Source organism: Massilia sp. (genome assembly GCF_032106685.1).
Classification (GTDB): domain Bacteria; phylum Pseudomonadota; class Gammaproteobacteria; order Burkholderiales; family Burkholderiaceae_D; genus Telluria.
This window is the reverse complement of the sequence record NZ_DAMCPG010000023.1, coordinates 1-57,671: the sequence shown is the minus strand read 5'-3', so window position 1 is coordinate 57,671 and position 57,671 is coordinate 1. Positions and strand designations below refer to the sequence as shown.

The 57,671-nt window shown below is 65.9% G+C and carries 47 protein-coding genes (1 of these 47 running past the window's edge); 14 read left to right on the top strand and 33 right to left on the bottom strand.

Annotation, left to right across the window (positions count from 1 at the left end):
- From RT688_RS14075 to RT688_RS14035, 9 genes are all read right to left on the bottom strand, one after another.
- Positions 1-2,157: the 5' portion of a 3-hydroxyacyl-CoA dehydrogenase/enoyl-CoA hydratase family protein gene (locus RT688_RS14075; RefSeq protein ID WP_313705478.1), read on the bottom strand. The gene continues 240 nt to the left of window position 1, outside the view; 2,157 of the gene's 2,397 nt are visible here — the first part of the coding sequence; the start codon lies at positions 2,155-2,157; its stop codon lies beyond the left edge, outside the window.
- Between the two features lie 20 nt (positions 2,158-2,177).
- Positions 2,178-3,968, bottom strand: a complete 1,791-nt coding sequence (locus RT688_RS14070; RefSeq protein ID WP_313705477.1) for an acyl-CoA dehydrogenase C-terminal domain-containing protein — start codon at positions 3,966-3,968, stop codon at positions 2,178-2,180.
- A gap of 44 nt (positions 3,969-4,012) precedes the next feature.
- Positions 4,013-4,624 (bottom strand): TetR/AcrR family transcriptional regulator, encoded by a 612-nt coding sequence (locus RT688_RS14065; protein ID WP_312551547.1) that lies wholly within the window; start codon positions 4,622-4,624, stop codon positions 4,013-4,015.
- A 280-nt stretch (positions 4,625-4,904) separates the two neighbouring features.
- Positions 4,905-5,285, bottom strand: a complete 381-nt coding sequence (locus RT688_RS14060) for an RNA-binding S4 domain-containing protein (RefSeq protein WP_313705476.1) — start codon at positions 5,283-5,285, stop codon at positions 4,905-4,907.
- A gap of 62 nt (positions 5,286-5,347) precedes the next feature.
- Positions 5,348-6,508 carry a cardiolipin synthase ClsB gene (gene clsB / locus RT688_RS14055; protein ID WP_313705475.1) on the bottom strand — a complete coding sequence of 387 codons (1,161 nt, stop codon included), beginning with the start codon at positions 6,506-6,508 and terminating at the stop codon, positions 5,348-5,350.
- A 3-nt stretch (positions 6,509-6,511) separates the two neighbouring features.
- Complete coding sequence (locus RT688_RS14050) at positions 6,512-7,321, bottom strand: endonuclease/exonuclease/phosphatase family protein (RefSeq protein ID WP_313705474.1); 810 nt, start codon at positions 7,319-7,321, stop codon at positions 6,512-6,514.
- 144 nt (positions 7,322-7,465) lie between these two features.
- Complete coding sequence (locus RT688_RS14045) at positions 7,466-7,669, bottom strand: hypothetical protein (protein ID WP_313705473.1); 204 nt, start codon at positions 7,667-7,669, stop codon at positions 7,466-7,468.
- A 609-nt stretch (positions 7,670-8,278) separates the two neighbouring features.
- The gene (epsC, locus tag RT688_RS14040; protein WP_313705472.1) at positions 8,279-9,196 is read right to left on the bottom strand and encodes a serine O-acetyltransferase EpsC; all 918 of its coding nucleotides are present in this window, start codon (positions 9,194-9,196) and stop codon (positions 8,279-8,281) included.
- Between the two features lie 74 nt (positions 9,197-9,270).
- Entirely contained in the window at positions 9,271-10,527 is a 1,257-nt protein-coding gene (locus RT688_RS14035) for a hypothetical protein (RefSeq protein ID WP_313705471.1), read from the bottom strand.
- Between the two features lie 331 nt (positions 10,528-10,858).
- On the opposite strand from RT688_RS14035, the gene RT688_RS14030 reads away from it, so the two are divergent.
- Positions 10,859-11,248, top strand: a complete 390-nt coding sequence (locus RT688_RS14030) for a hypothetical protein (RefSeq protein ID WP_313705470.1) — start codon at positions 10,859-10,861, stop codon at positions 11,246-11,248.
- A 32-nt stretch (positions 11,249-11,280) separates the two neighbouring features.
- On the opposite strand, the gene nudB is transcribed toward RT688_RS14030, so the two are convergent.
- The 9 genes from nudB to ubiE all read right to left on the bottom strand — a co-directional run bounded on the left by nudB (position 11,281) and on the right by ubiE (position 20,064).
- Positions 11,281-11,739 carry a dihydroneopterin triphosphate diphosphatase gene (gene nudB, locus RT688_RS14025; protein WP_313705469.1) on the bottom strand — a complete coding sequence of 153 codons (459 nt, stop codon included), beginning with the start codon at positions 11,737-11,739 and terminating at the stop codon, positions 11,281-11,283.
- 94 nt (positions 11,740-11,833) lie between these two features.
- A complete protein-coding gene (gene aspS, locus RT688_RS14020; RefSeq protein ID WP_313705468.1) occupies positions 11,834-13,636 on the bottom strand; it encodes an aspartate--tRNA ligase in 1,803 nt (600 codons plus the stop codon).
- Between the two features lie 202 nt (positions 13,637-13,838).
- Positions 13,839-14,426 carry a DUF502 domain-containing protein gene (locus RT688_RS14015; protein WP_313705467.1) on the bottom strand — a complete coding sequence of 196 codons (588 nt, stop codon included), beginning with the start codon at positions 14,424-14,426 and terminating at the stop codon, positions 13,839-13,841.
- A 54-nt stretch (positions 14,427-14,480) separates the two neighbouring features.
- Entirely contained in the window at positions 14,481-14,801 is a 321-nt protein-coding gene (locus RT688_RS14010; RefSeq protein WP_313705466.1) for an FmdB family zinc ribbon protein, read from the bottom strand.
- Positions 14,802-15,312: 511 nt separating this feature from the next.
- A complete protein-coding gene (locus RT688_RS14005; RefSeq protein WP_313705465.1) occupies positions 15,313-15,909 on the bottom strand; it encodes a methyltransferase domain-containing protein in 597 nt (198 codons plus the stop codon).
- A 1-nt stretch (position 15,910) separates the two neighbouring features.
- Complete coding sequence (gene ubiB / locus RT688_RS14000) at positions 15,911-17,479, bottom strand: ubiquinone biosynthesis regulatory protein kinase UbiB (protein ID WP_313705464.1); 1,569 nt, start codon at positions 17,477-17,479, stop codon at positions 15,911-15,913.
- Positions 17,479-18,222, bottom strand: a complete 744-nt coding sequence (locus tag RT688_RS13995) for an SCP2 domain-containing protein (RefSeq protein WP_409521917.1) — start codon at positions 18,220-18,222, stop codon at positions 17,479-17,481. The genes ubiB and RT688_RS13995 overlap by 1 nt, the downstream gene beginning before the upstream one ends.
- A 113-nt stretch (positions 18,223-18,335) precedes the next feature.
- On the bottom strand, positions 18,336-19,319 hold the full coding sequence (locus tag RT688_RS13990; RefSeq protein WP_313705463.1) for a Tim44-like domain-containing protein: 984 nt from the start codon (positions 19,317-19,319) through the stop codon (positions 18,336-18,338).
- A gap of 10 nt (positions 19,320-19,329) precedes the next feature.
- Positions 19,330-20,064, bottom strand: coding sequence for a bifunctional demethylmenaquinone methyltransferase/2-methoxy-6-polyprenyl-1,4-benzoquinol methylase UbiE (gene ubiE / locus RT688_RS13985; protein WP_313705462.1), 735 nt, complete (start codon positions 20,062-20,064; stop codon positions 19,330-19,332).
- Positions 20,065-20,384: 320 nt separating this feature from the next.
- Between ubiE and RT688_RS13980 the strand changes: the two genes are divergently transcribed.
- The 6 genes from RT688_RS13980 (at position 20,385) to RT688_RS13955 (ending at position 28,364) form a co-directional block, all read left to right on the top strand.
- The gene (locus RT688_RS13980; protein WP_313705461.1) at positions 20,385-22,601 is read left to right on the top strand and encodes a response regulator; all 2,217 of its coding nucleotides are present in this window, start codon (positions 20,385-20,387) and stop codon (positions 22,599-22,601) included.
- Between the two features lie 172 nt (positions 22,602-22,773).
- Positions 22,774-24,771 (top strand): M13 family metallopeptidase, encoded by a 1,998-nt coding sequence (locus RT688_RS13975; protein ID WP_313705460.1) that lies wholly within the window; start codon positions 22,774-22,776, stop codon positions 24,769-24,771.
- A gap of 42 nt (positions 24,772-24,813) precedes the next feature.
- The gene (locus RT688_RS13970; protein WP_313705491.1) at positions 24,814-25,941 is read left to right on the top strand and encodes a histidine kinase; all 1,128 of its coding nucleotides are present in this window, start codon (positions 24,814-24,816) and stop codon (positions 25,939-25,941) included.
- Positions 25,938-26,666, top strand: a complete 729-nt coding sequence (locus tag RT688_RS13965; RefSeq protein WP_313705459.1) for a LytTR family DNA-binding domain-containing protein — start codon at positions 25,938-25,940, stop codon at positions 26,664-26,666. Before RT688_RS13970 ends, RT688_RS13965 begins: the two co-directional genes overlap by 4 nt.
- A 203-nt stretch (positions 26,667-26,869) precedes the next feature.
- On the top strand, positions 26,870-27,073 hold the full coding sequence (locus RT688_RS13960; RefSeq protein WP_182990774.1) for a cold-shock protein: 204 nt from the start codon (positions 26,870-26,872) through the stop codon (positions 27,071-27,073).
- A gap of 331 nt (positions 27,074-27,404) precedes the next feature.
- The gene (locus tag RT688_RS13955; RefSeq protein WP_313705458.1) at positions 27,405-28,364 is read left to right on the top strand and encodes a fasciclin domain-containing protein; all 960 of its coding nucleotides are present in this window, start codon (positions 27,405-27,407) and stop codon (positions 28,362-28,364) included.
- A gap of 11 nt (positions 28,365-28,375) precedes the next feature.
- On the opposite strand, the gene RT688_RS13950 is transcribed toward RT688_RS13955, so the two are convergent.
- The 4 genes from RT688_RS13950 to RT688_RS13935 form a co-directional block, all read right to left on the bottom strand.
- Positions 28,376-28,813: a DUF971 domain-containing protein gene (locus RT688_RS13950; RefSeq protein WP_313705457.1), complete on the bottom strand. Its 438-nt coding sequence runs from the start codon at positions 28,811-28,813 to the stop codon at positions 28,376-28,378.
- Between the two features lie 8 nt (positions 28,814-28,821).
- A complete protein-coding gene (locus RT688_RS13945; protein WP_313705456.1) occupies positions 28,822-29,280 on the bottom strand; it encodes an HIT family protein in 459 nt (152 codons plus the stop codon).
- The gene (locus RT688_RS13940; RefSeq protein ID WP_313705455.1) at positions 29,277-33,296 is read right to left on the bottom strand and encodes an FAD/FMN-binding oxidoreductase; all 4,020 of its coding nucleotides are present in this window, start codon (positions 33,294-33,296) and stop codon (positions 29,277-29,279) included. The genes RT688_RS13945 and RT688_RS13940 overlap by 4 nt, the downstream gene beginning before the upstream one ends.
- Before the next feature lie 224 nt (positions 33,297-33,520).
- On the bottom strand, positions 33,521-34,024 hold the full coding sequence (locus RT688_RS13935; RefSeq protein ID WP_312551102.1) for a YqaA family protein: 504 nt from the start codon (positions 34,022-34,024) through the stop codon (positions 33,521-33,523).
- Positions 34,025-34,205: 181 nt separating this feature from the next.
- On the opposite strand from RT688_RS13935, the gene ilvA reads away from it, so the two are divergent.
- The 5 genes from ilvA (at position 34,206) to rapZ (ending at position 39,702) form a co-directional block, all read left to right on the top strand.
- Positions 34,206-35,738: a threonine ammonia-lyase, biosynthetic gene (gene ilvA, locus RT688_RS13930; protein WP_313705454.1), complete on the top strand. Its 1,533-nt coding sequence runs from the start codon at positions 34,206-34,208 to the stop codon at positions 35,736-35,738.
- Between the two features lie 373 nt (positions 35,739-36,111).
- Positions 36,112-36,942, top strand: a complete 831-nt coding sequence (queF, locus tag RT688_RS13925; RefSeq protein WP_313705453.1) for an NADPH-dependent 7-cyano-7-deazaguanine reductase QueF — start codon at positions 36,112-36,114, stop codon at positions 36,940-36,942.
- A gap of 325 nt (positions 36,943-37,267) precedes the next feature.
- Positions 37,268-37,750: a PTS sugar transporter subunit IIA gene (locus RT688_RS13920; protein ID WP_312551095.1), complete on the top strand. Its 483-nt coding sequence runs from the start codon at positions 37,268-37,270 to the stop codon at positions 37,748-37,750.
- A 34-nt stretch (positions 37,751-37,784) separates the two neighbouring features.
- Complete coding sequence (gene hprK, locus RT688_RS13915) at positions 37,785-38,720, top strand: HPr(Ser) kinase/phosphatase (protein ID WP_229437698.1); 936 nt, start codon at positions 37,785-37,787, stop codon at positions 38,718-38,720.
- Positions 38,721-38,838: 118 nt separating this feature from the next.
- The gene (gene rapZ / locus RT688_RS13910) at positions 38,839-39,702 is read left to right on the top strand and encodes an RNase adapter RapZ (RefSeq protein WP_313705452.1); all 864 of its coding nucleotides are present in this window, start codon (positions 38,839-38,841) and stop codon (positions 39,700-39,702) included.
- A 188-nt stretch (positions 39,703-39,890) separates the two neighbouring features.
- On the opposite strand, the gene RT688_RS13905 is transcribed toward rapZ, so the two are convergent.
- The 8 genes from RT688_RS13905 to RT688_RS13870 form a co-directional block, all read right to left on the bottom strand.
- Positions 39,891-40,976 (bottom strand): enoyl-CoA hydratase/isomerase family protein, encoded by a 1,086-nt coding sequence (locus RT688_RS13905; RefSeq protein WP_313705451.1) that lies wholly within the window; start codon positions 40,974-40,976, stop codon positions 39,891-39,893.
- Positions 40,977-41,102: 126 nt separating this feature from the next.
- Positions 41,103-41,456 carry a ribosome hibernation-promoting factor, HPF/YfiA family gene (gene hpf, locus RT688_RS13900; protein WP_312550893.1) on the bottom strand — a complete coding sequence of 118 codons (354 nt, stop codon included), beginning with the start codon at positions 41,454-41,456 and terminating at the stop codon, positions 41,103-41,105.
- 65 nt (positions 41,457-41,521) lie between these two features.
- The gene (locus tag RT688_RS13895; RefSeq protein ID WP_313705450.1) at positions 41,522-43,003 is read right to left on the bottom strand and encodes an RNA polymerase factor sigma-54; all 1,482 of its coding nucleotides are present in this window, start codon (positions 43,001-43,003) and stop codon (positions 41,522-41,524) included.
- Between the two features lie 34 nt (positions 43,004-43,037).
- Complete coding sequence (gene lptB, locus RT688_RS13890) at positions 43,038-43,796, bottom strand: LPS export ABC transporter ATP-binding protein (protein ID WP_313705449.1); 759 nt, start codon at positions 43,794-43,796, stop codon at positions 43,038-43,040.
- 2 nt (positions 43,797-43,798) lie between these two features.
- Complete coding sequence (gene lptA / locus RT688_RS13885) at positions 43,799-44,362, bottom strand: lipopolysaccharide transport periplasmic protein LptA (RefSeq protein WP_313705448.1); 564 nt, start codon at positions 44,360-44,362, stop codon at positions 43,799-43,801.
- Between the two features lie 30 nt (positions 44,363-44,392).
- Positions 44,393-44,989 carry an LPS export ABC transporter periplasmic protein LptC gene (gene lptC / locus RT688_RS13880; RefSeq protein ID WP_313705447.1) on the bottom strand — a complete coding sequence of 199 codons (597 nt, stop codon included), beginning with the start codon at positions 44,987-44,989 and terminating at the stop codon, positions 44,393-44,395.
- Between the two features lie 6 nt (positions 44,990-44,995).
- Entirely contained in the window at positions 44,996-45,538 is a 543-nt protein-coding gene (locus RT688_RS13875; protein ID WP_313705446.1) for an HAD family hydrolase, read from the bottom strand.
- Complete coding sequence (locus RT688_RS13870; protein WP_313705445.1) at positions 45,538-46,560, bottom strand: KpsF/GutQ family sugar-phosphate isomerase; 1,023 nt, start codon at positions 46,558-46,560, stop codon at positions 45,538-45,540. Before RT688_RS13870 ends, RT688_RS13875 begins: the two co-directional genes overlap by 1 nt.
- A gap of 96 nt (positions 46,561-46,656) precedes the next feature.
- Here RT688_RS13870 and RT688_RS13865 point away from each other — a divergent pair, with 96 nt between their 5' ends.
- The gene (locus tag RT688_RS13865; protein WP_313705444.1) at positions 46,657-48,636 is read left to right on the top strand and encodes a monovalent cation:proton antiporter-2 (CPA2) family protein; all 1,980 of its coding nucleotides are present in this window, start codon (positions 46,657-46,659) and stop codon (positions 48,634-48,636) included.
- A gap of 2 nt (positions 48,637-48,638) precedes the next feature.
- Here the strand turns inward: RT688_RS13865 and RT688_RS13860 are convergent, their stop codons facing one another.
- The 3 genes from RT688_RS13860 to RT688_RS13850 form a co-directional block, all read right to left on the bottom strand.
- Positions 48,639-48,992, bottom strand: coding sequence for a DUF6404 family protein (locus RT688_RS13860; RefSeq protein ID WP_313705443.1), 354 nt, complete (start codon positions 48,990-48,992; stop codon positions 48,639-48,641).
- 258 nt (positions 48,993-49,250) lie between these two features.
- On the bottom strand, positions 49,251-50,369 hold the full coding sequence (locus RT688_RS13855; protein ID WP_313705442.1) for a DUF484 family protein: 1,119 nt from the start codon (positions 50,367-50,369) through the stop codon (positions 49,251-49,253).
- Positions 50,370-50,467: 98 nt separating this feature from the next.
- Positions 50,468-51,313 carry an MOSC N-terminal beta barrel domain-containing protein gene (locus tag RT688_RS13850; RefSeq protein ID WP_313705441.1) on the bottom strand — a complete coding sequence of 282 codons (846 nt, stop codon included), beginning with the start codon at positions 51,311-51,313 and terminating at the stop codon, positions 50,468-50,470.
- A gap of 255 nt (positions 51,314-51,568) precedes the next feature.
- Between RT688_RS13850 and RT688_RS13845 the strand changes: the two genes are divergently transcribed.
- A partial coding sequence (locus RT688_RS13845; RefSeq protein WP_313705440.1) for an MBG domain-containing protein occupies positions 51,569-57,671 on the top strand: 6,103 nt, incomplete at its 3' end.

The window sequence follows — 57,671 nt, the reverse complement described above, 5'->3', positions numbered from 1 at the left end:
CGCCCAGCCGTAGCGGCCGGTGACGGCTACCTGCCGCTGCAGCGGCGCGCGGTAGCCGGCGTCGAACATCGAGCGCGCGGTGACCTTCGCCACGTGCAGCAGTTCGTAGGGGTTGAAGACGATGATGTCGTCTTCCTTCAGGTAACCCATGGCCTTTGCTTCCAGGGCCGACTTCGACACCTGCGCGGTGGCCGCGTTGGTGAAACCGGTCTTCAGGAATTGCAGGATGTCGTTGCCCTTCGCCTCAGTGAAAGCGCGCACCGCGGCTTCCTTCAGGCCGCCGCCGGCAGGCACCAGGCCCACGCCGACTTCGACCAGGCCGATGTAGGACTCGATCGAGGCCACGCGCTTCGACGCGTGCAGGGCCATCTCGCAGCCGCCGCCCAGGGCCAAGCCGGCCACCGCCGCCACGACCGGGACGTTTGAATACTTCATCTGCATGAAGGTGTCCTGCAGTTCCTTGACGATCGGCTCCATCGCTTTCGCGCCGCCGGTCATGAAGGCCGGCAGGGCCGATTGCAGGTCGGCGCCGGCCGAGAAGGCGCCGCCTTCGGTGGCGTCGGTGTTCCAGATCACCAGGCCCTTGAAGTTGGCTTCCGCTTCCTTCAGGCCGCGCTGGATGCCCTTGATGACGCCGTCGCCGATGACGTGCATCTTGGTCTTGAGCGAGATGATCAGGACCTCGTCGCCGGTGTGCCACAGGCGCACCGAGTCGTCCTCGAACACGGTGGTGCCGGCGGTCTTGGCGTCTTGTGCGCCGGCGCCCAGCACCGGTGCACGGAAGGCCTGGCGCTCATACACAGGCAGGGTCGAACGCGGCACGTAGCTGTTCGACGAAGCCGAGTACGAACCCTCGGCGGTGTGCACGCCCTTCTCGGCGACCTGGCCTTCGAAGACCCAGCTTGGGAGCGGTGCGTTGGTCAACGCCTTGCCGGCGTCGATGTCTTCCTTGACCCACTGCGCGATTTGCGTCCAGCCGGCGGCTTGCCAGGTCTCGAACGGACCGACGCTCCAGCCGAAGCCCCAGCGCATCGCGAAGTCGACGTCGCGCGCGTTGTCGGCGATGGTGTCGAGGTGGAAGGCGATGTAATGGAAGGCGTCGCGGAAGATCGCCCACAGGAACTGCGCCTGCGGGTTGGTCGATTCGCGCATGGCCTTGAACTTCTTGACCGGGTCCTTTTCCTTCAGGATGCGCGCGACGATGTCGGCCGCCTTGGCGCCGCTCGGCACGTACTCGCCGGTGGCGAAGTCCAGGCGCTGGATGTCCTTGCCGACCTTCTTGTAGAAGCCGCCGCCCGTTTTCTGGCCCAGGGCGCCCTTCTCGATCAGTTTGGCCAGGACGTCAGGCGTCTTGTACAGGCTGAAGAACGGGTCGTCCTGCAGGGTGTCCTGCATGGTCTTGATGACGTGGCCCATGGTGTCCAGGCCCACGACGTCGGCGGTACGGAAGGTGCCGGATTTCGCGCGGCCCAGCTTGGCGCCGGTCAGGTCGTCGACCACGTCCACCGACAGGCCGAACTTCTCGGCTTCGTGGATGGTGGCCAGCATGCCGAAGATGCCGACGCGGTTGGCGATGAAGTTCGGGGTGTCTTTCGCGCGCACCACGCCCTTACCGAGCACCGAGGTCAGGAAGGTCTCGAGCTGGTCGAGGATTTCCGGCTTCGTCGAGGTGGTCGGGATCAGTTCGACCAGGTGCATGTAGCGCGGCGGGTTGAAGAAGTGCACGCCGCAGAAGCGCGCCTTCAGTTCGTCGTCGAAGCCTTCGGCCAGCTTGTTGATCGACAGGCCCGAGGTGTTCGACGCGAAGATGGCGTTCGGGGCGATGTGCGGGGCGACCTTCTTGTACAGGTCGTGTTTCCAGTCCATGCGCTCGGCGATCGCCTCGATGATCAGGTCGCACCCAAGCAGCAGCTCGAGGTTGTCCTCGTAGTTGGCGACCTGGATCAGGGCGGCGTCTTCCTTGTTGCCCAGCGGCGCAGGCGACAGCTTTTTGAGGCCTTCGATAGCTTTCAGGACGATGCCGTTCTTGTTCCCTTCCTTGGCAGGCAGGTCGAACAGGACGACAGGCACCTTGGCGTTGACGCAGTGCGCAGCGATCTGCGCGCCCATCACGCCCGCGCCCAGGACTGCAACTTTCTTGACGGTGAAATTGGTCATGGTTTTATCCCTAGAAGCGGTTAGAACAGGTCGGCGTCGATCGCCAGCAGGTTGCTTGCGCCCGAACGTGCCTGGCGGATCAGCATGGCGGTTTCCGGGTACAGGCGGGCGAAGTAGAAGCGCGCGGTGTGCAGCTTCGACTCGTAGAACTTGTCGCCCGAGTCTTTCTTTTCCAGCGCGATCTTCGCCATCTGCGCGAAGAAGTAGCTGAACACGAGGTGGCCGACCACGCGCAGGTAAGGCACGGCGGCGGCGCCGACTTCGTCCTGGTTGGTGAAGGCCTTCATGCCGATTTCCATGGTCAGCTTGGTGACCTTTTCACCGAGCTCGCCCAGCGGGGTCACGAATTCGGACAGTTGCTCGTCCAGGCCGTTCTCTTCGACGAAGTTCTTGATCTTCTCGCCGAAGGCGCGCAGCTTGGCGCCGTTGTCCATCAGGATCTTACGGCCCAGCAGGTCCAGCGACTGCACGGTATTGGTGCCTTCGTAGATCATGTTGATGCGGGCATCGCGCACGTACTGCTCCATGCCCCACTCGCTGATGTAGCCGTGGCCGCCGTAGACCTGCATCGCTTCCGAGGTTGCGATCCAGCCGTTGTCGGTGATGAAGGCCTTGACGATCGGGGTCAGCAGCGCGACTTCGCCGGCCGCTTCCTTGCGCACTTCCTCGTCCGGGTGGTTCAGTTCGCGGTCGATCTGCAGCGCGACGTAGGAGGTCAGCGCGCGGGCGCCTTCGGCGTAGGCTTTCGCCGTCAGCAGCATGCGGCGCACGTCCGGGTGCACGATGATCGGGTCGGCCGGCTTGTCCGGCGCCTTCGGGCCCGACAGCGAACGCATCTGGATGCGGTCCTTGGCGTAGACCAGGGCGTTCTGGTAAGCCACTTCGGTCAGGCCGAGCGACTGCATGCCGACGCCCAGGCGGGCGGCGTTCATGAACACGAACATCGCGTTCAGGCCTTTATGGGGCTGGCCGATCAGGGTGCCGACGGCGCCGTCCAGGTTCATCTGGCAGGTGGCGTTGCCGTGGATGCCCATCTTTTCTTCGATGGCGCCGCAGAAGATCGGGTTGCGCTCGCCGATCGAACCGTCGGCGTTCGGCAGGAATTTCGGCACCAGGAACAGCGAGATGCCCTTCGAGCCTTCCGGTGCGTCCGGCAGGCGCGCCAGCACCAGGTGAACGATGTTTTCGGCCACGTCGTGCTCGCCGGCCGAGATGAAGATCTTCGAGCCGGTGATTTTATAGGTGCCGTCGCCCTGCGGCTCGGCCTTCGAGCGCAGCAGGCCCAGGTCGGTGCCGCAGTGCGCTTCGGTCAGGCACATGGTGCCGGTCCACTCGCCCGAGACCAGCTTCGGCAGGTAGAACTTCTTCTGCTCTTCGGTGCCGTGTTCCTTCAGGCACTCGTAGGCGCCGTGCGACAGGCCCGGGTACATGGTCCAGGCCTGGTTGGCCGAGTTCAGCATTTCGTAGAACGAGTTGTTCAGCGAGACCGGCAGGCCCTGGCCACCGTATTCCGGATCGCAGGCCAGCGCAGCCCAGCCGCCTTCGACGTACTGTTTATAGGCTTCCTTGAAGCCCTTCGGGGTGGTGACGGTCTTGGTCGCCGCATCGAAGTGGCAGCCTTCGCGGTCGCCGGAGTGGTTCAGCGGGAACAGTACTTCCTGCGTGAATTTCGCGCCTTCTTCCAGCACCTGGTTGATGATGTCGGCGTCGATCTCCTGGTACGCCGGCAAGTTCTTGAACTCTTCGGTGACGTTGAGGAATTCGTGCAGAACGAACTGCATATCCCGAATTGGCGCGACGTACTGACCCATGGTTTTCTCCTGACGAAGGTAATGTGTTGTGACTGAAGGCGGACTTAGCCCGCCTGAGTGCCTTGAGTGGGATTACGGTAATTCTCGATCAGCCGCGCGAAACCGCGGTGGGCGCGTTCGACGGCGCCGGGACTGCGCAGGAAACGCGCGTCGTGATGCAGGGCCAGGATCAGCCCGTACATTTCGTACACCAGCTGTTGCGGGTCGGTGTCGGGCTGCAAGGCCCCGGCATCGACACTCTGCTGCACCGCGCGCAGCAGTGCGCCCTGCCAGGCGCGCACCATTGCCACCAGCGCGTCGCGGATCGGGCCCGGACGGTCATCGTACTCCACGGCGCCGCTGATATAGATGCAGCCCGATGCGATTTCGACCGACACGCGCTTGAGCCAGCGCGCGAACATCGACTCCAGGCGCGGCAAGCCGCGCGGCTCTTTCACGCTGGGGTAAAACACTTCCTGCTCGAAACGGTGATGGTAGAGCTTGAGCACTTCCATCTGCAGGTCCTCGCGCGAACCGAAGTGCGCGAAGACGCCCGATTTACTCATGTTCATGCGATCGGCGAGCAGGCCGATCGTCAGGCCTTCCAGGCCGTTACGGCTGGCCAGCTCGAGTGCGACATCGAGAATCGCTGCCCGCGTCTGCTCGCCCTTGCGCATGAATTTGGCTGAAGTGTTGATGACTGTCCCCTGCGTGAATCGAAAAATCCGAACGCTCGTACTATTATCTATCGGCCGTGGAATGTCAAACGGGAACTTAGAGGTCGGGTTCTAGGTTTGCCGCGGGGCTATGCGGAGGATGGCTGAACGCGTGGACGGCAGAGCCGTCCACCCTACATCCCTCCGATCCAAGGTGGCGCTCCGTAAGCCAGCGTCGGGTGGACGGGTTCCCCGTCCACGCGTTCAAACCACGCATGCCACCTGCGGCACCACCTGAAAACTACCCGCCCGCCCGCGAAATCGCCCGCCGGTCGCGCTTGGTCGGCCGCCCCTTGATCGTGCTGCCCGGCTCGGGGAACAACCTGCGTGCCTCGGAATCGTTCTCGCGCCGCACGATGCTCTCTTCCGTCTCGCGGTACAGTTCGCGCGCCACCGGCGCCGGACCGCGCTTGTCGGAGATGCCCAGCACCACGACTTCCCAGCGGTCGGAGCCATTGTCGATGAAAATCCTGTCGTTCAGCTTGACGTTGCGCGCCGGCTTTACCGGCTCGCCGCCGATACGCACCCGGCCGCGGTCGACCGCCTCGGCGGCAAGCGAGCGCGTCTTGAAGAAGCGCGCGGCCCACAGCCATTTGTCGATGCGTACGTTGTTGTCTTCCATTCTGGTCCTCGTTACAAGTTCGAAAACCCAATATGAAGGCGGCCGGCGTTTTTTCGACCCCGTCAAGCGTAGCCGATCGCAAAAATCCGCATACCCAGTTTATAGAGAAAATAGGCGGTGCCATAGCACGCACGGCGCACCCAGCCGATGCCGGCGAACTCCTCGGCATGGATCGGCACGCCGTCCGCCACCCCGCGCAGGATGTGCTCGCGCACCGCGCGGGCAAAGCCGGCGTCGCGCACCACCACGTTGGCCTCCTGGTTGAGGAAGAGCGACAGGCCGTCGCAATTGCTCGAACCCACGGTGGCCCAGTCGTCGTCGACCACCGCGATCTTCGCGTGCAGCTGGGTCTTGCGGTACTCGACCACCTGGATGCCGGCCGCCAGCAGTTTCGGATAGAAGGAGCGCGCGACCGCGTCCTGCAGCTTGAATTCGCCGACGCCGATCAGGAGCGTGACCTCGACGCCGCGCTTCGCGGCCTGTGCCAGTGCCTCGCGGAATTTTCTGCCCGGCGCAAAATAAGGATTGGCCAGCAGCACGCATTTGCGCGCCTGGCCGATCGCCTGCAGGTAGGCACGCTGGATGGTGCGCCGGTTGCGCAGGTTGTCGCGCACCACGAAGGCGGCGCGCATCGGCCGCGCGCCCTCGCTCGGCGGCTGGCGCCGCATCTCGCGGAACAGGCCGATGCGGCGCACCAGGTTCAGGTGGCCGGCACGGGTCCATTGCGCCTGCGCCTCCAGGTGGATCTGCTCCACCAGCGGCCCCTTCACCTGCACCGCGAAGTCCCAGCGCGGCGCCGGCAGCGGCCGGTAGGGGTCGTAGTCGCACAGCATGTCGTCGTTGATGTTGATGCCGCCGACAAAGGCGATGCCGCGGTCGATCACGGCGATCTTGCGGTGGGTGCGGGTAATGCCGCGCTTGAACCAGGGATTGAATACGCGGTAATGCACGCCGGCGTCGGCAAACGCCTCGGCGCGCCGGCAGCAGACCCGGTGCCCGGTGCCGAACCAGTCGACCAGCACGCGCACCTTGACCCCGCGCCTGGCGGCGCGGACCAGCGCCGCCTCGACGCCGCGCGCCACCTCGTCCTCGGCGAAGATATAGGTCTCGAACAGGACGTCGTGCTGGGCGGCATCGATGGCCGTTATCATCGCCGGAAACAGCTGGAGTCCGGATTCGAGGAGGGTGACGTCGTTGTTCGCTACATAGCTGACCGTGCGCATACGCTAGGCCAGCTGCAGTTCCGCGACGATCGGCGCGTGATCGGACAACTTGGCCCAGATCGAGCCGGCCATCACCTGCGCATTGTCGACCTTGAAGCCGCGCACGTAGATGCGGTCGAGGCGGAACCAGGGCAGCGCCGCCGGGAAGGTGCGCGCCGGCGCCAGGCGCGGCTGGCGGCCGGCCCAGCTGCGCACCATGTCGCCCAGCGGCGAGCGCGGACCGAGCGCGTCGAACACCTCGGCCACGCCCAGGGCGTTGCGCAGGCGGTCGCTGAGGGTGTTGCGCCAGTCGTTGAAGTCGCCGGCAATAATGACCGGCTCGCCGTCGGAGGATTGCTCGACCGCCTCGATCAGCTGGGCGGTCTGGCGCCCGCGTCCGCCTTCGAACAACCCCAGGTGCACGACGTAGCAATGGATGCGGCCGGCCGGCGTTTCGAGCACGCAATGCAGGATGCCGCGCTGTTCGTAGGCGTGATCGGAGACATCGTGGTTATGGCTGTTCTCGATCCGGAAACTGCTGAGCAAGGCATTGCCGTGGTGGCCGTGGTCGTAGACCGCGTTCATGCCGTAGGCATGGTGATGGGAATCGCCGGCGAAGTACTCGTATTGCGCCGTTTCCGGCCAGATGCGGTGTTCGCGCTTGTGGTTGCCATAGCGCGCCTGGAATCGGTCATGTCTTCCCTGCACTTCCTGCAGGAAAATGATATCGGCGTTGAATTCGGCAATCGCTTTTTTCAGCGCCAGCACCCGTGGGGTACTGCGCAGCGACGAGACGCCCTTGTGAATGTTGTAGGTTGCGACACGAATCTTCATGGAAGCAATTCTACCCCCATCAGTCCGTGACATTTTGGAACGATATGCAATCGTGCGGCATCGCCTTCGTGGCCTCGGCGCGCACCGTCGGCGCATTGCCCGATAAGGTACGGGGTAGACCGAAGGCTCCCCGTCCTTTGTGGATCAATCCAGCACGGGGGCTGCTTCCCAGTCGGAGCGCAGCGCGGCGTTGCGGGGTGCCGCCAGGTTCTCGGCCTCCGAGAGTGGTACGGCGACCAGGCGGGGCCCGCTCAGGCGTAATCCGCATTCGAGATCGATGTAGAAGCATTCATCGTCCACGCTCAGGGCTTTCACCTTTTCCTCGTGCTTCGGTTGGAATTGTTCCATGCTTTTCCTCCAGAATCCGTTGGTTGGACTTTGTTGCAGTTTTAAAATTTCGCTCGACGCGAACTGCTGACAATATTCGACCCATTTCCGATTGTCAAACGCAGATTCTATTGTGCGCTAGTTCACATAACGAATTTCCTTTTGGAAATTTTCCACATAAAATTAATTTCGTTAGGTAAATACCAAAGTTTCCGCCATAACATTTTTCCACTTGTTATGCATATTTCATGTACTTCGACACAATTTGACGGGGAGTTTGCCGAGAACCGACGAAGTTTCGCCATGTCATCAGTGACTCTTCGTAAAAATGACAGGTAAGTTAGTGCCTTAAGGAAAGAAAGTGCTTGAAATCCGGCAATGAGCCTGATTGCCGGTTGTTGTATTTACGCTTAATAAAATAAACTGTTTGACTTTTTGGTAAGGGTGACTTAAGGGAACCTTAAACCCTGATGAAGACGGTTCGGAGAGGAAAAAACGAAGTAGCAGCGGCATGAGGCGGACGCGAGCCGGCTGCCTCGCTCACGGCGCGGCATCGAAAAAAATTACAGCCGGCCGGCACCGCCATCGAGCAATGGCGATGGCGCATCCGGCCGGACCTGGGAGAACGCCTCAGCAGCCGCGCATCTGCGCCTGGGTCACGTTGCTCCCCGGCGCCACGCTTTGCGTGAGCCAGACGTTGCCGCCGATGGTCGACCCCGCCCCCACCGTGATGCGCCCGAGGATGGTGGCGCCGGCATAGATGACGACGTCGTCCTCGACGATCGGGTGGCGCGGCGCGCCTTTCACCAGGGCGCCGTGCTCGTCGGTCGGGAAGCGGCGCGCGCCGAGGGTCACGGCCTGGTACAGGCGCACGCGCTGGCCGAGGATCGCCGTCTCCCCGATCACGACCCCAGTGCCGTGGTCGATGAAGAAGCTGGCGCCGATTTGCGCGGCCGGGTGGATGTCGATGCCGGTCAGCGTGTGCGCGATATCGGCCGCCAGGCGCGCCAGGAACGGCGTGCCGAGGCGGTGCAGGCGGTGCGCGAGGCGGTGGTAGAGCACGGCGATGGTGCCGGGATAGCACAGCATGATCTCGGCCACCGAGCTGGCGGCCGGGTCGCCGGCCAGGGCCGCCTGCACGTCGGAGACCAGCAGCGCGCGGATCTCGGGTAGGCTGGCGGCGAAGGCATGCGTGATGGCGCGCGCCCGTTCGGCCAGCTCGGCTTCGCCGACGTTCTCGAGTTCCGGATTGAAGCGCAGGGCGCGCCTTACCTGCTCGACCAGGCGGTCGAGCGCGACGTTCAAGGTGTCGCCGACGAAATAATCGATGCTCTCGTCGTTCAGGTCTGGGCGGCCGTAATGGGTGGGAAACAGCGCCGCCGAGATCCCCTCGATCACCTGCCGCAGCACCGTGCGCGAGGGTAATTCGCGCACGCGGCCCTGGTGGCGGATGTTGTGGGTCTTCTCGCGCGAGGTACGCAGCGCGTCGATGATGGGGCCGAGGTGCCAGGGGCTGGAGCCGGCCTGCTCCGTGTCGTAGTTGTCCATTTGGCCAGACTACTCCAGAGCAGGCGGAACGCGAACGATTTTAATCACAGATTCTTATATGCGAACAGCGTCTATCAATCCTCGGTCTCGAAGCGGTATTTCTCCTTGGTCAGCATGAAGGCCGGCGCCGGCTTGCCGGCTTCCAACAGCAGGATGTCGGTCGGCACCGCATCAGGCGGCGCCGCGGCCGGGATCGCCTTGACCACGCGGCGGCCGCTGGCCGGCAGCAGTTGCTTCGGCACCGGCACCGCGCTGCGCCCGGCGAGCGTGGCCAGCCAGACGGGCCGGCCATCCTGCATCGGGTAGCGTGGGTGGATCACCTGCATGTCGAGGCGACCGGCCATGCCCAGCAGCATTAGATAGCTACCGTCCCTGTTCCTGAGAACGATCGCTTCCTTCGACGGGTACTTGGCCAGCAGCGGCGCGTATAGCGGATTCTCGTCCGCCGCGTCGGGATGGGCGATGAACGCGGTCTGGTCGATGTGCAGCGTCGGCAGGCCGCTCATGCGGCGCAGGTGCTCTCCCATCAGGACGAACCTCGGCTCGGGTTCCGGCGCCTTTTGGTGGTGGCCATAGCCGACGAAAACGAGCACCTTCGCGTCCTTGTCCTTCGCGAAGATCCGCTCGATGAGGTTACGCGCCTGCATTTCTTCGCGCATACGCATCTGTTCTGGCGGCGGCAAATCGTGTCCACCCTCATACTCGTAGGCGACCAGCTTCCAGCCATCGGCCAGCGCCGCGTTGACGAAGCCGGCAAATACCGGCTCGGCCGTGTAATAACCATTCTCCCGGCCGATGTAACGCTTCTCGTTGGCTGCCTGCGCGCCCAGCGCATTGAAGGTCTCGCACGCCAGGTAGTCGTAGCCGATCTTCTTCAGCTCGGCGGCCAGGCGCTGGGCGAAGGCCCGGTTCAGCGGCACATGATGGGCTTCGTTGATCAGCACGATGCGCTTCGACCGCGCTTCGCGCACGATGGCCGCGATCGCCTCCTCCGCTACGGCGTTCTCCAGCAAGGCCATCTGGCGTACGGTGCCGGGCGGATGGCGTGGCTCGCGCCGGTGCAGGGCATCGAAGGCGACCTGTGCGCCTTCGGTATCGCCTACCATGGAGCGTGCCGTCCCCAGCTGCTGGAGCGGGCTGCGATGCGCCAGCACCAGCTTGTCGGTTGCTGGATCGCCAGGCTGGCCGAATGCGGCGGGCGGCAAGGAAGCCGTTGCCGCTTCGGCCAGCTTCAGGCGCTCCAGGTAAGCGTCGGGAATCGGTGTCTGGGCGACGGCGCCCTGGGCAAGGACAAGGAGAAACGCGGCGAGACTGGTAGCGAAAGGACCCATGGAAACCTTCTGCTGAGATGAGCGAAATGTTGCCAACCAGTATAGCGCTCGTTCCCGGCGATGTTCACTAGCCGAAATGACAGGGCAGTTGCGGGATTGCGCAAGGACAGCACCACGCCGGATGCGCCCTCCCGTACCCAGGCAAATGAAAAAGACGCGAGCGCGCTTGCCAGGGAGGTACTTACAGATTGAAACTCTTCTTACAGCCAAAGTGACAAGTTTCGACTGCTTTTGCTGCCAAACTAGCACCACGTGCAGAGCGGAGTGACGCCGCGCTGGCGCACCCCATCAAGAGATCCTGGAGAAAAAAATGCGACCCGTTTACCACCATATGATGCGCAGCGCCGCCATCCTGGCGCTTTGCGCTGCCTCCACCGCCGCGTTCGCGCAGAGCGCCGAGTATCGCCGCGGTTACGACGACGGCTACGCCGCCGGCCTGCGCGACGCCCGCGATGGCGGCGGCCGCGGTCCGGGCAGGGGCGGCCTGTACATCGAGGAAGCCACGTACGGCGTACGCGGCGCGATGTGCGATGCGCGGCGCGCGGTGCGCCAGGAAGCCGAACGCAACGGCGGTCTCGTCGTCGCCGGCAATCACCTGTGCGGCGACCCGCGGCGCAATACCGAGAAACGCCTGACCATCGTCTACCGTTGCGGCAACGAGCGGCCGACGCAGATTGTCGGACGCGAAAACGAAACGATGCGCCTGAGCTGCTGGCGCTAAGCGCCTATCCCGTCACCTGGCCGGACTGCGCCTCAAGCATTCCGGCGGGCCAGGTGACGCGGCAGTTGTAACACCGCCTCGGCATTCGACGACGAAAAGCAGCGGTCGGCTGCCTCCAGCAGCGGCAGCCACGCATACTGCACATGCTCGCGCGGGCTGAGCACGACCGGGATATCGCGCGGCACGCAGACGGAAAAGACGTGTTCCGTGTTGTGGGTAACGCCCGGCGCATAGCGGTGGCGCCAGGTCGGGTAGATTTCGTAAATATTCGACAATCCCCAGTCCAGCAAGCGGATTGTTTCTCCATCTGCAACAATCCCCGTTTCCTCGAACAGCTCGCGTGTGGCCGTCTGCAGCAACGGCTCGTCCGGCGCGTCGAGCGAACCCGTCACCGATTGCCAGAAGCCGGGCCGGTCGGCGCGCTCGATCAGCAGCACTTCCAGATCGGGCGTATGGATGACGACAAGGACGGACTCGGGAATCTTGTGCACGCTGGCTACTCCGTGGAACAAACAATAAAAAGGCCGGAACCCGTCAGCGACAGGTTCCGGCCCCTATTCTACCCAGCCGTCAGGCCGAGCGTGCTTAGCCCACTTTTGGCTCGTTACGCAGGCGGATGTGCAGTTCCTTCAATTGCTTCTCGTCGACTTCCGACGGCGCGTTGGTCAGCAGGTCCTGCGCGCGCTGGGTCTTCGGGAAGGCGATCACGTCGCGGATCGACTCGGAGCCGGTCATCAGCGTGATCAGGCGGTCCAGGCCGAAGGCCAGGCCACCGTGCGGCGGCGCGCCGTACTGCAGGGCGTCGAGCAGGAAGCCGAACTTCAGCTGCGCTTCCTCGGCGTCGATCTTCAGGGCGCGGAATACCTTGCTTTGCACTTCTTCGCGGTGGATACGGATCGAACCGCCGCCCAGTTCCCAGCCGTTCAGGACCATGTCGTAGGCCTTGGCGACGCAGGCGCCCGGGTTGGTCTCGAGCATGTCTTCGTGGCCGTCCTTCGGCGCGGTGAACGGGTGGTGGGTGGCGTTCCAGCGGTCGCCGTCCTCGTCGTATTCGAACATCGGGAAGTCGATCACCCACAGCGGCGCCCAGACGTCGTCGAACAGGCCGGCCTTCTTGCCGAATTCCGAGTGGCCGATCTTCACGCGCAGCGCGCCGATGGCGTCGTTGACGACCTTCGCCTTGTCGGCGCCGAAGAAGATCAGGTCGCCGTCCTGGGCGCCGGTCAGTTCCAGCACTTGCGCCAGGACGTCGTCCGAGATGTTCTTCACGATCGGCGACTGCAGGCCGTCACGGCCCTTGGCCTTCTCGTTGACCTTGATATAGGCCAGGCCCTTGGCGCCGTAGATGGCGACGAACTGGGTGTACGCGTCGATTTCCGAACGCGGCATCGAACCGCCCTGCGGCACGCGCAGGCCGACCACGCGGCCGTTCGGCATGTTGGCGGCGCTGTTGAAAACCTTGAACTCGACCGACTTCATCAGTTCGGTCAGTTCGGTGAACTCGAGCTTGACGCGCATGTCAGGCTTGTCCGAGCCGTACTTGCCCATCGCGGTGGCGAAGTCCATCACCGGGAACGGGTTCGGCAGGTCGATGCCGGCGGCGTTCTTGAAGACGACGCGCATCATGTCTTCGAACAGGTCACGGATTTCCTGTTCGGTCAGGAACGAGGTTTCGCAGTCGATCTGGGTGAATTCCGGCTGGCGGTCGGCGCGCAGGTCTTCGTCGCGGAAGCACTTGGTGATCTGGTAGTAGCGGTCGAAGTTCGACACCATCAGCAGCTGCTTGAACAGCTGCGGCGACTGCGGCAGCGCGAAGAAGTTGCCCGGGTTGACGCGCGACGGCACCAGGTAGTCGCGCGCGCCTTCCGGGGTCGACTTGGTCAGCATCGGGGTCTCGATGTCGATGAAGCCCAGGTTGTCGAGGTACTTGCGCACTTCCATCGACACTTTGTAACGCAGGCGCAGGTTGTGCTGCATCTGCTGGCGACGCAGGTCGAGCACGCGGTGCGTCAGGCGGGTGGTTTCCGACAGGTTGTCGTCGTCCAGCTGGAAAGGCACCGGCACCGAGGCGTTCAGCACTTCCAGTTGCGTGGTGTTGATCTCGATCTTGCCCGACTTCAGGTTGGCGTTGACCGTGCCTTCCAGGCGGTTGACGACCGTGCCGGTGATGCGCAGGCAGTACTCGTTGCGCACGTGCTCGGCGGCCTTGAAGACTTCCGCGTTGTCCGGATGGCAGACGACCTGCACCAGGCCTTCACGGTCGCGCAGGTCGATGAAGATGACGCCGCCGTGGTCGCGGCGACGGTGCACCCAGCCGCACAGGCTGACGGTTTGGCCCAGCAGCTCTTCGGTCACGAGGCCGCAGTAGTTGGTACGCATGGAGGACATATTTTCTCTATTCCAGGTTGGTGTATCAGGTGCACCGCCATCGGCGGCCAAATTCATATTGCTGTTTATTGTATATGCTCAAAGGGCCTCGAAAAACCGTAGCGAGCGGCAGGCCTGGTGGCCGAGAAGCGCAGCTGTACGAGTAGTACAGCGAGCATCGCAGGCCGCCAGGACAACGCGCAGTAGGTTTTCCGAGGTCCCACTACTCAGGCGCCACGACGCCCATCGAGACGATGTACTTCAGGGCTGCGTCAACCGTCATGTCCAGCTCGACGACCTTGCTGCGTTCCATCATCAGGAAGAAGCCGGAGGTCGGGTTCGGAGTCGTCGGCACGTAGACGCTGACGTACTCGCCGACCAGGTGGTTCTTCACGTCGCCGCCCGGCACGCCGGTCAGGAACGCGATCGTGTACGAATCCGCATGCGGATAGGGAATCAGGACGGCCTGGCGGAACGCGTTGCCCGAGGACGAGAACAGCGTGTCCGACACCTGCTTGACGCTGCCGTACAGCGAGCTGACCACCGGGATGCGCTTGAGCAGGCGCTCGCCCAGGCGCACGATGTAGTTGCCGACCAGGTTGTTGGTCAGCAGGCCGGTCAGGAAAACGATGGCGATCGTCAGGATCGCGCCGATGCCCGGGATGTCGGTGCCGAACAGGGTGCGCGGCTGCCAGCGCTCCGGGACGAACAGCAGCGACTGGTCGAGCGTGCCGATGACCATGCTCAGCACCCAGGCCGTGATGGCCAGCGGGACCAGGATCAGGAGGCCGGTAAGGAAGTATTTGCGCATCGAGTTCTCGTTATTCTTATTGCTGCGGCCCACGGGCCGCAGGAAAATGGCACGTCAGGATGCGCTGCCGCCGCCGGTGGTACTGGCGGTCGAGGCCGGTGCGGTCGACGCCGGTGCGCTGGTCGTGCTGTCGCTCGCGGCCGCGGCCGGGGCGGCGTTCGTGGCCGGCGCGGCGCCGGTGGCCGGGGCGCTGCCGCCGCGGAAGTCGGTCACGTACCAGCCGGTGCCCTTGAGCTGGAAGCCGGCGGCGGTCACCTGCTTCTTGAACGCGGGTTTGCCGCACGACAGGCAAGTCGTCAGCACCGGATCAGAAATTTTTTGCAGCACATCTTTGGAAAAACCGCATTCGTCGCAGCGGTAAGCGTAGATCGGCATTTGATACTCCGCAAAAATCTTCAAAACCCTGAATTATAAAGCTTTTGTCGCGGAAGTTGCCGATTCCCCCGAAAGCCCTGCTCCCAAGGCGGCGACTGGGGCCCGGGGGCTGTCCGGCAGCGCGACAGTGTTGTTTTTCGTCAGCATTCTGTCAGTTTTTCTTTGCTGAACATCAACTGAGATGTTTAAATAGATTTCTCAACAGCATACTTCGCCGCCGGACCGCGCGTCCGCCGGCCGACAGGTTTAAGAAACAGAAGTTTGCGCGATGTAAATCGCCGCATGGCCGTACAAGAACGCTGTATTTAAGAAAGCCCGCTGATGCGGGCGTTTTTTTTGCGCGTGCGGGGAGTGGCGCTTTCCGTAGGGTGGGCGGGTTCCCCGCCCACGCGGTGATCGTTATCGGCTCCGACATCGGGTGCGATGATCTTGCCTCCACCTATCGCCGCGTGGGCAGCGCACCCAACGCGTCGATTCACGTATCGCGATGGAGCTGCCCACCCTACGGAGATCACCGGCGGCGCCAGACCATCCAACGTTCCTTGCCGGCGAACACAGGCAAGGAGTCGAGCACCTCGGCATCCTCGACGCACTCGAAATGCGGCAGCAGCAGTGCGTCCAGCGCCGCACGGGCGATGCCGAAGGGCGGCCCTTTCGGCGACTCGCCAAAGAAGAAGAAACCGGCCAGCAGGCCGCCGCGCGGCAGGAGCTCGGCCCAGCGCGCGGCCACGCGCGGCCACAGGGCCGGCGGCATCGCGCACAGGAAGGCTTGCTCGTAGACCAGGTCCAGCGTGCGCGGCGGCGCGTACGTAAAGAAATCGGCCTCGACCACCCTGCCCGCCCATGGCCCCACCGCCCGCTTCGCGGTTTCGACCGCCGCCGGCGAGAAATCGATCGCGACCGCGTCCCAGCCCGCATCGCACAGGAAAGCCAGTTCGTAGCCGCTGCCGCAGCCGGGAACCAGGGTGACCAGCGGCGCGCTTGCGCGGGCCGCGAAGTCGCGCAGCCCTTGCGGCACGCCGCCGCGGTCCCAGGGCGTGAACCCCTGTGCGAAACGCTCGTCCCAGAAACCCGGGGTGCGCGGGTCGCGGCTGGCGAATTCCGGCACCTTACGCTCCGCCGAAGTGGTTCAGCACGGCCGCCAGCAGCAGGCCCGAGGTCACGCCGCCGGCCAGCCAGGCCAGGAAGCCGAGCATGCGGTTGGTACGGCGGATCTCGTGCAGCATGCGGTTCATCGTCTCATGGTTGGTGGCCGCATGCGGCTCCGAATGGCGTTCCAGCGTCTGGTGCATCAGGCGCGGCAGCTGCGGGAAGATGTGGGCATAGCGCGGCGCCTCGGCCTTCAGGCGCTCGACGAAGCCGCGCCAGCCGACCTGCTCGGTCATCCAGCGTTCCAGGTGGGGCTTGGCGGTCTTCCACAGGTCGAGGTCGGGGTCGAGCTGGCGTCCCAGGCCTTCGATGTTGAGCAGGGTCTTTTGCAGCAGCACGAGCTGGGGCTGGACCTCGACGTTGAAACGGCGCGAGGTCTGGAACAGGCGCAGCAGGATCTGGCCGAACGAGATGTCCTTCAACGGACGGTCGAAGATCGGCTCGCAGCAGGCGCGCACCGCCGCTTCCAGTTCGTCGACGCGGGTATGGCGCGGCGCCCAGCCCGACTCGATGTGGGCCTCGGCCACGCGCTTGTAGTCGCGGCGGAAGAAGGCGAGGAAGTTCTGCGACAGGTAGTCCTTGTCGAAGTCGTTCAGGGTGCCGACGATGCCGAAGTCGAGCGCGATGTAGCGCCCGAAGGTTTCGGGCTCGACCGAGACCAGGATGTTCCCCGGGTGCATGTCGGCATGGAAGAAGCCGTCACGGAACACTTGGGTGAAAAAAATTTCCACGCCATCGCTGGAAAGCTTTTTCAGGTCCACGCCCTCGGCCGCCAGGCGGTCGATCTGCGACACCGGAATGCCGTGCATGCGTTCCATGACGATCACGTTGCTCGAGCAATAGTCCCAGAACATTTCCGGCACCAGCAGCAAATCGGAATCCGCGAAGTTGCGGCGCAACTGGCTGGCGTTCGCCGCCTCGCGCATCAGGTCGAGCTCGTCGTGCAGGTATTTGTCGAACTCGGCGACCACCTCGCGCGGCTTGAGCAGGCGGCTCTCGGCCCACAGCTTTTCGATCACGCCGGTCGCCATGTACATCAGGGCGATGTCCTCGTCGATGGTCTTCTTCATGCCCGGACGCAGCACCTTGACCGCGACGTCGCGGCCGTTCTTCAGCGTGGCGAAGTGCACTTGCGCGATCGAGGCCGAGGCCACCGGCACCGGGTCGAAGCTGGCGAACAGCTGGTCCGGCGGCGCGCCCAGCGAGCGCGTGATCTGCGCGATCGCCAGGTCCGAGCCGAAGGGCGGGACGCGGTCCTGCAGCAGGGAGAGTTCGTTGGCGATATCCGGCGGCATCAGGTCGCGCCGGGTCGACAGCACCTGGCCGAACTTGATGAAGATCGGGCCCAGTTCCTCGAGCGCGAGGCGCAGGCGGATCGCGCGCGGCGTCGTGATCCTGCGCCAGAAGAAGATGCCGTTGATCAGTCTTGCGGTGCGCGGCACCTGGAGACCGGACATTGCGATTTCATCGAGGCCATACTTGATGACGACCGTGAAGATTTTAAGCAGGCGCAGGAATTTCAATATCATCAGGGATCCAGGCTAGTGTCCCCGCTGGGGCGGGTTGTCGGAATGACGGCGCCGCTCTGCGCCGTGTGCAGCGTTACATCGTGGGTGGGACGGAGTATCACTTCATGGGGTGCCGGAGGAGGCGCGGCCTTTGCCAGCATCTGCTCCAGCCTGGCGATGCGCTTGGCGCTGCGCTCGATGTCGTCGCGCAGGCGCACCACGTCGGCGCCGAATTCCTCGACCTCGTGCGGGCGCACCAGCACCGGCTGCTCCTCGACCAGGAACTCGGCCAGGTTCTCCGCCATGCGGCGTCCGGTGGCGCGCGCATTCGCCAGCGCGCCGCGGGCGCCGCCGGCCAGGCGGGAAGCGCCGATCGGCCCGAACAGGCGCTCGAGGTCGTGTTCCGGCTCCCAGCGCAGGCCCTTGCTCAGCTGCGAGACCGTATTCGCGAACTCGGCATCGCCCTCGATGCGTACATAGGAAAAGGCGCGCTCGCGATTCGCCGCGATCAGCGGCAGGTCGCTCAGCTTGACGTGGATCGTGACGCTGGCGGCCGCATCCGCTTCGCCGGCCTCGAGCAAGCCGTCGGCCCCCACGCGCAGGCGCAGCTGCAGGTGCCCGGTATCGATGCAGGCCAGCTTGCCGGCATGGCGGCGCAAGGCCGCGCGCGCCCAGTCCTCCTGGGCCAGCAAGTGGTTGATCGCCGCCACTGCGGACGCGTTCAGCGTGCGCTGCGGCGAGAGAAAAGTTGGACTCGGAAACATGAATGATGGTCGCTAAAAAACAAAGCCGCCCGGGATAGCGCGGGCGGCTTCGATCTTACCAGTTTGCCGGGCACAAACCCCGGCGCACGGGAAAGTTTGCAAAGAATTATTTACTAAGCGATCTGCTGAATGCCAGCAAGTACCCAGCCACCATTGCCCGACAGGGGTTTCGACATGTTCCAGACCTCGGCCAGCGGCTCGGCCGGCGCGTTCGGCGCGGTGCGGATCATGCCGTTGAACTGGACGCTGGCCAGGTAGTCCGTGGCGGTGGTCTCGATGCCCAGCAGCTGGGCGTCGATCGACACCACGTCGGTGTAGTCGGCATTGCCGCCGCGCTCCATGATCTGGGTCTTCAGCTCGGCGAACACTTCCGGCGTGGTGAATTCGCGCAGGTCGTTGACGTCGCCCTTGTCCCAGGCCGCCTGCAAGCGGATGAAGGACGACTTGGCGTGGCGCAGGAAGGCTTCGGTGTCGAAGTCGGCCGGCACGCCCCAGGGCGTGTGCGCCGCGGCCGCGCCCACCGGCGCCGCCTTGTCCAGCGACAGGCCGCCTACCGGCTGCTGGGCCTGGAAGGCTTGCGGCTGCGCCTGGCCGAGACCGGAACCGATATGCGGCGTGGCGCCGGCCGGCACCGGCTGCTGGCTGAAGCCGCCCTGGAAGGACGGGTTGGCCGGGGTGTCCTTGCGGCGGAACATGCGCACGATGAACATGACGGCCAGCGCCAGCAGCGCGAACATCAGGATCGACGACAGGATGGACGCCATGGCGCCGCCGATGCCCAGGTGCGAGAACAGGGCGCCCAGGCCCAGGCCGAGCAGCGCGCCGCCCAGGATGCCCTTCCACGGGCTCGAACGCTTCGCGGCCTGCGAAGCAGCCGCGCCGGCGGTGCCGGCGGCGGCGGCCGGTGCGGCGGGGGCAGGCTGCGCTGCCTGGCGGTTGACCGGGGCGGCCGGCGCCGGCGCCGGGGCCGGCATCTGGCGCACGGTCTGCGACTGGCGGCCGAAGGAGCGCTTGCCGCCCATCGGGCGCGCGACCGCTTCCGCAATCATCGAGGTGGCGGTCACCGCCAGCATCATCGTAACCAAGAATTTTTTCATCGTCCTACCCTCACATTTTGATACCGGTATGCAGCGCCGCGACGCCTGCCGTCAGGTTGAAGTACTGCACGCGCTCCAGCCCCGCGTCCTGCATCATGCTCTTGAGCGTCTCCTGGTCCGGGTGCATGCGGATCGACTCGGCCAGGTAGCGGTAGCTTTCCGAGTCGTTGGCGATGCGCTTGCCCAGCCACGGCAGCACCGAGAACGAATACAGGTCGTAGGGCTTCTGCAGGGGCGCCGCCACTTTCGAGAACTCCAGCACCAGCAACTTGCCGCCCGGTTTCAGCACGCGGCGCATTTCCGCCAGTGCCTGATCCTTGTGCGTCATGTTGCGCAGGCCGAAGGCCACGCTGACCCGGTCGAAATAATTGTCCGGGAACGGCAACTTCTCTGCGTCACACAACAAGGTGGGGGTGACCAGGCCTTTATTCAACAGGCGGTCGCGCCCGACGCGCAGCATCGACTCGTTGATGTCGGTGAGCCAGACTTCCCCGCTCGGTCCAGCCTGCTTGGCGAAGGCCTTCGACAGGTCGCCGGTGCCGCCCGCGATGTCGAGCACCTTGAAGCCGGGACGGATGCCGGCCTGGGCGATCGTGAAAGTCTTCCAGATGCGGTGCAGGCCGCCGGACATCAGGTCGTTCATCACGTCGTATTTCGACGCGACCGAGTGAAATACCTTGGCGACCTCGTGGACCTTCTCGTCCTCGGACACGGTCTTGTAACCGAAATGGGTGGTATTAGTCATAGCGAATGGACAGTTTGATCTTGCCGCATTATACAAGCGCCAGGGAAGCACTGATTTATTCTGGCGAGCAGCAAGCGGGCACAAAAAAAATGTGTCCGGCAAGGCGCAAACCGGCGCGATACCGGGGTAGCGCGAGGATGTGCAACGCAGCAGGATGCGTTTTCTCGTGGTCGAGACCGCCGCCAGAATAAATGCGTGCTTCCCTGGGCGGGCCCGGGATGTCGGGCCGCCCGATCCGCTCAGCCGTGCGCGACGTGGGTGTTTACTCTTTGTATAATTCCACGTTTTCCCCTGAATTTCTTTCGATCACTGCATGCACCATGCGTACCCGGTCGCGCCTGCTCCTCCTCGTGCTCTCGGTCCTGGTCCCCTCCTTCGTGGCGGCGGCGATCGCCGTGGCTTACGTCTACCGCGACGCCCGCGCCGTGCAGGACCGGAACATGCTCGATACGGCCCGCGCGATGGCCTTGCTGGTCGATAACGAGCTGGAAAAGAAAGAGGAACTGCTGCGCGTGCTGGCCAAGTCGCCGTCGCTGGCCGCGGGCGACCTGCCCGCGTTTTATGCCCATGCGCGCAGCGTCGTGCCGCCCCCCGAATCGACCCTGATCCTGTTCGCGCTCGACGGGCGCCAGCTGCTCAACACGCGCCGCCCCTACGGCAGCGCGCTGCCGGTCCGCACCAGCTCCAACCTCGGCGCGCTGGCCGAGCGCCTTGGCCTCGACCGCACCCTGGTGTCGGACCTGTTCATGGCGCAGGTCGCCAAACGCCACGACTTTGCGATCCAGGTCCCGGTCAAGATCGACGGCGAGATCCGCTACCGGTTGGCGATGGGCGTCAACGCCAGTTCCCTGCAGCGCCTGCTGGTGCGCCAGCGCGTGCCCGATACCTGGCTGGCGACCGTGATCGACCGCAACGGCATCGTGGTTGCGCGCTCGCGCTTGCCGGGGCAGTACGTCGGCAAGGCGGCGCGCGCCAGCACGCTGCGCCAGATTGCTGGCAAGGATGAAGCCGTTTATGACGCGCTCACCCTCGACAACATGGAATCGCGCAGCTACGCCAGCACGGTGCCGAACGCAGGCTGGAAAGTTTTGCTCAGTATCCCGCGCAGCGAGCTGCGCGCCGCGCCGCTGCGCGCGGCGGCCCTGCTGGGCGGCATGATGGGCCTGCTGCTGGTGCTGGGCCTGGTCGCGGCGCGGCGTTTCGCGCACCGCGCCATCGGCCCGATCGAAGCGCTCGGACGCAGCGCGCAGGCGCTGGGCGAAGGCGGACAGGTCAGCTACCAGAGCGCCAACTGGCTGGAGATCGACAGCGTCGCCCGCCACCTGGCCGAGGCCGGCAAGCGCATCCACCACGCCCAGGCCGATCTGGAAGCGCGCGTGGCCGAGGCGGTCGCCGCCACCGAGCGCGCCCAGCAGGCCCTCCTGAAGAACCAGAAGCTCGAAGCCCTGGGCCGGCTCACCGGCGGCATCGCCCACGAATACAACAACCTGCTGCAGACCCTGACCACCGCCCTGCAGCTGACCAGCTTCGCCACGCGCGGCAACGACAAGGTCCAGAACCTGCTCGACACCTGCAAGCGCACGGTTGCGCGCGCCACCGCCCTGACCGGCCAGCTCGGCTCCTTCGGCCGCCTGCAGACGGCCCGCCTGGCCACGGTCGACGTCTGCGCCCAGCTGAAAAGCGCCGTGCAGCTGATGAAAGGTTCGCTGCAGAGCGACATCGCGGTCGAGGTGCACTGCGCCGAGGACCTGTGGCCGGCCACCTTCGAGCCGCTGCAGTTCGACGTCGCCCTGCTGAACCTGGCGACCAATGCGCGCGACGCCATGCCGGGCGGCGGCACCCTGCGCGTGGACGCCAGCAACGTCGCGCAGGGCGACGGCGGCCCGCTGCCGCGCGGCGACTACGTGCTGGTCAGCCTGACCGACAGCGGCAGCGGCATGACGCCGGAGGTGATGGCGCGCGCGCTCGATCCCTTCTTCACCACCAAGCCGCCCGGCCAGGGCACCGGCCTCGGCCTGCCCCAGGCCTATGCCTTCGCGGTGCAGGCCGGCGGCACCCTGGTCCTCGACAGCATCGCCGGCATCGGCACGCGGGTCGACCTGTACCTGCCGCGCGCGACCGGCACGGCCGCGACGGCCGTGCCGCGAGCCGCCGTCAACGTCGGACCGGCGCGCATCCAGGGCAGCGGCACCGTGCTGTTCGTGGAGGACGATGCGGTGGTGCGCGAGGCGGTCGCGCGCGCCCTGGACGAGAGCGGCTTCGAGGTGATGGTGGCGGAAGACGGCGAAGCCGCCCTGCGCCTGCTCGATGCCGCGGCGCGCCGGCCCGACGTGGTGTTTTCCGATGTCGTGATGCCGGGCCAGGTCAGCGGCATCGACCTGGCCGCCATCCTCAGGCAGCGCTACCCGAGCCTGCCGGTGGTGCTGGCTTCCGGCTACACCGAGCAGCAGATCGCCGTGCCGGGCGTGCAGGTGCTGGCCAAGCCCTACACGATCGAGCAGCTGGTCGCGCTGCTGTCGCGCTCGACGGCCTCGTAAAGCTTCCACGCGGGCGCGTCCTGCGCCGCTCGTCCGCGCCTGGCGCCGTCCGGCACCTTTTTCGCGCGCACTACCCGGCCTTGCCGATACTGGCGGCATTGCGGCGTGCCCGTCACGCCCAAGCCGGGCCGGCGCCTTGCCGGCTTTCCCGAACCCGAACCGGAAGACCGCCGTGCCCCATCGCCCCATCCCTGCCCTCGCCCCCCTCTTGCTGGCGCTTGCCGCGTCCTGCCCCCTTCCCGCCGCCGCCGGCGGCGACCCGCGCGACAACCTGTACCTGGCCGCGAACGGCGCCTGGCTCGACGCCGCCGTGCTCCCGCCTGACCGCGCCGAAGTGTATGGCGCCGACCTGCCCGCCAGCGTCAATGCACGCGTGCGCGCCATCGTCGAGGACCTGCGCAGCCAGGCCCGGCCGGCCGCCGGAACTGCGCCCGACATCGGGCGCAAGCTGGTCGACTTCTACGACAGCCAGCGCGACCTGGCCGCGATCGACCGCGCCGGCCTGGCGCCGCTCCAGGCCCGGCTGGCCGAGATCGACGCCATCGGCACCGCGCAGGAACTGGCGCACTGGCAGGGCCGCGTGCAGGGCATCCTCAAGACGCCGCTGTGGCTGTGGGGAGGCTTCGCCGACTTCAAGGACCCCGGCATCAACCGGGTGCTGGTGATGCAGGGCGGACTCGGCCTGCCCGAACGCGACTATTATCTAAGCGCGGACGCGCGCTTCGCCGCCACCCGCGACGCCTACCGCGACTACCTGGCGACGCTCGCGCGGCTGGCGGGCGAGGCCGACCCGGCGGGCGCGGCCGGGCGCGTGCTGGCGCTCGAGACGCGCCTGGCGCGCGCCCACGTCCCCGCCGCCGAGGCCATGAACCCGGCCAGTGTCCGGTCCCTCGACGCGCGCGCGCTGGAACGCGACGCCCCCGGCCTGGCCTGGCAAGCCTTCCTCGAGGGCGCGGCGATTCCCGCCGGCCATGCGGTCAACGTGGTGCAGCCGGCCGCGGCCCGGGCGGTGGGCGCCTTGCTGCGCGAACTGCCGCTGGCCGACTGGAAGCTGTACTTCCGGCTGCGCCTGCTCGACGTCTCGGCGCCGCTGTTGCCGCTTCAATTCCGCGCGGCCCACTTCGCCTTGCGCGGCAAGGTGCTGGGCGGGCTGGCGGCGCCGCGGCCGCAGGACGAGCGCGCGCTCGACGCCCTGGCCGAGGCGCTGGGCGACGGCCTCGGTGCGCTGTACATGGCGCGCCACTTCCCGCCGGCGCAGAAGGCGCGCGTCGAGGCCATGGTCGAACGCATCCGCCTGGCCGCCCTCGATGCGGTGGACGACATCGCCTGGCTGGGACCGCGGGCGCGCGCCGAGGCCCGCGACAAGGTGAAGCGCATGCGCGCCAAGGTCGGCTACCCGGCCGCCTGGCGCGACTACGGCGCGCTCGAAGTGCAGCCCGGCGAAGCCCTCGGCAACCGTGACCGCGCGCGCCGCCACGAATGGCTGCGCCTGGCGACCCTGTCCGGCACCCCGGTCGACCGCGCGGCCTGGGCCATGAGCCCGCTCGAGCCGAACGCCTTCTACGACCCGATGCTCAACGAGATCAACCTGCCGGCCGCCATCCTGCAGCCGCCCTTCTTCGACGCCGGGGCCGACGACGCGGCCAACTACGGCGGCATCGGCGCCCTGGTCGCGCACGAGATCGGCCATGCCTTCGACTCGACCGGCTCCCAGTTCGACAGCCGCGGCGTGCAGCGCGACTGGTGGACGGCGGACGAACACGCCGCTTTCGAGGCCTTCGGCGCGCGCGTCAGCGCCCGCTTCGATGCGGCCGAGGTGCTGCCGGGGGCGCGCGTCAACGGCAAGCTGACGCTGCCGGAAAACCTGGCCGACCTGATGGGACTGCAACTGGCCTGGCGCGCTTACCAGGCCACCCTCGGCACGCGCCCTGCGCCAGGCGCCGGCGGCCGCGGCGCCGCGCAACGCTTCTTCCTCGCCTACGCGCGTCAATGGGCGGTCAAGCGGCGCGACGAACGCACCCTGCAACTGCTGGCCAGCGACCCGCACGCGCCGGCGCCGCTGCGCGCCAACTTCCCGGCCATGCAGCTCGACGCTTTCCACGAGGCTTTCGGCACCCGCCCCGGCGACGGCATGTTCCTGCCGCTTGAAGAACGCCTGCGCGCCTGGTGAACGCTATACTGCGGCGCTACTTTCCATGAAACAAAGACCGTGATGGGCATCCCGATGGGCATCCGTTTCTTCCCGCCAGACCGGCAGTTCTGGTGCTACCACCTGGGCGCCAGCGCCTTCTGCGCGGCCGTCACGCTGCTGACCATCGTCCTGTGGAGCCCGCTCGTGCCGCAGGACAGCGCGGCGGTCGCCATCTGGCTGCTGCCCTACACGCTGGCGGTGCTTGGCTTTCGCTGGCTGTACAGGCGGCGCGGCTGGAAGGCGCTGCCGATGGGGCGGCTGGTCGCGCTCGCGGTCGCGTATGCGAGCCTGGCGGCGGTGCTGGTGGCCGCCTGCGTGGCCGGCCTCACGCTGCCCTTCACCTGGGACACGCTGTCGGCCTGGTACGCGGCGCGCGGCGCGCCGCTCGCGCTCGGCGACTACCTGGCGCGCACGATCAGCAGCACCGCCCTGCAGGCCCAGGTCTTCCTCTGCGCCTGGATCTTCCTCTACATCAGCTTCACGGGCAGCCGCGACGCCCGTGCGCGCGAACTGGACACGGCGCGCCTGCAGTCCGCGCTGCGCGAAGCCCAGCTGCGCAGCCTGTCGAACCAGCTGAACCCGCACTTCCTGTTCAATTCGCTCAACAACATCCGCTTCATGATCCACGAGGACGCCGGGCGCGCCGACGACATGCTGGTCGGCCTGTCGGAGATCCTGCGCTACGCGTTAGCCGGCGACGAACGGCGCAAGGTGCGCCTGGGCGAGGAGCTGGCGATCCTGGAACGCTACCTGGCGATTGCCGGCGCCCAGCTCGAGGAGCGCCTGCGCGTGGCGATCGACATCCCGGCGCCGCTGCACGACTGCCTGGTGCCGCCGCTGCTGCTGCAGATGCTGGTCGAGAACGCGGTCAAGCACGGCATCGAGCCGCTGCGCGCGGGCGGCATGCTGGCGCTGGACGGCGCGCAGGACGCAGGCATGCTGCGCCTGGCCGTCGTCAACGACAAGCCAGCGGACAAACCGGCGGCCCCGTCGGCGGCGCGCGGCGCCGACGGCGGCCTGGGCATCGGCATGCCCCACGTCGCCCAGCGCCTGGCCCTGCTGTATGGCGGGCGCGCGGCGCACGACGTGCGCGACGAGGGCGGGCGCTTCCGCGTCGACCTGGCGCTGCCGCTGGAGTATGCGTCGTGAAGGCCTTCGTGGTGGAGGATTCGCGCCTGGCGCGCCAGGGCCTGGTGCGCATGCTGGGCGCGCATGCGGGCGTCGAGGTCGTGGGCGAGGCGGACCATCCCGACACCGCCCTGCCCCTGATCCGCGCGAGCCGGCCCGACGTGCTCTTCCTCGACATCCAGATGGCCGGCGCCGATGCCTTCGACCTGCTGGCGCGGCTCGACGACCATCCGCGCATCGTGTTCACCACCGCGCACGCCGAGTACGCGGTGCGTTCCTTCGATTTCGACACGGTCGACTACCTGCTCAAGCCGATCGGCGCCGAACGGCTGGCGCAGGCCATCCGCAAGCTCGAGGCGCGCGCCCTGCCGGCGGCGCCGGACGCGCCCGGCGCAGCGCCGAGGGCGCCGCTCGAAGCGGGCAGCCGCATCTTCATCAAGGACGGCGAGCGCTGCCACATGGTGCCCTTGAGCGCGATCCGCTGCTTCGAGAGCTGCAAGAACCACGTGCAGGTCCATTTCGACGCCACCCATGCCTACGTCAAGAAGTCGCTGGGCAGCGTCGAGGAACGCCTGCCGCGCGACATGTTCTTCCGGGTCAGCCGCCAGCACATCGTCAACCTGGGCGCGATCGCCGCCATCGAGGAAGCGATCAGCGGCGGCTATCTCGTCACCCTTGATAACGGGAAGAAACTAGAGATATCGCGGCGCAACGCCACGCAGCTGAAGGAAACGCTCAGCCTGTGATTCAGGGTGCTGAACCATGCAAAATCCATAAAACGTCGCTTTCAACCCACTCGACCATAAAAAAGTGTGACGAATTGTGCTTCACTATTGTCAACTTTTCCCTATAATAAAAACGCTTTGTTGAGTCCGGCGCTGGCGTCATGCGCACCACACCGAGTAGTAAGGCAAGGCATAACAACAAATATCTTTAGGGGAGTAACATCATGACGAGCGGTACCGTTAAATGGTTCAACGATGCAAAAGGTTTCGGTTTCATCACGCCTGACGGCGGCGGTGAAGACGTGTTCGCCCACTTCTCGGCGATCAACGCGCAAGGCTTCAAGTCGCTGGCCGAAAACCAGCGCGTGACCTTCGAGATCACCACCGGTCCGAAGGGCAAGCAGGCTGCCAACATCCAGCCGCAGTAAGTGTGTCGCCGGCCTTGGCCGGTTCCGCAAAGCAAAGAAGCCAGCGCAAGCTGGCTTTTTTCATGCCTGCGTACGCGTGATCCGGGCTGCCAAACGGTCTTGCGCGTCGTGGTCCCTGTTCTCAAAAACGCACGTTTCGCCTGCATCGGCCGCATTTGTCCTGCAAATGAACCGGTGTCGACGATGATTGAATCGTGCTGCCTGCGTGTGCAGCAATCCCCTGTACCTATACTCCAGAAAGAAGCAAGCGTGACCGGCGCCCCCTTGCCTTCATGCCACTGCTCGTTCCTGAAAGCTTTTTCCACTGTTCGTCACAGATCTGGAGGATAAAATGAAACTAAGGAATTTTTTAAAGTGTGGGCTGGCAGTCGTTGCGTTCGCGGTCACGCTGGGAGGCTGCGGCGGCAGCGACGACGATGAAGATGAAGGCTTCCCGAGCAGCGCAACCATTGCGACGGTCGCGAAGGAGCAAGGGTTCAATGCGCTCCTGGCGGCAGTGACCAAGGCCAGCATCGGCAGCTTCAGCGACCCCAATGCGCAATTGACGGTCTTCGCGCCGACCGACCAGGCGTTCGACACGCTGGCAAAGCAATTGGGCTTTGCCGATGCCACGGCCATGGTCAACGCATTGCCGCCCAATACCTTGCAGAGCATCCTGAACTACCATGTGCTGGGTTCGAAAAAGCTCGCTGCCGATCTCAAGGCAGGCGGGCAGACACAGGCGACCGCCTACACGTTCGAGAATGCGCCCGCCACGCTACGGTTCGATTTCAGCAATGGCGCGAAGATCACCGATGCCGCCTTGACCGTGGCGAATATCGTCACCCCGGATATTCCCGCAGGCAACAGCGTGATCCATGGGATCGACAAAGTGCTCATTCCGCCAGGCGTCCTGAACGTCGTCCAGATGGCCCAGGTCAACCCGCTCTTCAGCTCGCTCGTCAGCGCGCTCGTGCTGGCCGACCTGCAAGGCACGCTCAGCGGCGCCGGACCGTTTACGGTCTTTGCCCCGACCAATGCTGCGTTCGCCGCCGCGCCGCAGAACCTGAGCACCGCTCAGCTGCGCACGGTCCTGACCTATCACGTCGTCCCGGGCCAGGTCCTGTCGACGCAGATCCCCTACGACACGCCGGTGCCGACGGCATCCATGCAAACCATCAGCTTCGCGGCAGGCACGCCGCCGGCCATCCGGGATACGACCTCGACCTTGGCCAACATCGTCGCGGTCGACGTGCGGGCAAGTAATGGCGTCATCCACGTCATCGACAAGGTCCTGATTCCGACCTTGTAGGGTGGACGCGCTTAATTCGCGCAGCCGCAGCTGCCGCTACCGCACCCGCCGCCGCCGCCGCTGCGCGCCGGCGCCGGGGCGCTGCTCGGGTCGCGGCCGCTGTCGCCGGCGTAACCGGCCTTTTCCAGGCGCGCCAGGTAGTCCTTCCACAGCGCGTCGTGCTCGCTGCCCAGCTTGTACAGGTAGGCCCAGGTATAGATGCCGCTGTCGTGGCCGTCGTCGAAGATCGGCTTGATGGCGTAGTTGCCGACCGGCTCGACGCCGGTGACGCCCACCTCGCGCTTGCCGATCTGCAGCACTTCCTGGCCCGGGCCGTGACCGGTCACCAGGGCCGAAGGCGAATACACGCGCAGCAGTTCGAAAGGGATCGAAAAATTGCTGCCGTCGTCGAACGCGATGTCGAGCAGGCGGGATTTCTGGCGGACGGCCAGTTCGGTCGGGTTGGGCATGTCTGTGTTTATCCTTGGTTCATGCGCCGCGCAAAACGCTTGGAAATTGCATCGGCAAGGTCCGGCAGCAGCGCGCGGCGCGCGGCCAGGACGGGTTCTTCAGTCTGGCGCACCGCCGCCGCCCACACGGGCGCCGGGAAGTGCGCGTCGTCAGTGTAGCGCGGGATGACGTGCCAGTGCAGGTGGGGCACCACGTTGCCCAGGCTGGCCACGTTGACCTTGGTCGGTTTCATTACCTCGCGCACGGCCAGTTCGACCTCGTGGACGGCTTCGTTCAGCAGCAGCCGGTCTTCACGCGACAGGTCGCTCATCTCGCGCACGTGGTCGCGCCAGATCACTCGGCAAAAGCCGGGATAGTTGGCATCGTCGACGATGATCACCGACAGCTTGCTGTCGGCATAGACCGGCCTCAAGGCGGCCAGGTCGCACAGTTCGCAGCCCGGTTCGCGGATCGGCGTCGTCGTCATACCAGGACCCTTTCGATGCCGCCGTTGTTGGCGCGCGCCACGTAGTCCGGCAGCCAGTTCTCGCCCAGCAGGTGCTTGGCGATCTCGACGACGATGTAGTCGGCGCTGGTGCCGGCGTCGCCGTTGTAGCGCGACAGGCCCTGCAGGCAGGACGGGCAGCTGGTCAGCACCTTGACTTCGCCTTCGAAGCCGTCGGCGCGCAGCCTGGCCGCGCCCTTCTCGATCTCGCTCTCCTTGCGGTAGCGGACCTGGGTCGCGATGTCCGGACGCGTGACGGCGAAGGTGCCGGACTCGCCGCAGCAGCGCTCGTTCTTCTCGATCTTGACGTTGTCCACGGTCTGCACCAACGCGTTCACGGTCTTGACCGAATCCTGCATCTTCATCGGCGTGTGGCAGGGGTCGTGGTACATGTAGCGGGTGCCGTTCACGCCTTCGAGCTTGACGCCCTTCTCGAGCAGGTACTCGTGGATGTCGATGAGGCGGCAGCCCGGGAAGATCTTCTCGAACTCGTAGTTCGCCAACGAGTCGTAGCAGGTGCCGCACGACACCACGACCGTCTTGATGTCGAGGTAGTTCAGCGTGTTGGCCATGCGGTGGAACAGCACGCGGTTGTCCGTCACCATCTTGTCGGCCTTGTCGTACTGGCCCGCTCCCCGTTGGGGGTAACCGCAGCACAGGTAGCCCGGCGGCAGCACGGTCTGCACGCCCACTTCCCACAGCATGGCCTGGGTGGCCAGGCCGACCTGCGAGAACAGGCGCTCCGAGCCGCAGCCCGGGAAGTAGAACACGGCTTCGGTGTCGGCGCTGGTGGTCTTCGGGTTGCGGATGATAGGAATAACCTTGTCGTCCTCGATGTCGAGCAAGGCGCGCGCCGTCTTCTTCGGCAGATTGCCCGGCATTTTCTTGTTGATGAAGTGGATCACCTGCTCGCGCACCGGCGCCTTGCCGGTGGTCGGCGGCGGCGCCTTGGTCTGGTCCTTGGCCAAGCCCTTGAGCAGGCTGTTGCCCAGGCGCTGGGCCTTGAAGCCGAAGTCGACCATCGCCTTGCGCGTGGCGTTGATGGTGGTCGGGTCGGTCGCGTTCAGGAAGAACATGGCCGCGCGGTTGGCCGGCTTGAAGCTGCGCTTGTCCATCTTGCGCAGCAGGTTACGCATGTTCATCGAAACGTCGCCGAAGTCGATGTTCACCGGGCACGGGGTCACGCACTTGTGGCACACGGTGCAATGGTCCGAGACGTCCTCGAACTCTTCCCAGTGGCGGATCGAGACGCCGCGGCGGGTCTGCTCCTCGTAGAGGAAGGCTTCGATCAGGGCCGACGTCGCCAGGATCTTGTCGCGCGGCGAGTACAGCAAATTCGACTGCGGCACGTGGGTGGTGCAGACCGGCTTGCACTTCCCGCAGCGCAGGCAGTCCTTGATGCTGTTGGCGATCTCGCCGATGTCGCTCTGCTGCATGATCAGCGACTCGTGGCCCATCAGGCCGAAGGACGGCGTGTAGGCGTTGCGCAGGTCGGCGTGGGCGCCTTCCAGGTTCAGGAGCTTGCCCTTGTTGAAGCGGCCTTCCGGGTCGATCCTCAGCTTGTAGTCGCGGAAGTCGCCGATCTCCTCGTCTGTCAGGAATTCGAGCTTGGTGATGCCGATGCCGTGCTCGCCCGAGATCACCCCGTCCAGCGAACGCGCCAAGCGCATGATACGTTCGACCGCCTGGTGCGCGTCCTGGAGCATCGCGTAGTCGTCCGAGTTCACCGGCAAGTTCGTATGAACGTTGCCGTCGCCGGCGTGCATGTGCAGGGCCACGAACACGCGCGAGCGCAGCACCCGCTTGTGGATCGCCGTGCACTCGTCGAGGATGCATTTGTAGGCGGCGCCATTGAAGATCTGGCGCAGCGGCGCACGCAGTTCGTTCTTCCACGAGACGCGCACGGTATGGTCCTGGACCACGTCGAACAGCGTGGCGCCCGGCTGGGTGCCGATGCGCTGGTCGATCACGGCGGAGAGCTGGCCGAGGCCAAGCTCGTCGAGCCTGGCGTGCACGGCGCGCAGCGGCTGGTCGAGGTTCGCCAGCACATAGGTCCAGCGCGCGGCCACCTTGTCCACCAGTTCGACCGCCTGCTGCGGGCGGTCGCCCATGATCTCGTCGCGCGCGACCGTGTCGCCGGTGGCGTCGTCGCTCTTCTCCAGCGGCAGGTTGCCGCCCGACAGATAGGTGCGCAGCTGCTCGGCCAGTTGCAGCTTGTTCTTGATCGACAGCTCGACGTTGATGCGCTCGATGCCGTCGGTGTACTCGCCCATCCGGTTCAAGGGGATGACGACGTCCTCGTTGATCTTGAAGGCGTTGGTGTGGCGCGCGATCGCTGCGGTGCGGGCGCGGTCGAGCCAGAATTTTTTACGGGCTTCCGGGCTGACGGCAATGAAGCCCTCGCCGACGCGGGTGTTCGCGATGCGCACGACTTCCGAGGCGGCCATGGCGACGGCGTTCTCGTCGTCGCCAACGATGTCGCCGAACAGCGCCATCTTCGGCAGCGTGCCGCGCTTGGACTTGGTCGCGTAGCCGACCGCGCGCAGGTAGCGCTCGTCCAGGTGCTCCAGGCCCGCCAGGCGCAAGGTGGCGAATTCGGGCTTGCCGCTCTTCGGCAGGCTGTCGAGGTAATCCTTGATCTCGACGATCGACGGAATCGCGTCGCGCGCCTGGCCGAAGAATTCCAGCGCCACGGTGCGCGTGTACTTCGGCATCTTGTGCAGGATCCAGCGGCTCGACGTGATCAGGCCGTCCGTGCCCTCCTTCTGGATGCCCGGCAGGCCGGCCAGGAATTTATCGGTCACGTCCTTGCCCAGGCCCTCCTTGCGGAACCTGCGGCCCTCGATGGTGAGGGTCTCGGTGCGGAACGGCGCGCCCTTCGGTGCGCCCTTCACCGCCGGATGCGTCCATTCGAGCTTGAAGGTGGCGACCGGCGCGTCGTGGATCTTCGACAGGTTGTGGTCCATGCGCGTGACTTCCAGCCAGTCGCCGTTCGGGTCGACCATGCGCCAGGACGCCAGGTTGTCGAGCGCCGTGCCCCACAGGACGGCCTTCTTGCCGCCCGCGTTCATCGCGATGTTCCCGCCGATGCAGGAAGCGTGGGCCGAGGTCGGGTCGACCGCGAACACGAAGCCGGCCTTCTCGGCCGCCTGCGAGACGCGCTGGGTGACCACGCCGGCGCCGGTGTGGATGGTCGCGTAGTCGCGGGCCACGCCGGGCAGGCGGGTCATCTCGACCTCGCCCAGGGCGATCAGTTTTTCGGTGTTGATCACGGCCGACATCGGGCTCAGGGGAATCGCGCCGCCGGTGTAGCCGGTGCCGCCGCCGCGCGGGATGATGGTCAGTCCGAGTTCGATGCAGCCTTTCACCAGGCCGGCCATCTCCTCCTCGCTGTCGGGAACCAGGACCAGGAAGGGATATTCGACGCGCCAGTCGGTGGCGTCGGTCACGTGCGAGACGCGGTGCATGCCGTCGAAGCGGATGTTGCGCTTGTCCGTGTAGGCGCCGAGCACGGCGCGGGCGCGCTTGCGCAGGTCGTACATGTCGCGGAATTCGCGGCCGAAGTCGTCGACGGCCTTGCGCGCGGCCTGCAGCAATTGCTCGACGGCGGCGCTGCGGGCGGCGGCGGTTGCGGCATCGCCTTCGCTGGCGTCCACCGTAGCATCGGACGTGACCCGGCGCTTCTCGACTTCGGCCAGGCGGTGGTGCAGCGCGTCGATCAGCTTCTGGCGACGCTTCGGGTTGTCCAGCAGGTCGTCCTGCAGGTAGGGGTTGCGGCGCACCACCCAGATGTCGCCCAGCACCTCGTACAGCATGCGCGCCGAGCGCCCGGTCTGGCGCGCGCCGCGCAGCTCGTCGAGCAGCTTCCACGACGACTCACCCAGCAGGCGGATCACGATCTCGCGGTCGGAGAACGAGGTGTAGTTGTAGGGGATTTCGCGCAGGCGTGCCGGCGCGTTGTCGGCGAGGAGGGTGTGGATTTGTGCTGGGGCGTTCATGGATGAGATGAGGTTGGACTGGCCCGAAGGACAATCATTCTAGCTTATTGCGGCGCACAACGCTGGGTTAGGGGGATTTGCCGCGGAAGGCGCAAGCAACAAAATATGCACAAGGGCCTGTCTATGCAAATTTCGTTTGCATGGACAGCCTTACTGGCATCGAAAATGTGCCGTTGAACAAGCCCATCCGAATCGCATCGGGTATGCAACCGACGCGACCAGGATCAACCGGTGACCTGCGTAACCATGTCCCCGATCTGCTTCCAGAACCCGTCCGGTATGTACAGCAGCGCCGCCGTCATGGTGAGATAGCGCGCGAGCTTGCCGATGGCCATGTACATCACGCTCGGCCAGAACGGCAGGTGCAGCCAGCCCGCCAGCGAGCACAAGGGGTCGCCGATGCCCGGCAGCCAGGACAGCAGCATGGTTTTCGCCCCGAAGCGGCGCAGCCAGCCGAACCAGCGGCTCTGGCGCTCTTTCGCAAACGCGATCTTCGCCCGGTAGCCGATCCCGTAGTTCAGCACCCCGCCGAGCGTGTTGCCGACGGTGGCGACCAGGATCGCCGGCCAGAACATGGCCTCGTTGGCCTTCACGACGGCGAACACGGCCGGCTCGGAGCCGAGCGGCACCAGGGTGGCGGAGACGAAGGAGATGACGAAGACCGACGTGAGCCCGACTGTGGGAGCGGCGAGGACTTTCAGCAGCCAGAGGACAGCGGTTTCGATCATGGGAGAACGTGAAGTCGGAGCTGTCCATTATAATGAGGAAAACCCATCGCTTCGACACGATACGACGAGCCTGCGACCCAGCGCTTCGTATCGGCTGCACGCCTCGGCCACCCACGCCGGGAAACACAGTCTCGCGTCACCGGAACCAGGACACTGGCTTTTTCATTCATCCCCTCCGACCATGACCACCGACTACCTGAAGAAAATCCTGACCGCCCGCGTCTACGACGTCGCCCAGGAAACCCCGCTCGAACTGGCGCCGACGCTGTCGCAGCGCTTCGCCAACCGCATCTATTTCAAGCGCGAGGACATGCAAAGCGTGTTCAGCTTCAAGCTGCGCGGCGCCTACAACAAGATGGCCCACCTCTCGCCCGAAGCCCTGAAGCGCGGCGTGATCTGCGCCTCGGCCGGCAACCACGCCCAGGGCGTGGCCCTGTCGGCCGCGCGCCTGGGCTGCCGCGCCCTGGTCGTGATGCCGACCACCACCCCGCAAGTAAAAATCGAGGCGGTGAAGGCGCGCGGCGGCGCGGCGGTCGAGGTGGTGCTGCACGGCGACTCCTACACCGACGCCTACAACCACGCGATCCAGCTCGAACGCGAACAGAAACTGACTTTCGTGCACCCCTTCGACGACCCCGACGTCATCGCCGGCCAGGGCACCATCGCGATGGAGATCCTGCGCCAGCACTCGGGCCCGATCCATGCGATCTTCGTGGCGATCGGCGGCGGCGGGCTCATTTCCGGCATCGGCGCCTACGTGAAGGCGGTGCGGCCCGACATCAAGATCATCGGCGTGCAGACCATCGATTCGGACGCGATGGCAAAGAGCCTGAAGGCGGGCGAGCGCGTGACCCTGCCCGACGTCGGCCTGTTCTCGGACGGCACCGCGGTGCGCCTGGTCGGCGAAGAGACCTTCCGCGTCGCGAAGGAAGTGGTGGACGAAATCATCCTGGTCGACACCGACGCTATCTGCGCCGCGATCCAGGACGTGTTCCAGGACACCCGCAGCATCCTGGAACCGGCCGGCGCGCTGGCGGTGGCCGGCGCCAAGGCCTACGTCGAGCGCTCGCAGATGAGCCGCCAGCCGGTGAAGAACGAGACCCTGGTGGCGGTCGCCTGCGGCGCCAACATGAATTTCGACCGCCTGCGCTTCGTCGCCGAGCGCGCCGAGCTGGGCGAGGCGCGCGAGGCCGTGTTCGCGGTGACGATCCCCGAGCAGCGCGGCAGTTTCCGCCGCTTCTGCGCGCTGGTCGGCCCGCGCAACGTCACCGAGTTCAACTACCGCATCAGCGACGAACGCCAGGCCCACGTGTTCGTGGGCGTGCAGGTCGGCAGCCGCGGCGAGTCAGGCCTGCTCGCGCGCACCTTCGAGCAGCACGACTTCCGCACGCTCGACCTGACCCACGACGAACTGGCCAAGCTGCACATCCGCCACCTGGTCGGCGGCAAGAGCACGCTGGCCCACGACGAGCTGCTGTACCGCTTCGAATTCCCGGAGCGCCCCGGCGCCCTGATGCGCTTCCTGGACAGCATGGCGCCGAACTGGAACATCTCGCTGTTCCACTACCGCAACCAGGGCGGCGACGTCGGGCGCATCCTGGTCGGCCTGCAGGTGCCGGCCGAAGAGATGGACGAGTTCAGGCAGTTCCTGGCGACGCTGGGATACCGGTATTGGGACGAGAGCGCGAATCCGGTGTACAAGCTGTTTCTTTGAACCGGCACTACGCATCGACCCGTAGGGTGGGCGGCTCCACCCGAAGGTGTGCGTGACGGCGGCCTCTACGCCGCCCACGCGTTCAACCGACGCTGGATATGCCGCGACGGCGCGCGCGTGCGTTGAACGCGTGGGCGGCGCACACGCTGCCTCATCATCGCCTGCCGGGTGGAACCGCCCACCCTACCGTCCCGCGCCACCGTCTCTCATGCCTATCCGTTATCACAACGGAACGAACACCCCGTACGCCCCACCGAAACGCCCACCCATCCGCAGAAAGGTGTACGATACGCGGCTTTGCCGCACCGGTCCGGCATCCGACCGCGCATGCATCAAGAGCTAGTGCGCAGCGCCAACTCATCGAGACCAGATCATGAACAATACACCCGATCAATCGCCACTCGGCAAATCCTCCGCCTACCAGACCCAGTACGCTCCCGAGCTGCTGTTCCCGATCCCGCGCCAGCAAAAGCGCGACGAGCTGGCGATCAAGGGTACGCTGCCCTTCTTCGGCGTGGACATCTGGAATGCCTATGAGTTGTCGTGGCTGAACATGCGCGGCAAGCCGCAGGTGGCGATCGCCACCATCAGCGCTCCGGCCGATTCGCCCAACATCGTCGAGTCGAAGTCGTTCAAGCTGTATCTGAACTCCTTCAACCAGACCCGCCTGGCGAACACCGACGCCCTGCTGGCGCTGCTGCGCGACGACCTGTCGAACGCCTTCGGCGCGCCGGTCCACGTCGCGCTGACCGAGCCGGACAACTTCGGCAAACTGAAGATGGGCGAACTCGAGGGATTTTCGCTCGACCGCCTGGACATCGACATCGACGCCTATTCGCCGGCGCCCGAACTCCTGAGCGCGAACTTCGACGAGGCCCCGGTCGAGGAAACGCTGGTGTCGCACCTGCTGAAGTCGAACTGCCTGGTCACCGGCCAGCCGGACTGGGGCAGCGTGCAGATCCGCTACGCCGGCCCGCAGATCGACCAGGAAGGCCTGCTGCGCTACCTGATCGGTTTCCGCGAGCACAACGAATTCCACGAACAATGTGTTGAACGCATCTTCATGGACATCCTGCGCCAGTGCAAGCCAAGCCAGCTCGCGGTCTATGCGCGTTACACCCGCCGCGGCGGCCTCGACATCAATCCCTGGCGCGCCAACTTCAGCACCGGCCGCCCACACAACCTGCGCGGCGCACGTCAGTAATAATGTGTGCCTTTACAGCCACAGTTACTGACGAAAAAACAACACTTGTTTGAGACCTCGGGTTTTCGGGAAGCGCCCCCAAATACGAGGAAAAGACGGCGAAACGGGGTTCCGGCCCCGGTTTCGTCCAGGGGATCGAGTTTTTCGTAGCGGAAATTGCGTTGGGCCTTGCGAAAGCGCAAATACTGCTTCGCACACGACCCGATGAGGGCTCGAAACCGGTCCGTGACAGGGGTAGGATACCGACGCGAAATCGAATTACAGGCCAACGGAACCGGCCTATAATTCTGCTCCGCAAGTCCGCCGCACCATCCAGAAGCGTGTTATGACCAATCTTAGCAAAATCCTCTCGCTCGAAAACGTCCAGCTCGACATCGAAGTGTCGAGCAAGAAGCGCGCCTTCGAACAGGCGGGACTCATTTTCGAGAACAACTGCGGTATCGCGCGCTCGACCGTGACGGACAACCTGTTCGCACGAGAGCGCCTCGGCTCCACCGGCCTGGGCCATGGCGTCGCCGTACCGCACGGACGCATCAAGGGCAGCAAGAGCCTGAAGAACCCGATCGCGGCCTTTGTCCGCCTGTCCTCGCCGATTCCCTTCGAGTCGCCGGACGGCCGCCCGGTCAGCCTGCTGTTCTTCCTCCTGATCCCGGACCACGTGACCCAGCAGCACCTGGAAATCCTGTCCGAGATCGCCGAGCTGTTCTCGGACGAGGCGATCCGCAATGCGCTGGCCACCGACCCCGATCCACGCTCGGTGCACGAACGCATTATCAACTGGCAACCCAGCTTGCAGGCCTTGGGTTAAACTGGGGGGTTGATTCCCCCTAGGACCGCGTGCCATGCTGCAGACTCCGCTCACCATCCAAAGGCTGTACGACGATAACCGCGACAGCCTGCAACTCGGCTGGTTCGCCGGCTTTCCCGGCGGCGAGCGCCTGATCTCCGGCGATGTCGCCTCGGCCGCCGACCAGGTCGGCCACCTGAATTTGATCCACCCGGGCCGGATCCAGGTGTTCGGGCACCAGGAACTGAATTACTACCACCGCCTGAAATCGAGCTCGCGCACCCACGTGATCGGCGAGCTGATCGGCGGCGGCCCGCCGGCCCTGATCATCGCGCAGGGTCTCGAAACCCCGCCCGACATCCTCGCCATCTGCGACGAGCAGAACATCCCGCTGTTCTCGACCCCGCTGCCGGCGGCCCAGGTGATCGACTTCCTGCGGGTCTACCTCTCGAAGAAACTGGCGCAGCGCGTCATCATGCACGGCGTCTTCATGGACGTGCTGGGCGTGGGCGTCTTGATCACGGGCGATTCGGGCCTGGGCAAGAGCGAACTGGGCCTGGAATTGATCTCGCGTTCGCACGGTTTAGTCGCCGACGACGCGGTCGAGTTCTCGCGCATCGCGCCGAACATGATCGAGGGCCGCTGCCCGCCGCTGCTGCAGAACCTGCTGGAAGTGCGCGGCCTGGGCCTGCTGGACATCAAGGCGATCTTCGGCGAGACCGCCGTGCGCCGCAAGATGCGGCTGAAATTAATTGTTCATTTGGTCAAGCGCGGCGTGCTCGACGAGGAAGTCGAGCGCCTGCCCTTCCACTTCCCGACCGAGGAAGTGCTGGGCCTGCCGATCCGCAAGGTCGTGATCCCGGTCGCGGCTGGCCGCAACATCGCGGTGCTGCTCGAGGCCGCGGTGCGCAACACCATCCTGCAGCTGCGCGGCATCGACACCCTGCAGGAATTCATGGAGCGGCAACGGCAAGCGATGAGCGGCGACTGATTTTTCACCTCTAATTTTTAACCATTAACTCGCGCGATTTGCCGGCATATCCCTTGAACGTTCGATATGTATCCACCCCGGCGGCGACAAGGTCGTACTGTTGCGGTATCATCGGGCCATGCACATCGTACTCATTACCGGCATCTCCGGCTCGGGCAAATCGGTTGCCCTGAACGTCCTCGAAGACGCGGGCTACTACTGCGTCGACAACCTGCCGCCGGCCCTGCTGCCGCACCTGGTCAAGACCGTCGACGCCCAGCAGACCGCGAAGCTGGCGGTGGCGGTCGATGCGCGTAGCGCCGAGTCGCTGGTCGAACTGCCGATCAACATCCGTGCGCTGAAAGAAGAAGGCCACGAGCTCAAGGTCATGTTCCTGACCGCGAGCACGCATTCGCTGGTCGCGCGCTTTTCCGAAACGCGCCGCAGCCACCCGCTGTCGCACCAGCTGCGTCCCGGCGAAAACCCGGCTTCGCGCCGTACCCTGATCGAGTGCATCGCCGAGGAGCGCGAGCGCCTGGCGCCGATCGAGCAGCTCGGCCACGTGATCGACACCTCGGAAGCCTCGGCGAATAAACTGCGCGCCTGGATCAAGGAACTGGCGGAAGTGAAACACGCGCCGCTGACCCTGTTCTTCGAATCCTTCGCCTTCAAGGTCGGCGTGCCGCTCGACGCCGATTTCGTGTTCGACGTGCGCGCCATCCCGAATCCCTACTACGATTTGTCGCTGCGCCCGCTGACCGGCAAGGACGCCCCGGTGATCGCCTTCCTCGACGCCCAGCCGAGCGCCACCGAGATGCTGGAAGACATCCGCAAGTTCGTCGAAAAGTGGCTGCCGTCGTTCAAGACCGACAACCGCAGCTACCTGACGGTGGCCGTCGGCTGCACCGGCGGCCAGCATCGCTCGGTGTACATGGCCGAGCGCCTGGCCGCGTATTTCGGCGAGACCGAACGCGTGGTCCTGCGCCATCGCGAGCAGTCGTAAGCGCATTTCGTAGGGTGGGCGGCTGCACCCTTGCAACCAAGGTAGACGCGGCTTGTGCGCCGCCCACGCGTTCAACGCACGGATGAGTGACCGCGCGGCATTGCATGCGCCAGTTGAACGCGTGGGCGGCGCATGGGCTTCGTGGTCGCGGTCCGCAGGGTAGAGCCGCCCACCCTACGGGCAGGCGCTCAATCGAGATGCCGCAACGGATGCGCGCACGCCGGCCACACCGGCTCGAAGAAGCGCTCCACCATCGCCGGCGTCACCTCTTCCAGCGTCGCCGGGTTCCACTTCGGCGCATTGTCCTTGTCGATCACTAGCGCGCGCACGCCCTCCAGCACTTCGCCGTGCTCGAAATTGCGGCGCACCAGCGAGCGCTCCATGCGCAGGCAGTCGGCGACATCCATTGCGGCGCCGCGCACCAGCATTTCGCGCGTCACGCACATCATCAGGGGCGAACGCTGGCGCATCGCGGCCAAAGCCTTCTGGGCGAACGGGTTTTCGTCGCGCGACAGCGATTCCATGATCGCGGCGACCGACGCGGCGCCGAAATGGGCGTCGATCGCGGCGCGCTGGGCCTGCAGTTCACTGGCGCCCACTTCACTCGCGAAGCCGGCCGCAAAGCCACGGATTGCGTCGGCCAGTTGCGCGCCGGGCGTCGATTCGATCAAGGCCGTCAACGCGCCCAGCTGGGCGCCGGGCACGTACACGTCCGCCAGGCCCACATACAAGCCGTCGGCCGCGCCGATGGTCAGTCCAGTGAGGCCGAGGTAATTGCCCAGCTGACCAGGCGCGTGCGACAGGAAATGGCTGCCGCCGACGTCCGGGAACAGGCCGATGTTCACTTCCGGCATGGCCATCTTGGTGCGGTCGGTCACGATGCGCAGGCCCGTTTCCGGACCGCCCTGGGCGATGCCCATGCCGCCGCCCATGACGACGCCGTCCATGATCGAGACATACGGCTTCGGATAAAAATGGATCAGGTGGTTCAGCGCGTATTCTTCGGTGAAGAAATCCTCGAGCAGCGCGCTGCCGCCCATCGGCGTCGCGTGGCCGGCTTCGTGGAAGAAGCGGATGTCGCCGCCCGCGCACAGGGCTTTTTCGCTGCTGCTGGTGATCACCACCGCGTCGACGTTGGCGTCGTCGCGCCAGGCCAGCAGCACCTCGGTCAGGCGCCGCACCATCTCCAGCGATAACGAGTTCAAGGCTTTCGGACGGTCGAGGGTGATCGTGCCGGTGCCGTTGGCAACGCGGGTCAGGACGAAATCGGTCATGGTTCGGTCGTGGTCGAAAAAACATCCATTCTACCGAAGCTCTTCGCCCCTGGGGTATTGACGTAGCAGCAAGAAATGAAAAGGGCGCCATGTGGCGCCCTCGTTCAGACGGTGCTTGCCGGCCTGTCAGGCGACGGCTGCCTCTCCGCCTTCAGGGCGGCGCTTGAGCGCCTCGTGACTATGATTCTGCAGGATGGTTTTGTATTTCATCACCTGCCGATCCAGCCTGTCCATCAACAGGTCGATCGCCGCGTACAGGTCTTGCGCAACGCTTTCCACGTGTACGGTCTTGCCGGACATGCGCACATTAATCTCGGCTTTCTGCCTTTTGTCTTTTTCGGTGAGATTGTCGATGGCGAGGATCACGTGGGAGTCGATCACTTGATCGAAATGGCGGGTAATGCGTTCGAGCTTGTTCTGTACGTATTCACGGATGGCGGGGGTAACGTCGAGGTGGTGGCCGCTGATGGTGAGATTCATACACACTCCTTTGAAGATGTGGCGGCTGCCGCGCCGCGCCGCAAGGAAGCGCGAGGGTGCCGCCGTTACAAGGATTTGCGGAGACTAACGGGAGGAATTTTCAGCGCCTCACGGTACTTGGCAACCGTGCGGCGTGCGATGACCATTCCTTGTTCACCGAGCATTTCCGCGATCTTGCTATCGGATAATGGGTTCTTGGGGTCTTCTGCTCCTGTCAGTTGCACGATGAGAGCCCGGATCGCCGTCGAAGACGCTTCGCCCCCCGCTTCGGTGGCGACGTGGCTTCCGAAGAAATACTTCAACTCAAACATGCCGTGCGGGGTCAGCATGAATTTCTGAGTTGTGACACGAGAAATTGTGCTCTCGTGTAGTCCTAGTGTATCAGCTATCTCACGAAGCACAAGGGGCCGCATGGCAACCGCGCCATGGCTGAAAAAGTTCCGCTGACGCTCCACGATTGCCTGCGAAACACGCAGGATCGTGTCGAAGCGCTGGCGCATATTCTTGATGAGCCACTTCGCTTCCTGCAGCTGCGCGCTCATCTGGCTCTCGCCCTTGCCCTGCTTGAGCAGGGCCGCGTACATGTTGTTCACGCGCAGGCGCGGCATCACGTCCTGGTTCAGCATCACGCCCCAGCCGTTCTTCGTTTTCCGGACAATTACGTCCGGAACCACGTAGTCCGAGGTGCTCGAGGCGAAGGCGGCGCCGGGATGCGGATGGCACTGGCGGATCACGGCCTGGGCTTCGCGCAGGTCTTCGTCGTCGCAGTCGAGCGCCTTCTTGAGCTTGTTGAATTCGCGCTGGGCGAACCAGGTGAGATAGCCCTCGACGATCTTGAGGGCCATGCGCCGCGTCACCAGCGGCACGCCCGGCATGGCGCGGATCTGCAGCGCCAGGCACTCGGCCGCACTCCTTGCGCCCACGCCAACCGGATCGAGGCTCTGCACCAGCGCCAGCGCGCAGCGCAGCTCGTCCATCTCGACCTCGAGTTCCTCGGGCAGGCGCGCGTGGATCTCGTCGAGCTGCTCTTCCAGGTAGCCGTTGTCGTCGATGGCGTCGATCACGAGTTCGGCCAGCGCGCGGTCGCGCATGCTCAATCCCGTCACCCGCACCTGTTCCGACAGGTGCTCGCGCAGCGTGACGCCGGCCGCTTCCAGCTGCGGCCGGCCATCCTCGTCCTCGCCATTGCCCCCGGCGCGTCCGGGTTCGCCCCAGTCGGCGTCGCCCCGGTCGGCATCGCGTTCGCCGTCGGCGCCCGCGGCGTCGACGCCATCCGCCGCTTCGCCGTTCGGCGTCCCCTCTTCCGCAGCCGGCGCGGCCGGTGCCTCGCCAGTGCTGGGCGCATTGCTGATGGCGCCGTCGGCGAGCAGGCGCACCGAGTGGTCGAGCGGATCGTCCAGCCGCTCGAGCAGAGGATTGTCGGACAGGATCTGCTCGATTTCCTGGTGCAGTTCCAGCGTGGACAACTGCAGCAGGCGGATCGATTGCTGAAGCTGCGGGGTGAGCGCCAGGTGCTGCGAAGTCCGAAGTTGCAGGGATTGTTTCATCGCTTGTTGCTGCTTGATTGATGCTTCGTGAGTGCTACATGCGGAAATGCTCGCCCAGGTAGACGCGGCGCACGGATTCGTCGGCGATGATGTCGTCAGGGCGGCCCGAGGCCAGCACGGCGCCCTGGTTGATGATGTAGGCGCGGTCGCAGATGCCGAGCGTCTCGCGCACGTTGTGGTCGGTGATCAGGACGCCGATGCCGCGCTCCTTCAGGAAGCGCACGATGCGCTGGATCTCGATCACCGCGATCGGGTCGACGCCGGCGAAGGGTTCGTCGAGCAGCACGAAGCGCGGATTGGTTGCCAGCGCGCGCGCGATCTCGACGCGGCGGCGTTCGCCGCCCGAGAGCGACAGCGCCGGGTTCTCGCGCAGCTTCTCGATCTGGAGCTCGGCCAGCAAGGAATCGAGGCGCTCGTTGATGGCGTCCTTCGACAGCGGCTTGCCGTCCTCGTTGCGCTGCAGTTCCAGCACGGCGCGGATGTTGTCCTCGACCGTCAGCTTGCGGAACACCGAGGCTTCCTGCGGCAGGTAGGACAGGCCCAGCACCGCGCGCCGGTGGATCGGCAGGCTGGAGATGTCGGTGCCGTTGATCTCGATCGCGCCGGCGTCCGACGGCACCAGGCCGACGATCATGTAGAACGAGGTGGTCTTGCCGGCGCCGTTCGGGCCGAGCAGGCCGACGACTTCGCCGCAGCCCACTTCCAGCGAGACGTCGCGCACCACCAGGCGCTTGCCGTAACTTTTCTGCAGCCCCCGGACCACCAGGGTGCTGCGCGTGCTTGCATCTTTCATGTTTACTTTCCTGCGGGTGTGGCCGCTGGCGCCGGTCCGGTGCGGCGCGGCGCGATGATCAGGGTGCCGCGGCCGCCGCCGACCTTGCTTTCGCCGCTGGCGTCGTTGCGCACGGCCGCCACTTCGCGCCGGTTGTCGTAGGAGATGTAGGCGCCGTTGAGTTCATTGGTCAGGCGGCCGTTTTCCAGTTCCTTGACGACGGCTTTCGAAAACAGTTTCACCAGTTCCTGGCGCTCGTCGTACTCGATGCGCTCGGCCTGGCCCTCGACCCACAGGTCGCCCGCGCCGTCGCGCTTCTGGCGGAAGGTCGCGACGCGCCCGGGGCCGGCGGTGAGCGTGACGCTCATGTAGCCTTCCGGCGTTTCCTTGACCAGCGCGCGGTCGGACTTCATGGTGAGCGTGCCGCGCGTGAGGACCACGTTGCCGGTCAGGATGCGGGTCTGGGTCACTTCGTCGATGTCGAGCGAATCGAAGTTGACCACAGCCTGCTTGAGCGAGTCGGCGCGTTCGGCCGAAGCGGACAGCGACAGCAGCGTGAGGACGGCGGCAGCGAGGATTTTTTTCATGTTGGGTGCTCGTTCCTTGTGTTGTGTGGGTCAGCGCTGGCGCGGCGGATAGACGATCTGGCCGCGGCCGAGGTGCACCTTCTGGGTCGGGTTCTCGGCCACCAGGCCGACACTGTTGACGGTCGACGCGCCGAGCTCCATCTGCACCGGACGGTCGGTCCTGACGATCTCCTCGTCGGCCAGCACGGTCAGCGCACTGGTGCGCGCGCGCATCGCTTCCGACGCCGGCGTGGCCGGGCGCACGATGTCGACGTTGTCGATCAGCTCGATCCGGTTTTCCTGGTGGTGGATCTGGGCGCGGTCGGCGTGCATGGTCATGCGCGGCCGTCCCGGCGCCATGCTCTCGACCACCGGCTTGCTCACCTCCGAGACATCGCTCACCGGATGGTGGGCCAGGCGCTCGCCCGACACCAGGTAGCGCGGCTGGCCGCTCTCGGTCATGCGCACCAGGCTGAAGTTCTCGACGATGTAGTCCGGCTCGTTCCCGGCGTTGCCGAGATTGTCCGTGTCTTCCGATTGCAGGGCCTGCAGCAGCCAGAAGCTGCCGAAGGCGAAGAATACGGCCGTGAGCATCAGCGCCAGCAGCTTCCAGCGGTGCGAGGTCCGGCGGTTCACGAGGGTCGCCATGGCTCGTTACGCGAAATACGGCGCCAGCGCCTGTTCGTAGGTGCCCTGGGCGCGCATCACCATGTCGCACACTTCGCGCACGGCGCCGCGCCCGCCCGGCGCCTTGGTCACGTAGTGGGCGCGGTACTGCACTTCCGGGTGGCCGCTGGGCACGGTGACGGCGAAGCCGACCCTGGTCAGCAGCGGCAGGTCGATCACGTCGTCGCCGATGTAGCCGCACTCCTCGGCCGTCACGCCGGTCTGCGCCAGCAGCTCGGCAAAGGCGACGCGCTTGTCGTGGAAGCCCTGCCAGACGTGGGTGATGCCCAGGTCCCTGGCGCGGGCGTTGACGATCGGCGACTTGCGCGCGCTGATGATGGCGGTCTGCACGCCGGTCTTCTGCAGCAGCTGGATGCCGAGGCCGTCGAGGACGAAGAAGGTCTTGGTGACTTCGCCGTCGGGGCCGTAGGTCAGGCTGCCGTCGGTCAGGATGCCGTCGACGTCGAAGATCATGACTTTGACGCGCGCGGCGCGCTGCATGTGTTCCAGCGCAGTGATCACGCTACTCATCAGATCACCTTTGCGCGGGTCAGGTCGTGGATGTGGAGCGCGCCGACCAGCTTGCCGTCCAGGTCGACCACCAGCATCTGGTTGATGCGGAATTCTTCCATGATCGCCACGGCGTCGACCGCCAGCTGCTCGGGATGCACGGTGCGTGGATCCAGGTGCATGACGTCGCGGATGCCGATGTTCGAGAAGTCCTGCACGCGCTCGATCAGGCGGCGCAAGTCGCCGTCGGTGAACACGCCGATCGGGCGATTGTCGCCATCGACGACGGCGGTCATGCCCATGCCTTTCTGGCTCACTTCCAGCAGGGCCCGCGCCAGCGGCGTCTCGGGCGTGACCGACGGCACCGCCTCGCCGCTGCGCATCACGTCGCGCACGTGGGTCAGCAGGCGCCGGCCCAGGGCGCCGCCCGGGTGCGAGCGCGCGAAGTCTTCCTCGCGGAAGCCCCGCGCGTCGAGCAGCGCCACGGCCAGGGCGTCGCCCAGGGCCAGGGTGACGGTGGTGCTGGCGGTCGGCGCCAGGTTCATCGGGCAGGCTTCCTTGGCCACCGAGATGTCGAGGTGCACGTCGGACAGCTGCGCCAGGCGCGATTGCGGCTTGCCGGTCATCGCGATCAGGGGCGTGCCCATGCGCTTGACGACCGGCAGGATGTCCATCAGTTCCGACGATTCGCCGGAGTTCGAGATCGCGATGAACACGTCCTGGGCGGTGACCATGCCCAGGTCGCCGTGGGCGGCTTCGCCCGGATGCACGAACATCGCCGGGGTGCCGGTCGAGGCCAGGGTGGCGGCGATCTTGCGCGCGATGTGGCCGGACTTGCCCATGCCCGAGACCACGACGCGGCCGGTGCAGGCGTACAGCACAGCCACGGCGCGCACGACGGAGTCGTCCGCATCGAGCCGGTCGTGCAGGGCCTTTACCGCGTCGGCTTCGATCGCGAGGGTCTCGCGCGCCAGTGCCATCACGCGGCGCGACTGGTTCTCGTCAAAACTGTTCTGCATTGTTTTTTCATCGGTTACACTCATCCCGGAAGTATAAACGAATTGCGAAAGCAAAAAACTTGCCAGACGTATTAAACAACGCTCACTGCGTATAAATACACGCATACAAGACGCTCACGAATGGCATCCGGACTCGAACTGACTCTCCTCCTGCTCGGCAGCGCGGTATTGGGCGTGGTCGCCTTCCGCAGCCTGCATTTGCCGCCGATGCTGGGCTACCTGGCCGTCGGCGTGCTGATCGGCCCGCACGCGCTGGGCCTGGCCTCGGACACCGCCTCCACCCACGCGCTGGCCGAATTCGGCGTCGTGTTCCTGATGTTCTCGATCGGGCTGGAATTCTCGCTGGCCCAGCTGCGCGCGATGCGCCGCATCGTGTTCGGCCTGGGGCTGGCGCAGGTGGTGCTGACCATCGTCGCCGCGGTCGCGGGAACGCTGCTGCTGTCGATCTGGATCCCCGCCCTGAAGGTGAGCTGGCAGGCCGCGTTCGCGCTCGGCGGGGCGCTGGCGATGTCGTCCACCGCCATCGTGGTGAAACTGCTCACCGAGCGCCTGGAGCTGGAAAGCGAGCACGGACGGCGCATCATCGGCATCCTGCTGTTCCAGGACCTGGCCGTGGTGCCGCTGCTGATCCTGATTCCCTCCCTGGCGCGTGACCCCGAAGACCTGGCCGTGACCCTGGCCTGGGCCGCCGTGAAGGCGGCCGCGGTGCTGGCGCTGCTGCTGTTCTTCGGCCAGAAGCTGATGCGCAACTGGTTCACCCTGGTCGCCAAGCGCCGCTCGCAGGAGCTGTTCATGCTCAACCTGCTCCTGGTGACGCTGGGCGCGGCCTGGATCACCGAGCGCGCCGGCCTGTCGCTGGCGCTGGGGGCCTTTGTCGCCGGCATGCTCATTTCCGAAACCCAGTTCAAGCACCAGGTCGAAGAAGACATCAAGCCCTTCCGCGACGTGCTGCTCGGCCTGTTCTTCATCACCATCGGCATGCTGCTCAACCTGCGCATGGTGCTCGAGCACTGGTGGCTGGTGCTGCTGTTACTGGTGGTGCCGGTGCTGCTGAAATTCCTGTTGATCGCCCTGCTGGCGAAAGCCTTCGGGTCGTCCGATGGCGTGTCGATGCGCACGGGTCTCGCGCTGGCGCAGGCGGGCGAATTCGGCTTCGTGCTTCTCAACCTCGCCTCGGGCTCGAAATTGATCGACCCGTTCCTGATGCAGCTGGTGCTGGCCTCGATGGTGCTGTCGATGCTGGTCGCGCCCTTCGTCATCGCCAAGTCGGATTGGATCGTGATGAAGATCTCGGCCAACGAATGGATGATGCAGTCGCTGCAGCTGACGCAACTGGCCAGCCGCACGATGGCCGCGCAACAGCACGTGATCGTCGCCGGCTTCGGCCGCAGCGGCCAGAGCGTGGCGACCCTGCTGTCGGACGAAAAGCTGCCCTGGCATGCGCTCGACCTCGACCCCGAGCGGGTGCAGGAAGCGCAGGCGGCCGGCTCGAACGTCTCCTACGGCGACGCCGGCCGGCGCGAAGCCCTGATCGCGGCCGGCATCAACCGCGCCAGCGCCCTGGTGATCACCTTTGCCGACACCCGCGCGGCGCTGAAGGTGCTGCACCTGGTGCACGAGCTGGCGCCGTCGCTGCCGGTGATCGTGCGCAGCCACGACGACAGCGACCTGGAAACCCTGCGCCAGGCCGGCGCCACCGAGGTGGTGCCGGAAGCGCTGGAAAGCAGCCTGATGCTGGCGTCGCACGCGCTGGTGGTGGTCGGGGTGCCGCTGCGGCGCGTGGTGCACCGCGTGCAAAGCGCGCGCGACGAGCGCTACGCCGCCCTGCGCGGCTACTTCCACGGCGCCAGCGACGTCAGCGACGATCCCGAACACATGTACGTGCGCCTGCATTCGGTGGTGCTGCGCGAGGACGCGCAGGCGGTCGGACGCCGCCTCGACGAGCTCGGGCTGGACGAGCTGGGGGCCGAAGTGACCGGCATCCGGCGCGCGCGCATGCGGGTCGAACCCGAGGACGGGACGGTGCTGCGGGCGGCCGACGTGGTGGTCCTGCGCGGCTCGGCCGATGCGGTGACGCGGGCCGAGGGGCGCTTGTTGTAGGCTCAGGAACCCAGCGATTCCCAGCTCGGCAGCTTATATTTCTTCTTGCTCCAGGCGTAGACGCCGGCCATCGCCAGGCCATAGCAGAGGCCGCAGATCACGGCGCCCAGCAATGCCATGGCGGGATGCGTTCCATCCGTGCGCCAGCGGAAGATCCACATGATGAGCGCCCAGAAGGGAGCGAACCAGACCGCGTGAACGAAGGTCGTGCGCCAGAACGACTCGAAGTGCAGCGGGCGCACCTGCATGCCGAGCTTGCGGAACAGGCGCAGCTGGACCGGTTCAGAGGTGTGCTGGGGAATGCCGTGCCGGTTAAGAACGGCAATGGCGCGCTGGCGGCGTTCTTCGAAAGTCATGTTGATTCCTGGTAACAAATTGGCAAAATGCTAGCACGAACGAGCAGTTTGCGGATACCGCAATTCGTAGGGTGGGCTCTTGAGCCCACGCGGTCGTACCACGCCAAGCCGCAAAGCAACTGTATTGTTCACCGATGGGCAGCCAGTTTCGTTCATTACGCGTGAACGATCGACAGGCATACCGGGTACCGCGTGGGCTCGAGAGCCCACCCTACGTGAAAGAATATTTCATCAACAACAGGTTGATGAAATATTCTTTCAGCCCGCCAGCATCACCCGATTTCGTCCTGCTTCCTTCGCCTGGTATAAGGCCGCGTCCGCCTGCGCCACCAGTTGCTGCGCCGCGTTCTCGATCGGCTGCTCGCGTGCGGTGTCGCCGAGCGTGGCCACGCCGATCGACACCGACACCTCCAGGAACTGGCCGTCCGCCAGGTCGACCGGAAGACGCGCCACGCCGGCGCGGATGCGGTCGGCCACGATGGCGGCGGCCGGAAGGTCGGCGTCGACCAGCAGCACCACGAATTCCTCGCCGCCGAAGCGCGCCAGCGCGTCCGACAGGCGCAGCTCGCTCTTGATGCGGCTCGCCACTTCGCGCAGCACCTCGTCGCCGGCCTGGTGTCCAAACCGATCGTTGACAAGCTTGAAGTAGTCGACGTCGATGAACATGACGGAAATCCGGTAGCCCTGGCGCCGCGCGCGGGCGATCTCTTCCAGCAGGCGGCGGTCGATGTAGCGGCGGTTGTACACGCCCGTCAGCGCATCGGTCAGGCCGATGTACTTGAGCATCTCGTTGCTGATCACGTTCTCCAGGCAGATCGCGATGATCGAGGCCATGTGCTCGATGAAGTCGGTCGCCATGGCCGGCGTGAAGCGCTGCGGATCGCGGCTGCCCAGGTTCAGGCTGCCGATCAGGCGCTTGTTGCGCAGCAGCGGAACCAGGGCCACGCTCGCCAGGCCGGCGGGCGCGTGCGGGAAGCGCGGGCGGTGCGCGGCCGCGTCGAAGGCGCCCAGGCGCGGGCGCGGTTTGGCGCCGTCGGCCGTCTCGAAGCCGAGTTCGAGCGCATGCTCGCAGAACAGCAGGTCGGGCAGCGGTTCGAAGTCCACGCCCAGCTTGTGCATGACGGTATAGATGTCGGCGTCGGCGTCGACCAGCGACAGGGTCACCGCGTCGAGTTCGGAAATGACCGGCAGCATGCGGAAGATGGTGCCGACCAGCTCCTGGAAGGTCGAGGCGCCGACGATTTCGAGGTCGAACGCCTGGTGCCGGCACATGATGTCGTGGTTGCGCTGGGCCTGGTCGATCAGGTAAGCCATGCGTGCACGCAGGGCTTCGTTTTCGGCAATCAGGTCGCGCGACGTCGCGTCCGGCTGGTGCATGACATTCCTTTCAGCAATAACCGTTACCTTACGCGATACGGTCCCGCTTGGGAACGAAAACGGGCGTTTCCCGACCGGCGGCGGTCCCTCGCGCTGCCTTAAAACGACAAAGCGACGTCAAGCTCCTGGCCGACCCGCAGCACGCCGCCGGCGCCTTCGAGCACGATGCAGTTCATGCCGACGCAGACCGCGCCGTCGAGGATGGCCTTGCCGCGCCAGGATTGCAGGATGTCGAGCGGGTCGGGACCGGGAATGCCGGTGGCCTGGTCGACCGCCGGGATCGGGCAGCGCGCGCAGGGCTTCACCGGCTTGATCACGATCTCGCCGGTACTGAACGAGGCGGTGTAGTCCTCTTCGAAGGGGTCGGTGCCCGCGACCACCAGGTTGGACCGGAAGCGGTCCATCGGCAGCGCTTCGCGGCCGGCGGCCAGCAGGCGCGCGTTGATCTCGTCGAGCGCGGCGGCGCCGATCAGGAGCAGCGGATAGGCGTCGGCGAAGCGGGCGCTGGACGGCGCGCCGCCGGTCCACTTCATGCTGGTCGGGCGTTCCAGGCCGGGGCGGAAGCGCACCAGGCGGCAGGCGCCTTGCAGGGCGTCGCGGAACCAGGCGGCGGCGGCATCGCCGCAATCGCCGGCCTCGACCTCGTCGTCCCAGATCCGCACGCGCCGGATGGGTGCGCCGGCGTCCAGCGCCAGCGGCAGGCGCAGCGGCGGCATGCCGGGCGCCGTCACCACCAGGGCCTCGCCTTCGACGCGCGGCCTGATGGTCGCCATGCGCGGGTATTCGCGCTGGGTCAGGAACTGGCCCTCCCCGTCCACCAGCATCCACTCGCGGTCGTGCACGCCCTGGGCGTAGAGACCAGAGACGGTGGCCTGCGCCTCCTCGACCGCGATGCCGGCGCAGGATTTGATGGGATAGAGGATGAGTTGGGAAAGGATGGCCATGCTGCGTCGGTGCGTGTGTCGGAAAGGCGGACAGTATCGCACCAAACATGGTGCCGTTCACCGGCCTGGCTACGGCCATTATTGCTTCGCAACCAAACGTATTTTTAACAATGTATTTTGTGTTTTTTAACTTCTTGTTTTTAAATAATTTTTCCGTTGTGTAACGGTGACAGCGCATAAATTAAAGAGACAACTGTAGGAGTTTTCCTACTGGAAATATTTGCAATGCCAGTTCATATTGCCCACCCAAAGATCATGAATAACGTTTACCGGCTTGTTTGGAATGCAACCCTTGGCCTGTGGCAAGCAGCGCCCGAAACGGCCCGGGGCCGCGGCAAGAACAAGTCGTCGCGCGCGTTGCGCCCGGCGCTGGCCAGCGCCGCCCTGGCGTGGACGCTGGCGGCCCAGGCGGGCGCCCCGTTGCCGAACGGCGGCAGCGTGGTTGCCGGCACCGGCACCATCGAGCAGTCGGGCAACGTCATGACCATCGACCAGGGCACGGCGAAGATGGCGATCGACTGGAGCAGCTTCTCCATCGGCCAGGGCAATACCGTGGTCTTCCGCCAGCCCTCGACCAGCGCCGTGGCCCTGAACCGCGTGCTCGGCAGCGATCCTTCCCTGATCCAGGGCGCGCTCAGCGCCAACGGCCAGGTATTCCTGCTCAATCCCAACGGCGTGCTGTTCAGCCCGACCGCCCAGGTGAATACCGCCGGCCTGCTGGCCTCGACCCTGGACATGAGCAACGACGACTTCCTGGCCGGCCGCAACCGCCTCTCCGGCGCCAGCGGCAACGCCGTCGTCAACCAGGGCCTGCTGCGCGCGGCGAACGGCGGTCCGGTCGCGCTGGTGGCGGCGAAGGTCAGCAACGCCGGCACTATCGAGGCCGACGGCGGCAGCGTGGTGCTGGGCGCGGGTGCGGACGTGCTGCTCGACCTGGGCGGCCCGGTCAAGCTGCAGCTGAAGAAAGGCGCGCTCGACGCGCTGGTTGAGAACGGCGGCGCGATCCGCGCCGACGGCGGCACGGTCCTGCTGACCGCGGCCTCGGCCTCGGAACTCTCCGGCACCGTCATCAACCAGGCCGGCACCATCCGCGCCCGCACCCTGGCCACCGGCCGCAAGGGCGAGATCCTGCTGCTGGGCGACATGCAGGACGACCACATCCAGGTCGGCGGCAGCCTCGACGCCAGTGCCCCGCTCGGCGGCGACGGCGGCTTCATCGAAACCTCGGCGGCCCACGTGACCCATGCCGCGGGCCTGCGGGTGGACGCCGGCGCGGCCCAGGGCAAGGGCGGCCAATGGCTGGTCGACCCCTACGACTACACGATCAACGCCACGGCGGCGCAGAACATCGCCGCGGCCCTGAACACCGGGACCGACGTCACCATCACGACCCAGGCCAGCGCGCCGCAGTACGGCGCTGGCGCCAGCAACGCGGGCAGCGGCGACATCACCGTCGCCAGCGCCATCAATAAAAGCGCAGGCCGCGACGCCACCCTGACCCTGCAAGCCGACCGCAACGTGATCGTCGGCGCCGACATCGGCGCGAGCAGCGGCAAGCTGGGCATCACGCTCAGCGCCGGCCACGCCGGCGGCGTCTACGGCGGCGTGCGCGTAAACGGCAACCTGGCGTCGAACGGCGGCGACATCCTGATCGGCGGCGCGCACGGCACTCCGAACCAGGGCATCGGCTACGCGACCAACCTGAACGGCACGGAAGCGGCGGTGGTCGTCGAGCAGAACAAGTCCATCCTCTCCACCGGCGGCAACATCGTCGTCAACGGCCGCGCCACGGCCACGCCAACCAAGGGCGGCATGTCGGGCGTGATCGGCGGCGTCTACATCAAGTCCGGCGCCAAGATCCTGTCCGGTACGGGCGACCTGTACATCACCGGCGAAAGCACCGCCAGTACGCTGATCTACGGCGTCGGCTTCGAAGCTAATTCCGGCACCAAGACCATCGTCGGCAGCGCGACCAACGGCGGCAACATGCTGATCAACGCGGTGAACAGCTCGGCCGGCACCGCCGACGAGCGCGACAAGGGCGCGATGGGCATGGTCAACTACGGCAGCGTGGGCCAGTTGTCGTTCTACGGTCCGTCGGTGGCGAGCTGGCTGGTGTTCATCAACGGCGCGCCACAGGTGTCCGGCTATACCCGCACGCCGCAACTGAACTGCGCCGCCGGCTACTTCAACTGCGGCTACCTGGTCGTGCCGGGCAAGAACAACAGCTACCTGTACGCGGGCTACGAATCGGTCGACATGGCGACCCAGGCCGCCTACGTACTCCAGACCGGCGCCGGCACCAAGGTCTACGACGGCAACACGACCGCGACCGGCCTGACCCTGGGCACCCTGGGCGGCCCGGCCGGCTTCTCGGTCGCCAGCCTGACGCCGGCGCCGCTGTTCCACACCACCAGCAAGAACGTCGGCAGCTACACGCGCCTGGTGCGCGACGCCGCCAACCCGACCTCGCTGACCTCGGGCTCGACCACCTATGCGGTCGGCTACTTCAACAGCGGCAGCTACAGCATCACGCCGAAGGCGCTGACCCCGACGGTGGCCAGCAAGGTCTACGACGGCACCAGCAGCGCCGCCGTGAGCGCGAGCGGCCTGGTGACCGGCGACAGCGTGGTCCTGAAGGGCAGCGGCAGCTTCGGCGGCACCGGCATCGGCAACTACAGCAACATCAGCGTCAGCGGCATCGAACTGACGGGCCCCGACGCCGGCAACTACACCCTCGGCAACGCCTCGGTGTCGAACATGAGCGCGAGCATCCTGCCGCGCGAACTGACCCTGGCCGCCGGCAAGACCTACGACGGCTCCAGCGACGTGACGCGCGCCCTCGCGCTCGGCAACCTGGTCGACGGCGAACGGATCAGCGTCGACAGCGCGCTGGCGAACAGCAGCCACGCCGGCGAAGCGGCCCATGTGAGCGCGGTTGCCCTGTCCGACGGCGGCAGCGGCGTGCTGGCCAACTACGTGCTGCCCTCGCTCACCGCCGCGTCCAGTGCCAATCGCGTCGCGATCGTCCCGCGCACGCTGAGCATGCAGCTGATCGATACCGGCGCAAGCAAGACCTACGACGGCACGCTCGCCCCCTGGGGCTGGCAGCCGGTCTACACGGTCGCCGGCCTGGCCGCGCCCGACCTCGGCGCGCACGTCGCGCTGACCCACACGGGCGCGGCCTACAACAGCGCCAACGTCCTGGAAGCGAACCGGATCACGGTGTCGGGCCTGGCGGTCGGCGCGGTGAGCGGCGGCGTGGCGCGCGCCGGCGACTACGTGCTCGATGCGAGCAGCAAGAGCGTCGCGGCGCGCATCGACGCGCGGCCGCTGGCGATTGCCGCCGAGTCGCGCGCGAAGATCTACGGCGACGCCGACCCTGCGCTGGCCTACCGCATCACGGCCGGCGCGCTGCTGGACGGCGACAGCCTGTCCGGCCAGGTAGTGCGGGCCGCCGACGAGGATGTCGGCAGCTATGCGATCGACGCCTCCGGACTCGCGAACCCGAACTACGCCGTGAGCGCAAGCGGCGCGCAACTGATCGTCATGCCGCGCGCGCTCGCGGTTGCCGCCGACAACCGCAGCAAGGTGTATGGCGACGCCGATCCGACCCTGAGCTACCGCATCGTCCAGGGCAACCTGGTCGGCAACGACACCCTGCACGGCAGCCTGACCCGCGTGGCGGGCGAAAACGTCGGCAGCTACGCGGTCGACGCCTCGCAGCTCGCCAACGGCAACTACCTGGTCTCGGTGCAGAACGGCAGCTTGAGCATCACGCCGCGCCCGCTGTCGGTCGCGCTCGACGCGGTCAATAAAACCTACGGCGACGCCGACCCGCTGTTCGGCTATCGCATCACCGGCGGCAGCCTGGCCGGCAACGACACGCTGTCCCTCACCCGCGACGTTGGCGAGAACGTCGGCAGCTACGCGCTCGGCGCCAGCGCCAGCCCGAACTACGCGCTGAGCGTGACGGGCGCCGCCCTGAGCATCGTACCGCGCGCGCTCACCGTTGCCGTGAGCGATGCCGCGAAGGTCTACGGCGATACCGATCCGCTGCTGGGCTACCGCATCGTCGGCGGCCAGTTGGTCGGCAACGACACCCTGAGCGGCAGCCTGTCCCGCGTGGCCGGCGAAAACGTCGGCAGCTATGCCATCGACGGCTCACGGCTCGCCAACGGCAACTACGTCCTGACCGTCAACAACGGCACGCTCTCGATCACGCCGCGTCCGCTGTCGATCGCGCTCGATGCGGCCCATAAAACCTATGGCGACGCCGATCCCGTGCTCGGCTACCGCATCACCGGCGGCAGCCTGGTCGGCAACGACACGCTGGCCGTGAGCCGCGCGGCCGGCGAAAACGTCGGCAGCTACGCGCTCGGCGCCAGCGCCAGCCCGAACTACGCCCTGAGCGTGAGCGGCGCAACCCTGAACGTCACGCCGCGCGCCTTGAGCGTCGCTGCCGAGAATGCGGCCAAGGTCTACGGTGACGCCGATCCGGCGCTCGCTTACCGCATCGTCGGCGGCAACCTGGTCGGCAACGACACCCTGAGCGGCAGCCTGGCCCGCGCGGCCGGCGAGAACGTCGGCAGCTATGCGATCGACGCCTCCGGCCTGGGCAACGGCAACTACGCCGTCACGGTGCAAAACGGCGTGTTGACCGTCAATCCGCGCGCGCTGTCGATCGCGCTCGACACGGTCAACAAAACCTATGGCGATGCCGATCCTGTGCTCGGCTACCGCGTCACCGGTGGCAGCCTGGTCGGCGGCGACACGCTGGCCGTCAGCCGCGCAAGCGGTGAAAACGTCGGCAGCTATGCGATCGATGCGAGCGCCAGCCCGAACTACGCGCTGAGCGTGACGGGGGCCGCCCTGAACATCGCGCCGCGCGCCTTGAGCGTCGCCGTCAACGACGCCGCGAAGGTCTACGGCGACGCCGATCCGACCTTGGGCTACCGCATCGTCCAGGGCAACCTGGTTGGCAACGATGCCCTGAACGGCGTTCTCACCCGCGTGGCGGGCGAGAACGCCGGCAGCTACGCGATCGACGGCTCGCAGCTCGCCAACGGCAACTACATCCTGACCGTCGCTAACGGCACGCTCTCGATCACGCCGCGTCCGCTGTCGATCGCGCTCGATGCGGCCCATAAAACCTATGGCGACGCCGATCCCGTGCTCGGCTACCGCATCACCGGCGGCAGCCTGGTCGGCAACGACACGCTGGCCATCGGCCGCGCGGCGGGCGAAAACGTGGGTAGCTACGCGCTCGGCGCGAGCGCCAGCGCCAACTACGCGCTGAGCGTGAGCGGCGGCGCCCTGAACATCGCGCCGCGCGCCTTGAGCGTCGCCGTCAACGACGCCGCAAAGGTCTACGGCGACGCCGATCCGACCCTGGGCTACCGCATCGTCCAGGGCAACCTGGTCGGCAACGATGCCCTGAACGGCAGCCTCACCCGCACGGTGGGCGAGAACGTCGGCAGCTACGCGATCGACGGCTCGCGGCTCGCCAACGGCAACTACGTCCTGACCGTCAACAACGGCACGCTCTCGATCACGCCGCGTCCGCTGTCGATCGCGCTCGATGCGGCCCATAAAACCTATGGCGACGCCGATCCTCTGCTCGGCTACCGCGTCACCGGCGGCAGCCTGGTCGGCAACGACACGCTGGCCATCGGCCGCGCGGCCGGCGAGAACGTCGGCAGCTACGCCATCGACGCCAGCGCCAGCCCGAACTACGCGCTGAGCGTGAGCGGCGGCGCCCTGAACATCGCGCCGCGCGCGCTGACCGTCGCCGCCGAGAATGCCGCGAAGGTGTATGGCGACGCCGATCCGACCCTGGGCTACCGCATCGTCCAGGGCAACCTGGTCGGCAATGACACCCTGAGCGGCAGCCTGGCCCGCGCGGCCGGCGAGAACGTCGGCAGCTACGCCATCGAGGCCTCCGGCCTGGGCAACGGCAACTACGCCGTCACCGTGCAAAACGGCGTGTTGACCGTCAATCCGCGCGCGCTGTCGATCGCGCTCGACACGGTCAACAAAACCTATGGCGATGCCGATCCTGTGCTCGGCTACCGCGTCACCGGCGGCAGCCTGGTCGGCGGCGACAGCCTGGCCCTCACCCGCGTGGCGGGCGAGAACGTCGGCAGCTATGCCATCGACGCCAGCGCCAACCAGAACTACGCGCTGAGCGTGAGCGGCGGCGCCTTGAACATCGCGCCGCGCGCCTTGAGCGTCGCCGTCAACGACGCCGCGAAGGTCTACGGCGACGCCGATCCGACCCTGGGCTACCGCATCGTCCAGGGTAACCTGGTCGGCAACGACACCCTGAGCGGCAGCCTGGCCCGCGCGGCCGGCGAGA

Bases quoted from the DNA above. Each gene is read 5' to 3' on its own strand.
- RT688_RS14070 (WP_313705477.1), bottom strand. From the start codon at position 3,968: ATGGGTCAGTACGTCGCGCCAATTCGGGATATGCAGTTCGTTCTGCAC.
- RT688_RS14065 (WP_312551547.1), bottom strand. From the start codon at position 4,624: ATGCGCAAGGGCGAGCAGACGCGGGCAGCGATTCTCGATGTCGCACTC.
- RT688_RS14060 (WP_313705476.1), bottom strand. From the start codon at position 5,285: ATGGAAGACAACAACGTACGCATCGACAAATGGCTGTGGGCCGCGCGC.
- clsB (WP_313705475.1), bottom strand. From the start codon at position 6,508: ATGCGCACGGTCAGCTATGTAGCGAACAACGACGTCACCCTCCTCGAA.
- RT688_RS14050 (WP_313705474.1), bottom strand. From the start codon at position 7,321: ATGAAGATTCGTGTCGCAACCTACAACATTCACAAGGGCGTCTCGTCG.
- RT688_RS14045 (WP_313705473.1), bottom strand. From the start codon at position 7,669: ATGGAACAATTCCAACCGAAGCACGAGGAAAAGGTGAAAGCCCTGAGC.
- epsC (WP_313705472.1), bottom strand. From the start codon at position 9,196: ATGGACAACTACGACACGGAGCAGGCCGGCTCCAGCCCCTGGCACCTC.
- RT688_RS14035 (WP_313705471.1), bottom strand. From the start codon at position 10,527: ATGGGTCCTTTCGCTACCAGTCTCGCCGCGTTTCTCCTTGTCCTTGCC.
- RT688_RS14030 (WP_313705470.1), top strand. From the start codon at position 10,859: ATGATGCGCAGCGCCGCCATCCTGGCGCTTTGCGCTGCCTCCACCGCC.
- aspS (WP_313705468.1), bottom strand. From the start codon at position 13,636: ATGTCCTCCATGCGTACCAACTACTGCGGCCTCGTGACCGAAGAGCTG.
- RT688_RS14015 (WP_313705467.1), bottom strand. From the start codon at position 14,426: ATGCGCAAATACTTCCTTACCGGCCTCCTGATCCTGGTCCCGCTGGCC.
- RT688_RS14010 (WP_313705466.1), bottom strand. From the start codon at position 14,801: ATGCCGATCTACGCTTACCGCTGCGACGAATGCGGTTTTTCCAAAGAT.
- ubiB (WP_313705464.1), bottom strand. From the start codon at position 17,479: ATGATATTGAAATTCCTGCGCCTGCTTAAAATCTTCACGGTCGTCATC.
- RT688_RS13995 (WP_409521917.1), bottom strand. From the start codon at position 18,222: ATGTTTCCGAGTCCAACTTTTCTCTCGCCGCAGCGCACGCTGAACGCG.
- RT688_RS13990 (WP_313705463.1), bottom strand. From the start codon at position 19,319: ATGAAAAAATTCTTGGTTACGATGATGCTGGCGGTGACCGCCACCTCG.
- ubiE (WP_313705462.1), bottom strand. From the start codon at position 20,064: ATGACTAATACCACCCATTTCGGTTACAAGACCGTGTCCGAGGACGAG.
- RT688_RS13980 (WP_313705461.1), top strand. From the start codon at position 20,385: ATGCGTACCCGGTCGCGCCTGCTCCTCCTCGTGCTCTCGGTCCTGGTC.
- RT688_RS13970 (WP_313705491.1), top strand. From the start codon at position 24,814: ATGGGCATCCCGATGGGCATCCGTTTCTTCCCGCCAGACCGGCAGTTC.
- RT688_RS13960 (WP_182990774.1), top strand. From the start codon at position 26,870: ATGACGAGCGGTACCGTTAAATGGTTCAACGATGCAAAAGGTTTCGGT.
- RT688_RS13955 (WP_313705458.1), top strand. From the start codon at position 27,405: ATGAAACTAAGGAATTTTTTAAAGTGTGGGCTGGCAGTCGTTGCGTTC.
- RT688_RS13950 (WP_313705457.1), bottom strand. From the start codon at position 28,813: ATGCCCAACCCGACCGAACTGGCCGTCCGCCAGAAATCCCGCCTGCTC.
- RT688_RS13945 (WP_313705456.1), bottom strand. From the start codon at position 29,280: ATGACGACGACGCCGATCCGCGAACCGGGCTGCGAACTGTGCGACCTG.
- RT688_RS13940 (WP_313705455.1), bottom strand. From the start codon at position 33,296: ATGAACGCCCCAGCACAAATCCACACCCTCCTCGCCGACAACGCGCCG.
- RT688_RS13935 (WP_312551102.1), bottom strand. From the start codon at position 34,024: ATGATCGAAACCGCTGTCCTCTGGCTGCTGAAAGTCCTCGCCGCTCCC.
- ilvA (WP_313705454.1), top strand. From the start codon at position 34,206: ATGACCACCGACTACCTGAAGAAAATCCTGACCGCCCGCGTCTACGAC.
- queF (WP_313705453.1), top strand. From the start codon at position 36,112: ATGAACAATACACCCGATCAATCGCCACTCGGCAAATCCTCCGCCTAC.
- RT688_RS13920 (WP_312551095.1), top strand. From the start codon at position 37,268: ATGACCAATCTTAGCAAAATCCTCTCGCTCGAAAACGTCCAGCTCGAC.
- hprK (WP_229437698.1), top strand. From the start codon at position 37,785: ATGCTGCAGACTCCGCTCACCATCCAAAGGCTGTACGACGATAACCGC.
- rapZ (WP_313705452.1), top strand. From the start codon at position 38,839: ATGCACATCGTACTCATTACCGGCATCTCCGGCTCGGGCAAATCGGTT.
- RT688_RS13905 (WP_313705451.1), bottom strand. From the start codon at position 40,976: ATGACCGATTTCGTCCTGACCCGCGTTGCCAACGGCACCGGCACGATC.
- hpf (WP_312550893.1), bottom strand. From the start codon at position 41,456: ATGAATCTCACCATCAGCGGCCACCACCTCGACGTTACCCCCGCCATC.
- RT688_RS13895 (WP_313705450.1), bottom strand. From the start codon at position 43,003: ATGAAACAATCCCTGCAACTTCGGACTTCGCAGCACCTGGCGCTCACC.
- lptB (WP_313705449.1), bottom strand. From the start codon at position 43,796: ATGAAAGATGCAAGCACGCGCAGCACCCTGGTGGTCCGGGGGCTGCAG.
- lptA (WP_313705448.1), bottom strand. From the start codon at position 44,362: ATGAAAAAAATCCTCGCTGCCGCCGTCCTCACGCTGCTGTCGCTGTCC.
- lptC (WP_313705447.1), bottom strand. From the start codon at position 44,989: ATGGCGACCCTCGTGAACCGCCGGACCTCGCACCGCTGGAAGCTGCTG.
- RT688_RS13875 (WP_313705446.1), bottom strand. From the start codon at position 45,538: ATGAGTAGCGTGATCACTGCGCTGGAACACATGCAGCGCGCCGCGCGC.
- RT688_RS13870 (WP_313705445.1), bottom strand. From the start codon at position 46,560: ATGAGTGTAACCGATGAAAAAACAATGCAGAACAGTTTTGACGAGAAC.
- RT688_RS13865 (WP_313705444.1), top strand. From the start codon at position 46,657: ATGGCATCCGGACTCGAACTGACTCTCCTCCTGCTCGGCAGCGCGGTA.
- RT688_RS13860 (WP_313705443.1), bottom strand. From the start codon at position 48,992: ATGACTTTCGAAGAACGCCGCCAGCGCGCCATTGCCGTTCTTAACCGG.
- RT688_RS13855 (WP_313705442.1), bottom strand. From the start codon at position 50,369: ATGCACCAGCCGGACGCGACGTCGCGCGACCTGATTGCCGAAAACGAA.
- RT688_RS13850 (WP_313705441.1), bottom strand. From the start codon at position 51,313: ATGGCCATCCTTTCCCAACTCATCCTCTATCCCATCAAATCCTGCGCC.